Source organism: Peribacillus butanolivorans (genome assembly GCF_001273755.1).
GTDB classification, from domain to species: domain Bacteria; phylum Bacillota; class Bacilli; order Bacillales; family DSM-1321; genus Peribacillus; species Peribacillus butanolivorans.
Map to the genome: position 1 here is coordinate 670748 of NZ_LGYA01000001.1, position 57046 is coordinate 727793.

General features: G+C 38.6%; 61 protein-coding genes, 1 pseudogene and 2 riboswitches (1 of these 64 only partly in view). Of the genes and pseudogenes, 41 read left to right on the forward strand and 21 right to left on the reverse strand.

Annotated elements, in window-relative coordinates; genetic code table 11:
- Nucleotides 1–206 precede the first annotated feature (206 nt).
- The 4 genes from AKG34_RS28595 (at nucleotide 207) to AKG34_RS03230 (ending at nucleotide 4415) form a co-directional block, all read left to right on the forward strand.
- On the forward strand, nucleotides 207–710 hold the full coding sequence (locus AKG34_RS28595; RefSeq protein ID WP_236694866.1) for a protoglobin domain-containing protein: 504 nt from the start codon (nucleotides 207–209) through the stop codon (nucleotides 708–710).
- Entirely contained in the window at nucleotides 694–1473 is a 780-nt protein-coding gene (locus AKG34_RS03220; RefSeq protein ID WP_236694867.1) for a methyl-accepting chemotaxis protein, read from the forward strand. Before AKG34_RS28595 ends, AKG34_RS03220 begins: the two co-directional genes overlap by 17 nt.
- Before the next feature lie 19 nt (nucleotides 1474–1492).
- Nucleotides 1493–2503 carry an HD domain-containing phosphohydrolase gene (locus AKG34_RS03225; RefSeq protein ID WP_152952236.1) on the forward strand — a complete coding sequence of 337 codons (1011 nt, stop codon included), beginning with the start codon at nucleotides 1493–1495 and terminating at the stop codon, nucleotides 2501–2503.
- A gap of 706 nt (nucleotides 2504–3209) precedes the next feature.
- The gene (locus tag AKG34_RS03230; protein ID WP_053344754.1) at nucleotides 3210–4415 is read left to right on the forward strand and encodes a metallophosphoesterase family protein; all 1206 of its coding nucleotides are present in this window, start codon (nucleotides 3210–3212) and stop codon (nucleotides 4413–4415) included.
- A gap of 366 nt (nucleotides 4416–4781) precedes the next feature.
- Here the strand turns inward: AKG34_RS03230 and AKG34_RS03235 are convergent, their stop codons facing one another.
- From AKG34_RS03235 to AKG34_RS03245, 3 genes are read right to left on the reverse strand one after another with little or no spacing between them, the layout of a single operon-like run.
- Nucleotides 4782–5342 carry a TVP38/TMEM64 family protein gene (locus AKG34_RS03235; RefSeq protein ID WP_053344755.1) on the reverse strand — a complete coding sequence of 187 codons (561 nt, stop codon included), beginning with the start codon at nucleotides 5340–5342 and terminating at the stop codon, nucleotides 4782–4784.
- Nucleotides 5339–6016, reverse strand: coding sequence for a response regulator transcription factor (locus AKG34_RS03240; RefSeq protein WP_053344756.1), 678 nt, complete (start codon nucleotides 6014–6016; stop codon nucleotides 5339–5341). The genes AKG34_RS03235 and AKG34_RS03240 overlap by 4 nt, the downstream gene beginning before the upstream one ends.
- Nucleotides 5994–7385 carry a HAMP domain-containing sensor histidine kinase gene (locus AKG34_RS03245; RefSeq protein WP_236694868.1) on the reverse strand — a complete coding sequence of 464 codons (1392 nt, stop codon included), beginning with the start codon at nucleotides 7383–7385 and terminating at the stop codon, nucleotides 5994–5996. The genes AKG34_RS03240 and AKG34_RS03245 overlap by 23 nt, the downstream gene beginning before the upstream one ends.
- An 896-nt stretch (nucleotides 7386–8281) precedes the next feature.
- On the opposite strand from AKG34_RS03245, the gene AKG34_RS03250 reads away from it, so the two are divergent.
- On the forward strand, nucleotides 8282–8758 hold the full coding sequence (locus AKG34_RS03250; protein ID WP_053344757.1) for a chromate efflux transcriptional regulator ChrS: 477 nt from the start codon (nucleotides 8282–8284) through the stop codon (nucleotides 8756–8758).
- Nucleotides 8759–8793: 35 nt separating this feature from the next.
- Here AKG34_RS03250 and AKG34_RS03255 read toward each other — a convergent pair whose 3' ends face one another.
- The 3 genes from AKG34_RS03255 to tnpB form a co-directional block, all read right to left on the reverse strand.
- Nucleotides 8794–9348 carry a chromate efflux transporter ChrA gene (locus AKG34_RS03255; RefSeq protein WP_053344758.1) on the reverse strand — a complete coding sequence of 185 codons (555 nt, stop codon included), beginning with the start codon at nucleotides 9346–9348 and terminating at the stop codon, nucleotides 8794–8796.
- Nucleotides 9348–9935, reverse strand: coding sequence for a chromate efflux transporter ChrB (locus AKG34_RS03260; protein ID WP_053344759.1), 588 nt, complete (start codon nucleotides 9933–9935; stop codon nucleotides 9348–9350). Before AKG34_RS03260 ends, AKG34_RS03255 begins: the two co-directional genes overlap by 1 nt.
- A gap of 429 nt (nucleotides 9936–10364) precedes the next feature.
- Nucleotides 10365–11570: an IS200/IS605 family element RNA-guided endonuclease TnpB gene (gene tnpB, locus AKG34_RS03265; protein WP_053347968.1), complete on the reverse strand. Its 1206-nt coding sequence runs from the start codon at nucleotides 11568–11570 to the stop codon at nucleotides 10365–10367.
- A 157-nt stretch (nucleotides 11571–11727) separates the two neighbouring features.
- On the opposite strand from tnpB, the pseudogene AKG34_RS26495 reads away from it, so the two are divergent.
- Nucleotides 11728–11886 (forward strand): annotated as a pseudogene (locus AKG34_RS26495) (gamma-glutamyltransferase); the annotation flags it as partial.
- Nucleotides 11887–11986: 100 nt separating this feature from the next.
- On the opposite strand, the gene AKG34_RS03270 reads toward AKG34_RS26495, so the two are convergent.
- Complete coding sequence (locus AKG34_RS03270; RefSeq protein ID WP_053347969.1) at nucleotides 11987–12826, reverse strand: hypothetical protein; 840 nt, start codon at nucleotides 12824–12826, stop codon at nucleotides 11987–11989.
- 218 nt (nucleotides 12827–13044) lie between these two features.
- Between AKG34_RS03270 and AKG34_RS03275 the strand changes: the two genes are divergently transcribed.
- Complete coding sequence (locus AKG34_RS03275) at nucleotides 13045–14307, forward strand: pyridoxal-phosphate-dependent aminotransferase family protein (RefSeq protein ID WP_053344760.1); 1263 nt, start codon at nucleotides 13045–13047, stop codon at nucleotides 14305–14307.
- 27 nt (nucleotides 14308–14334) lie between these two features.
- Nucleotides 14335–14628, forward strand: a complete 294-nt coding sequence (locus tag AKG34_RS03280; RefSeq protein WP_053344761.1) for a hypothetical protein — start codon at nucleotides 14335–14337, stop codon at nucleotides 14626–14628.
- A gap of 175 nt (nucleotides 14629–14803) precedes the next feature.
- On the opposite strand, the gene AKG34_RS03285 is transcribed toward AKG34_RS03280, so the two are convergent.
- From AKG34_RS03285 to AKG34_RS03295, 3 genes are read right to left on the reverse strand one after another with little or no spacing between them, the layout of a single operon-like run.
- Entirely contained in the window at nucleotides 14804–15253 is a 450-nt protein-coding gene (locus AKG34_RS03285) for a PaaI family thioesterase (protein ID WP_053344762.1), read from the reverse strand.
- Nucleotides 15254–15269: 16 nt separating this feature from the next.
- Nucleotides 15270–16820: a solute symporter family protein gene (locus AKG34_RS03290; RefSeq protein WP_053344763.1), complete on the reverse strand. Its 1551-nt coding sequence runs from the start codon at nucleotides 16818–16820 to the stop codon at nucleotides 15270–15272.
- Nucleotides 16817–17170 carry a DUF485 domain-containing protein gene (locus tag AKG34_RS03295; protein WP_053344764.1) on the reverse strand — a complete coding sequence of 118 codons (354 nt, stop codon included), beginning with the start codon at nucleotides 17168–17170 and terminating at the stop codon, nucleotides 16817–16819. The genes AKG34_RS03290 and AKG34_RS03295 overlap by 4 nt, the downstream gene beginning before the upstream one ends.
- A 281-nt stretch (nucleotides 17171–17451) precedes the next feature.
- Between AKG34_RS03295 and paaK the strand changes: the two genes are divergently transcribed.
- From paaK to paaX, 15 genes are all read left to right on the forward strand, one after another.
- Nucleotides 17452–18780 carry a phenylacetate--CoA ligase PaaK gene (gene paaK / locus AKG34_RS03300; protein ID WP_053344765.1) on the forward strand — a complete coding sequence of 443 codons (1329 nt, stop codon included), beginning with the start codon at nucleotides 17452–17454 and terminating at the stop codon, nucleotides 18778–18780.
- A gap of 23 nt (nucleotides 18781–18803) precedes the next feature.
- Complete coding sequence (locus AKG34_RS03305) at nucleotides 18804–19820, forward strand: NAD(P)/FAD-dependent oxidoreductase (RefSeq protein WP_053344766.1); 1017 nt, start codon at nucleotides 18804–18806, stop codon at nucleotides 19818–19820.
- A 19-nt stretch (nucleotides 19821–19839) separates the two neighbouring features.
- A complete protein-coding gene (locus tag AKG34_RS03310; protein WP_053344767.1) occupies nucleotides 19840–20079 on the forward strand; it encodes a ferredoxin in 240 nt (79 codons plus the stop codon).
- A 128-nt stretch (nucleotides 20080–20207) separates the two neighbouring features.
- A complete protein-coding gene (gene paaA / locus AKG34_RS03315) occupies nucleotides 20208–21164 on the forward strand; it encodes a 1,2-phenylacetyl-CoA epoxidase subunit PaaA (protein ID WP_053344768.1) in 957 nt (318 codons plus the stop codon).
- An 18-nt stretch (nucleotides 21165–21182) separates the two neighbouring features.
- On the forward strand, nucleotides 21183–21542 hold the full coding sequence (gene paaB / locus AKG34_RS03320; protein ID WP_053344769.1) for a 1,2-phenylacetyl-CoA epoxidase subunit PaaB: 360 nt from the start codon (nucleotides 21183–21185) through the stop codon (nucleotides 21540–21542).
- Complete coding sequence (gene paaC / locus AKG34_RS03325; protein ID WP_053344770.1) at nucleotides 21532–22335, forward strand: 1,2-phenylacetyl-CoA epoxidase subunit PaaC; 804 nt, start codon at nucleotides 21532–21534, stop codon at nucleotides 22333–22335. The genes paaB and paaC overlap by 11 nt, the downstream gene beginning before the upstream one ends.
- 26 nt (nucleotides 22336–22361) lie before the next feature.
- The gene (paaD, locus tag AKG34_RS03330) at nucleotides 22362–22859 is read left to right on the forward strand and encodes a 1,2-phenylacetyl-CoA epoxidase subunit PaaD (protein WP_053344771.1); all 498 of its coding nucleotides are present in this window, start codon (nucleotides 22362–22364) and stop codon (nucleotides 22857–22859) included.
- A gap of 16 nt (nucleotides 22860–22875) precedes the next feature.
- A complete protein-coding gene (locus tag AKG34_RS03335; protein WP_053344772.1) occupies nucleotides 22876–23181 on the forward strand; it encodes an EthD family reductase in 306 nt (101 codons plus the stop codon).
- A complete protein-coding gene (locus AKG34_RS03340; protein WP_053344773.1) occupies nucleotides 23178–23954 on the forward strand; it encodes an enoyl-CoA hydratase/isomerase family protein in 777 nt (258 codons plus the stop codon). Before AKG34_RS03335 ends, AKG34_RS03340 begins: the two co-directional genes overlap by 4 nt.
- Nucleotides 23955–23964: 10 nt before the next feature.
- Nucleotides 23965–24738 (forward strand): enoyl-CoA hydratase-related protein, encoded by a 774-nt coding sequence (locus AKG34_RS03345; protein WP_053344774.1) that lies wholly within the window; start codon nucleotides 23965–23967, stop codon nucleotides 24736–24738.
- A 23-nt stretch (nucleotides 24739–24761) separates the two neighbouring features.
- Nucleotides 24762–26282, forward strand: a complete 1521-nt coding sequence (locus tag AKG34_RS03350; protein ID WP_053344775.1) for an aldehyde dehydrogenase family protein — start codon at nucleotides 24762–24764, stop codon at nucleotides 26280–26282.
- A gap of 115 nt (nucleotides 26283–26397) precedes the next feature.
- Nucleotides 26398–27270, forward strand: a complete 873-nt coding sequence (locus AKG34_RS03355) for a 3-hydroxyacyl-CoA dehydrogenase (RefSeq protein ID WP_053344776.1) — start codon at nucleotides 26398–26400, stop codon at nucleotides 27268–27270.
- Nucleotides 27267–28475 carry an acetyl-CoA C-acyltransferase gene (locus tag AKG34_RS03360; RefSeq protein ID WP_053344777.1) on the forward strand — a complete coding sequence of 403 codons (1209 nt, stop codon included), beginning with the start codon at nucleotides 27267–27269 and terminating at the stop codon, nucleotides 28473–28475. The genes AKG34_RS03355 and AKG34_RS03360 overlap by 4 nt, the downstream gene beginning before the upstream one ends.
- A 64-nt stretch (nucleotides 28476–28539) precedes the next feature.
- Nucleotides 28540–29316 carry an enoyl-CoA hydratase-related protein gene (locus tag AKG34_RS03365; protein ID WP_053344778.1) on the forward strand — a complete coding sequence of 259 codons (777 nt, stop codon included), beginning with the start codon at nucleotides 28540–28542 and terminating at the stop codon, nucleotides 29314–29316.
- An 88-nt stretch (nucleotides 29317–29404) separates the two neighbouring features.
- The gene (gene paaX, locus AKG34_RS03370; protein WP_152952336.1) at nucleotides 29405–30286 is read left to right on the forward strand and encodes a phenylacetic acid degradation operon negative regulatory protein PaaX; all 882 of its coding nucleotides are present in this window, start codon (nucleotides 29405–29407) and stop codon (nucleotides 30284–30286) included.
- A gap of 105 nt (nucleotides 30287–30391) precedes the next feature.
- Here paaX and AKG34_RS03375 read toward each other — a convergent pair whose 3' ends face one another.
- The gene (locus tag AKG34_RS03375; protein WP_053344780.1) at nucleotides 30392–30904 is read right to left on the reverse strand and encodes a gamma carbonic anhydrase family protein; all 513 of its coding nucleotides are present in this window, start codon (nucleotides 30902–30904) and stop codon (nucleotides 30392–30394) included.
- Nucleotides 30905–30983: 79 nt separating this feature from the next.
- On the opposite strand from AKG34_RS03375, the gene AKG34_RS03380 reads away from it, so the two are divergent.
- Nucleotides 30984–31952 (forward strand): NAD(P)H-dependent flavin oxidoreductase, encoded by a 969-nt coding sequence (locus AKG34_RS03380; protein ID WP_083450654.1) that lies wholly within the window; start codon nucleotides 30984–30986, stop codon nucleotides 31950–31952.
- A 250-nt stretch (nucleotides 31953–32202) separates the two neighbouring features.
- Here AKG34_RS03380 and AKG34_RS26500 read toward each other — a convergent pair whose 3' ends face one another.
- Nucleotides 32203–32328, reverse strand: coding sequence for a YjcZ family sporulation protein (locus AKG34_RS26500; RefSeq protein WP_083450655.1), 126 nt, complete (start codon nucleotides 32326–32328; stop codon nucleotides 32203–32205).
- 217 nt (nucleotides 32329–32545) lie between these two features.
- Here AKG34_RS26500 and AKG34_RS03385 point away from each other — a divergent pair, with 217 nt between their 5' ends.
- The 5 genes from AKG34_RS03385 (at nucleotide 32546) to AKG34_RS03400 (ending at nucleotide 37072) form a co-directional block, all read left to right on the forward strand.
- Entirely contained in the window at nucleotides 32546–33289 is a 744-nt protein-coding gene (locus AKG34_RS03385; RefSeq protein ID WP_053344781.1) for a metallophosphoesterase family protein, read from the forward strand.
- A 100-nt stretch (nucleotides 33290–33389) separates the two neighbouring features.
- Nucleotides 33390–33524, forward strand: a complete 135-nt coding sequence (locus AKG34_RS29225; protein WP_255264051.1) for a hypothetical protein — start codon at nucleotides 33390–33392, stop codon at nucleotides 33522–33524.
- A 217-nt stretch (nucleotides 33525–33741) separates the two neighbouring features.
- Nucleotides 33742–34665: a cation diffusion facilitator family transporter gene (locus tag AKG34_RS03390; RefSeq protein ID WP_053344782.1), complete on the forward strand. Its 924-nt coding sequence runs from the start codon at nucleotides 33742–33744 to the stop codon at nucleotides 34663–34665.
- A 297-nt stretch (nucleotides 34666–34962) separates the two neighbouring features.
- A complete protein-coding gene (locus AKG34_RS03395) occupies nucleotides 34963–35655 on the forward strand; it encodes a response regulator transcription factor (protein WP_053344783.1) in 693 nt (230 codons plus the stop codon).
- Entirely contained in the window at nucleotides 35642–37072 is a 1431-nt protein-coding gene (locus AKG34_RS03400) for a HAMP domain-containing sensor histidine kinase (RefSeq protein WP_053347971.1), read from the forward strand. Before AKG34_RS03395 ends, AKG34_RS03400 begins: the two co-directional genes overlap by 14 nt.
- Nucleotides 37073–37108: 36 nt before the next feature.
- Here AKG34_RS03400 and spx (AKG34_RS03405) read toward each other — a convergent pair whose 3' ends face one another.
- Nucleotides 37109–37528, reverse strand: coding sequence for a transcriptional regulator Spx (gene spx / locus AKG34_RS03405; protein WP_053344784.1), 420 nt, complete (start codon nucleotides 37526–37528; stop codon nucleotides 37109–37111).
- A gap of 94 nt (nucleotides 37529–37622) precedes the next feature.
- Here spx (AKG34_RS03405) and AKG34_RS03410 point away from each other — a divergent pair, with 94 nt between their 5' ends.
- Nucleotides 37623–37856 carry an ATP-binding protein gene (locus AKG34_RS03410; RefSeq protein WP_053344785.1) on the forward strand — a complete coding sequence of 78 codons (234 nt, stop codon included), beginning with the start codon at nucleotides 37623–37625 and terminating at the stop codon, nucleotides 37854–37856.
- Nucleotides 37857–37892: 36 nt separating this feature from the next.
- Here the strand turns inward: AKG34_RS03410 and spx (AKG34_RS03415) are convergent, their stop codons facing one another.
- Nucleotides 37893–38312: a transcriptional regulator Spx gene (gene spx, locus AKG34_RS03415; RefSeq protein WP_053344786.1), complete on the reverse strand. Its 420-nt coding sequence runs from the start codon at nucleotides 38310–38312 to the stop codon at nucleotides 37893–37895.
- Nucleotides 38313–38462: 150 nt separating this feature from the next.
- Here spx (AKG34_RS03415) and AKG34_RS03420 point away from each other — a divergent pair, with 150 nt between their 5' ends.
- Nucleotides 38463–38837 (forward strand): type 2 periplasmic-binding domain-containing protein, encoded by a 375-nt coding sequence (locus tag AKG34_RS03420; RefSeq protein ID WP_053344787.1) that lies wholly within the window; start codon nucleotides 38463–38465, stop codon nucleotides 38835–38837.
- Nucleotides 38834–39487 (forward strand): molybdate ABC transporter permease subunit, encoded by a 654-nt coding sequence (gene modB / locus AKG34_RS03425; RefSeq protein WP_053344788.1) that lies wholly within the window; start codon nucleotides 38834–38836, stop codon nucleotides 39485–39487. Before AKG34_RS03420 ends, modB begins: the two co-directional genes overlap by 4 nt.
- Here the strand turns inward: modB and AKG34_RS03430 are convergent.
- Nucleotides 39449–39934 carry a GNAT family N-acetyltransferase gene (locus AKG34_RS03430; RefSeq protein ID WP_053344789.1) on the reverse strand — a complete coding sequence of 162 codons (486 nt, stop codon included), beginning with the start codon at nucleotides 39932–39934 and terminating at the stop codon, nucleotides 39449–39451. The genes modB and AKG34_RS03430 overlap by 39 nt on opposite strands.
- Before the next feature lie 114 nt (nucleotides 39935–40048).
- On the opposite strand from AKG34_RS03430, the gene AKG34_RS03435 reads away from it, so the two are divergent.
- Together AKG34_RS03435 and AKG34_RS03440 are read left to right on the forward strand one after the other, a co-directional pair.
- Nucleotides 40049–40543, forward strand: a complete 495-nt coding sequence (locus AKG34_RS03435; protein WP_053344790.1) for a hypothetical protein — start codon at nucleotides 40049–40051, stop codon at nucleotides 40541–40543.
- Nucleotides 40544–40741: 198 nt separating this feature from the next.
- Nucleotides 40742–40939 (forward strand): cold-shock protein, encoded by a 198-nt coding sequence (locus tag AKG34_RS03440; protein WP_028393295.1) that lies wholly within the window; start codon nucleotides 40742–40744, stop codon nucleotides 40937–40939.
- Between the two features lie 68 nt (nucleotides 40940–41007).
- Here the strand turns inward: AKG34_RS03440 and AKG34_RS27830 are convergent, their stop codons facing one another.
- The 4 genes from AKG34_RS27830 to AKG34_RS03455 form a co-directional block, all read right to left on the reverse strand.
- Nucleotides 41008–41175: a hypothetical protein gene (locus AKG34_RS27830; RefSeq protein WP_157444591.1), complete on the reverse strand. Its 168-nt coding sequence runs from the start codon at nucleotides 41173–41175 to the stop codon at nucleotides 41008–41010.
- 140 nt (nucleotides 41176–41315) lie between these two features.
- Entirely contained in the window at nucleotides 41316–41735 is a 420-nt protein-coding gene (locus AKG34_RS03445) for a flavodoxin domain-containing protein (RefSeq protein ID WP_098175860.1), read from the reverse strand.
- A complete protein-coding gene (locus AKG34_RS03450) occupies nucleotides 41725–42777 on the reverse strand; it encodes a ribonucleotide-diphosphate reductase subunit beta (protein ID WP_053344792.1) in 1053 nt (350 codons plus the stop codon). The genes AKG34_RS03445 and AKG34_RS03450 overlap by 11 nt, the downstream gene beginning before the upstream one ends.
- A 39-nt stretch (nucleotides 42778–42816) precedes the next feature.
- Nucleotides 42817–45114, reverse strand: coding sequence for a ribonucleoside-diphosphate reductase subunit alpha (locus AKG34_RS03455; RefSeq protein ID WP_082612979.1), 2298 nt, complete (start codon nucleotides 45112–45114; stop codon nucleotides 42817–42819).
- Between the two features lie 137 nt (nucleotides 45115–45251).
- Nucleotides 45252–45432, reverse strand: a riboswitch (cobalamin riboswitch).
- 293 nt (nucleotides 45433–45725) lie between these two features.
- On the opposite strand from AKG34_RS03455, the gene AKG34_RS03460 reads away from it, so the two are divergent.
- Nucleotides 45726–46655 carry a manganese-dependent inorganic pyrophosphatase gene (locus AKG34_RS03460; RefSeq protein ID WP_053344793.1) on the forward strand — a complete coding sequence of 310 codons (930 nt, stop codon included), beginning with the start codon at nucleotides 45726–45728 and terminating at the stop codon, nucleotides 46653–46655.
- A gap of 129 nt (nucleotides 46656–46784) precedes the next feature.
- Here AKG34_RS03460 and AKG34_RS27835 read toward each other — a convergent pair whose 3' ends face one another.
- Both AKG34_RS27835 and AKG34_RS03465 read right to left on the reverse strand, forming a co-directional pair.
- A complete protein-coding gene (locus AKG34_RS27835) occupies nucleotides 46785–46931 on the reverse strand; it encodes a hypothetical protein (RefSeq protein WP_157444088.1) in 147 nt (48 codons plus the stop codon).
- Nucleotides 46932–47013: 82 nt separating this feature from the next.
- Entirely contained in the window at nucleotides 47014–48471 is a 1458-nt protein-coding gene (locus tag AKG34_RS03465) for a SulP family inorganic anion transporter (protein ID WP_053344794.1), read from the reverse strand.
- 387 nt (nucleotides 48472–48858) lie between these two features.
- On the opposite strand from AKG34_RS03465, the gene AKG34_RS03470 reads away from it, so the two are divergent.
- The 6 genes from AKG34_RS03470 to AKG34_RS03500 all read left to right on the forward strand — a co-directional run.
- Nucleotides 48859–51072 carry a helix-turn-helix domain-containing protein gene (locus tag AKG34_RS03470; RefSeq protein WP_053344795.1) on the forward strand — a complete coding sequence of 738 codons (2214 nt, stop codon included), beginning with the start codon at nucleotides 48859–48861 and terminating at the stop codon, nucleotides 51070–51072.
- Nucleotides 51073–51682: 610 nt separating this feature from the next.
- Nucleotides 51683–51773, reverse strand: a riboswitch (cyclic di-GMP riboswitch).
- Between the two features lie 484 nt (nucleotides 51774–52257).
- Nucleotides 52258–53394 carry an acyl-CoA dehydrogenase family protein gene (locus AKG34_RS03480; RefSeq protein ID WP_053344797.1) on the forward strand — a complete coding sequence of 379 codons (1137 nt, stop codon included), beginning with the start codon at nucleotides 52258–52260 and terminating at the stop codon, nucleotides 53392–53394.
- A 21-nt stretch (nucleotides 53395–53415) separates the two neighbouring features.
- Nucleotides 53416–54276 (forward strand): 3-hydroxyacyl-CoA dehydrogenase family protein, encoded by an 861-nt coding sequence (locus tag AKG34_RS03485; protein WP_053344798.1) that lies wholly within the window; start codon nucleotides 53416–53418, stop codon nucleotides 54274–54276.
- 13 nt (nucleotides 54277–54289) lie between these two features.
- Complete coding sequence (locus AKG34_RS03490; RefSeq protein WP_152952337.1) at nucleotides 54290–55063, forward strand: enoyl-CoA hydratase/isomerase family protein; 774 nt, start codon at nucleotides 54290–54292, stop codon at nucleotides 55061–55063.
- A 47-nt stretch (nucleotides 55064–55110) separates the two neighbouring features.
- Nucleotides 55111–56292 (forward strand): acetyl-CoA C-acetyltransferase, encoded by a 1182-nt coding sequence (locus AKG34_RS03495; protein WP_053344800.1) that lies wholly within the window; start codon nucleotides 55111–55113, stop codon nucleotides 56290–56292.
- 34 nt (nucleotides 56293–56326) lie between these two features.
- A protein-coding gene (locus AKG34_RS03500; RefSeq protein WP_236694869.1) for a class I adenylate-forming enzyme family protein crosses the window boundary here: on the forward strand, nucleotides 56327–57046 show its start. Its footprint extends 870 nt past the window's final position; the window shows 720 of its 1590 coding nt (coding positions 1–720); its start codon is at nucleotides 56327–56329; its stop codon lies beyond the right edge, outside the window.

Sequence of the window (57046 nt, forward strand, 5' to 3'; positions counted from 1 at the left end):
TATTTAAGTAGTTGATAAAAGGTTTCATATCCTACTTAATAATGAAACGTTTTAATTAGCTATTTCAGAATTATTATTTGATAGAACAGAAAACTTTGTGAAAATCCCTTGAATTGTCATATATATGGATATAAGTAACTACTGTATCTAAGTTTTATATGGTATTATATACCTGGTAATTAGAATGTAGTTCAGGAGGAAATTCATTGTTTTTGAAGAGATTCAATTCACAAAAAGAAAGCATAGTTAACATAGCAGGGAATGCTAAATTGGATATACCTAGGGGGACGGAGATTGAAAATCAAGTGCAAATGATTGGCCTAACTAAAGAGGATCTTCGAATCATGAACCGTTTACAGCCCATTGTCATTGAGAAAATTGATGATATCGTAAGTGAATTTTATAAAAATTTAGAAAATGAACCTTCCTTATTAACCATCATCCATGATAAGAGCTCGATTGATCGATTAAGAAAAACCCTTAAAAAACATATTTCCGAGATGTTTGATGGTGTTATTGATCAGACCTATTTCGAAAAAAGGATACGGATTGCCCAGATTCATGTCAAAATCGGACTTAAAACAAAATGGTATATGTGTGCCTTTCAGGATCTTCTCCTTTCTCTTACCACTATCATTGAAGAACACATAGAAGATCGAGTGGAAGCTTTTCTAGCTGTAAAGGCTGTAACTAATGCTGGAAGCGTATGATTCTGAAACGGAAAGATTGAGAGAACAAGAAGAAGAACAAAAAAAATGGATGAAGGAACGTGTGGCAAATTCTTCAGAAAACCTCGCGGCCATCTCCGAAGAGACTAATGCATCCTTCCAACAATTAAGGGTTCAGTCCCATGAAATCGTTACACTTGCAAACAAAGGGACTGCCTTATCAGTGCTTGCAGAAAAACGAGCTGGAAAAGGGAAAAATCAGCTAAGCAAACAAAATGATACGATGGTGAATATCCATCAATCGGTCAATGATATATCAGGTGATGTAGAGGTCTTGCTCGAAATTTCGAATAGGATGCAGGTCATTGTGAATATAGTAACAAGCATTGCCGAACAAACAAATTTATTAGCTCTAAATGCGGCAATTGAAGCAGCACGAGCGGGTGACGCTGGAAAAGGTTTTGCTGTTGTAGCTGGAGAAGTTCGTAAGCTTTCCGAAGAAACTAAAAAGTCAGTAACAAACGTATCCACTTTAATCATAGAGACGAACGCTCAAGCTGGAAAATTAACACACTCTCTAGAAAACATTAGGGAGGCTGTAAAAGACGGTAATGAAAGCATGAAAGAAACGGAAAATCATTTTGAACAAATACTAAGAACGATGGGTGAAACGAAATTCCAAAATGACAAGATTGAAAATGAATTAGTTTCCTTTGTGAATGTGGTGAATGAATTAAGTCAAGCATTTGAAGAAGTAACTTTATCTGCCGATAGCCTTACCATGATTACACAAGAAATGAAGTAATTTGATGGAGGTATAGACATTGAAAGTTAAATCAAGTGTGCCACTTGAATTGGTGGGGTATTTAAAGCTGGCGGATGCCGTCATCATTACGGATCACCATCATCGCATCGTTGATATTAATGCGTATTATGAGCAAACCACAGGGTATTCAAGAGACAACATCATTGGATTCAAGGCTGGATTTTTAAAGTCAGGGTTAACACCTACGTGTACCTACAAGTCCCTTAAAAGAGAATTAAGGAAGGGGAATCCTTGGTCAGGAGTCTTCACCAATCGAAAGAAATCAGGAGATATTTGGCATTCTTCGATTACAATCACTCCGATTCATATAGAGAATCATCTGTATTTTGTTGGGGTTTTTCGCGAATTGGAGCAATTGAAAGAAGGGATTTATCTTTCGGAAAACAAAAGAGTCGAGAACCAGAGAGAATTGTTAAAGGTCCTTGCTATTTCATGCGAAATCCGAGATCCTGGCATCGAAGAGCATTTATTGAGAGTACAAATCTTAACCGAGAATCTGGTTTTGGCACATAATCGACGAAAACATTTAGAACTATCTAAAAGCTATATTAACCATATTGCTCATGCAAGTATTTTACATGACATCGGGAAAGCGGAGATTCCTGAAGGGATTTTATATAAACCAGGTCCCTTATCTCCATACGAACGGAAAATCATTGAGATGCACCCATTAATGGGTGCTGATATTTTGAATAAGATTTCAAGGGAAATAAATCATGAGATGATCAGCAGTCTGGAAGTGGCTGAAAACATCATCACCTACCATCATGAAAAATGGGATGGAACGGGATATCCACATCGTTTGAAAGGGGAAGATATTCCATTAGAAGCTAGAATCGTAGCCATTGTGGATGTGTTCGATGCATTGATCAGCAGAAGACCTTATAAAGATTCATGGCCAGTGGAGCGAGCGTTATCTTACATACACGAACAAAAGGGAAAGCATTTCGATCCATCCATAGCGGAGACTTTCTTAGACTATTTTAAGAGCAATGATCTGATTGTATAACAAGATACATATAGAAATACCTGGGATTGTATGTAACAGAAAAGGTATTAATCGGAAGGGGGCTGCTGAGAAATCGGCAGTTTTTTTGTTTTTTTTGTAGTGGCTCTATAAAAGAGTAGCGATTCTACACCTAAGAAATAGAAATACTAGTTATGCTTGATACCAAAGTTACCTCTCGATCAACTTCTTTCTTATAAAAATCCAGCAACTATTTCAGATGAAGAATTGAAATCTATTATGGAATATGTCACTGGTGTTGGTCCAAACTTTAATAAAATAGACGAAAAATGTGAAAATGGTTAGAAAACATGAACTTCAAATCCAACATCTATTAACGTATTCATCGATGAATAAGTAGAGATTTAGAAAGGAGTTTTTGATATCTCACACATTCCTTCTTCTATTGTTTTCTTTACTTACCTTTTATATAAGGTTAATACTCTACTAATAGTTTCACCTTATTATGAAGTAAGAACTGAACTTTATAGGGTGATCTTCAATAAAATGTAAGCTTGTAATACTATAAATATCCAATCCAGTTTTTTTGCGATGAAAAACAGGGAGACTTTGTTTATAGTAATGGTTTTTTGAATTGGAACTACATAGTTTTTCTTCACGTATTTATTGTAATCCCTATATGCTCACCATTGAAGTCGATAGCTTTATCCCTATAAAACAGTTACTAGAAGAGAATGGGAGATTTATTATGAAGAATCAAGAACCACATGAAGGGTTGGATAGACGGAATTTTATTAAGGTAGGAGGAATGAGTACACTTGCCTTAACACTTGGGTTCTCTGGACTTTCAGGTGATTTATTTAGCACCACAGCACTCGCTGAAGAAAAAGATGACATTTCTCTACAATTTAATCGTAATGGAAAATTAAAAATCGTTCAATTTAATGATACACAAGATGATGAACGTATTGATCGTAGAACATTACAGCTTATGGAGAAAGTGCTTGATACAGAAAAACCTGATTTTGTTGTGCTTAATGGAGACAATATTACGGGTGGATGCGATACACCTATGGAGATGAAGCAAGCCATTAACAATGTTGCACAACCTATGGAACAAAGAGGAATCAAGTGGGCTATTACCTTTGGAAATCATGATGAAGATTCTACCCCGAAGGGCGGTCTTGATGAGGAAGACATGCTCAAAATCTATCTTTCTTATAAATACAATATGAACAAGCCTACTGTCGAAGGTATTACTGGGACAGGTAATATGAATTTACTTATAAAGGATTCAAAAGGAAAAAAGGCAGCTTTCAACCTTTGGCTACTTGACAGTGGAAGATATGCACCAAAAACCATAGCGGGTCAAGATTTCCAAGGATATCCTACGTGGGACTGGCTTCGTTTTAATCAAGTGAATTGGTATTATGAGACGTCTAAGAAGTTAGAGAGAAAATGGCGAAAAAAAATTCCTTCACTCGCTTTCATCCATATTCCTCTTTGGGAACACAGGTTTATGTGGTATGCGAGCGTAGACCAAAGAACAGACTCTAATCATGAGATTGCCGTTAAAAAGCATAATATAGTAGGAGAAAGAAATGAAGAAGAGTGTATGGGGCCAATCAACGGGGGACTGTTCTCAGCGATGCTGGAGAGAGGCGATGTCAAGGGCGTTTTTTGCGGTCATGATCATATAAACACTTACGTAGGTAATTATTACGGAATCCTGCTTGGGTATGCGGGCAGTACCGGGTTCGGTGCTTATGGTCTGCCGGGAGCTGAAAGGAACAGACTACGGGGCGCCAGAGTATTTAATCTAGATGAAAATACAGCTGAGGTTCTAGTAGAAACGCATATGGTATTCGCGAAGGACTATGGCATTGACTTGACAGCTAATGATCAGAGTATTGATCCTGTGCCTCTAGAAAACAACAAGAAAATTAAAGGGTAAAGCGGTTTTAAAGAGTTAAGTGCATTTACTTGATTTTGGACAGAATTGTCCCATTAAACAACTTCTTCCAATTGATTGTTCAATAAAGGAGTAATTCTATAATTTATATTTATCAAGCTGAAAATTACTAGACAATCGGGCGCTTATCTAGAATAACGAAATTATTAATTTATCTTTGTCAAATCATAATCTTGTAATACTACAAAAAAGGATAGATAAAGCTGATTAAGTTCTGTTTTATCTATCCTTCATTTTACCTTTTAAAAAGTGACATTATTTATTACTTCTTTTTTATCAAAACATTTCATCATAACCTTGACTTTTAATGGAAATATCAGGTTTTTTCCGTTTACATGGTCCCCTTCATTACATTTCTTTATTCTTACCTCTTTTAAAGTAAGACAAGACTACGATGATCAAAATCAATAATATTAAAATATTCCTTACAGCCTCCGATGCCTGCAACACTTGGGTCACTGAATAGGCCTCGATAAGGAGGGCGGGCAGTTTTCCAATAGATGTAGCGATGAAGAAGATTATTACACTCGTCTTACTTATTGCTGCTGTAAGATTAATTACGCCGGAAGGTATAAAAGGAAGGAGTCTAAGCATTAGGATCATCCAAAATGCACGCCATCCTTGTGAGTTTTGTAGTTGTTTTAACCATCGGTTCTTCAAGAATTTCGGTTTGAAAGATTGAAGGCCTTTTCGATATAACCAAAAGCTAATTACTGCTCCTGCAATTTCTCCAATGTAAGATAGAATTAATCCCTTTTCAAAACCAAACACAGTGATATTGGCGGCAGTGATAAACACACTTGGAATAAACCCAAGTACACTAATTAAAATGTTTAATAATACACTTACGGCAATAGAAAATGGGCCACTTGATAATAATGCTGCAGAAATGATCTCTATATCAATCAAACAGAACTCCATTTATAACCGATACCCCAAACTGTTTTCAAATGTTGGTCTACTGGAAAATCGACATGGCGCAATTTCTCTCGAATATTTCGGATATGAGAATCGATGGTCCGATCTTCTGTATCCGTTTTGAATCCCCATATGGTCGATAGCAGATGATCTCTAGAGTACACTTTGTTAGGGTATTTTAGAAGTAACCCTAACATAGAGAACTCTTTTGGTGTTAACGGGATGGCCTTAAATTGATAATGCGCTTCATAAGCAGATTCATTTAAAGTTATTCCGTTAAATTTTACATATCCCGCTGGATGATTGCGTACCCGTCGCGTCACAGCTTCGATTCTAGCAAGTAAAACTTCTTCATTAAAAGGTTTAGTCACATAATCGTCGGCTCCCTTTTTTAATCCTTTTACCATTTCTTCTGCCGCATCACGAGCGGTGAGCATGATAATGGGAACATCAGAAAACGCTCGGATTTTTTCACACGTTTCCCATCCATCCATTTCAGGCATCATCACATCTAGAATGACCAAGTCAGCCTGATTGTCCCTTAAGAACAAAAGCGCTTCATGTCCAGAGTTCTTCTTCATGCATGTATAGCCGTGAGGTGAAAGATATAATTCTATAAGATCAAGCATTCTCTTTTCATCATCAACTAGAACTACTGTCTTCATTTTTTTTCTCCTTAAATATGATAGTGAAGCACGTACCTTGCTCTATACTACTTTTAACTGAAATGGTTCCTCCTTGAACTTCCACTAATTGCTTAACAATAGAGAGCCCTAAACCAAATCCGCCAGTAGCTCTCGCGCGTGATTTCTCAACACGGTATAAACGATCAAAAACATGGGGGATGTCTGCTCTCGGAATTCCTACTCCTTGATCTATTATAGAGATGGAAATACTTCCAATTGATTCAGTGGCTTTGATAGTAGTGACCGTATATTCATTCGAGTACTTTAGCGCATTGTCCAGTAGGTTAAGAAGAACTTGTTCAAAACGGGAAGGATCAATATCCATAAATAAATTATCCTTACACTCCAGGTTTAATTGTATATTTTTATTCGTAAAAGCAGGTAACACTTTTTCATAAACGGATTGCAGGAATGAAGAGAGAGGGACGGTTTCTTTTGAAATCGTAAATGTATTAACATCCATTCTTGCAATATTGAATAGTTCATCTAATAAACTGTTTAGTCGCTTTGATTCTTCATGGATGATCTCTAAGTATTGTGTTCTTTCTAGTATATCTAAATCTTTTCGCCGTGCAATATCAGCATAGCCCTTAATATACGTTAGTGGTGTGCGGAGTTCATGAGAGATACTTGCCAAAAATTCATTACGTTCCTTTTTTAAATAGTTTAACTCATTAGCCAAGCTTTGAATGGACTGTGCAAGTTCCCCTAATTCATCTTTTGAACGTACAGGTACAGATACAGAAAAATTCCCTTTGCTTAATTTGGTCGTTGCTTCTTTCATCGTAATAAGAGGTCTAGTCAAGGCTTTTGATAGAAAATAAATGGTTATAAGCATAAAGAAAAGGAGCAATAAAGTAGCAAAGAGAAAATGTTTGTTCAATTGAGAGATTAAATCTTCAACATCTCCGGTATTTTTGAACATATAGACATAGCCTTCATTTACTTTATCGCTGTTAAATGGTGTAACGGTGGCTATATATCTTTCTTCCTTCCAACTTGATTGGATGATTAGACCTTTTCTTGGTACTTGGGAGAGGTCCTTTTTTAAGATTTTCTTCATTCCGCTATTAACCTTTTCAGACGATAATAGGATATCGCCTTTTGTATTCGTAATCACAACATCTGTATCGGTATGTGATTCCATCAGGCCGATGTGATGAAGAGTTGAATTGTCATAAGAGATTTCTAACACGTCACGATGACTATTGCCACGTGACTTTAGTGATTCTAATTCTTGATTGATACGAGAATGAACTACTTTATTGTGTAAATAAATCATGGAAACAGTTTCAATTAAGAAAATGCATACAAACATCCATAAACCTAATTTAAATGAGATTTTCACGTGGATTCACCTTCTTATTTATTGAGAACAGTGTATCGAAAAAGTATGAAGAAAGTATGCAGATTTTTATATACTTTATCCCATTACAAAGTTAAATAAAGTAGAAATTAACATTCGCTGAGACATAGTTACTTAAATAACGATAATCTGAAGTGTAAATAGTTGCAAGGGGAACCATAAGATCTCCATACAGGATAGGGTTGGAAAATAAAACTGCGAGAAAATCGGGAAATAATATTTTAGTCTATACAAAATGTTTTGCGTAAAGGAAACATTTTATTGTGATTGAATAGAATGTAAAAAAGGAGCTGATTCATATGTGTTGTACAAACCGTACGCAAAGAAAAATAATGGTTTATTCCGCTTTATTTAAAAAAATGGGTATTCTCAATGAAGAGGAATACAAAAATATCGCGAAAACTTTTCAAACAAAGGATTGAGCATTGGGTATTCATAAGTTTTTATTCCACGTTGAACAGGTTGTAAAACCCCCACCTTTAATTTTCAAATAAGGCGGGGGACAGCCTGTAAAAATCCACATTTGTTTTTAGATTGATGTAAATTACATACTTATTGAAAAGGGTCTGCCAAAATTGGGAGCATTTTTGCTGTATATTGATTGTATGAAAACTATTTTGCTTAAGAAATAGTTTGAAGGAGTTGCTTGTGTTGCTGACATCATTAAAGTTGGAATTATTCTAACCGTGCAAACGTTATTTATTACCCTTATGGTTTGGCTATTAATCATTCATTAAGAAAACTGCCGAGGAATCGGCAGTTTTTTTGTGAATCGGAAATCGGTGTTTTAAATTGATGAGGAAAAGGCAAGTTTTGTTGTGATCCTATGGTGTTCTCTGCGATAATGAAATAAAGAAATCGAAAAGGAGTTACATAGGATGGCAGAGGACTTTAAGATTCCCAGCTTGAAAGTTGATGAGATCGATAAAAAAATCATTTCGATTTTACATGAAGATGCACGAATTTCATATACGGACTTAGCAAAGAAAGTGGAGCTTTCTAGAGTAGCGGTTCAAATGAGAATTAATCATCTTGTTGAAAACGGTGTGATTGAAAGGTTTACTGCGGTAATTAATCCAGCTAAGGTCGGTATTCAGGTTTCTGCGTTTTTTAATGTTGAGGTCGAGCCTAAATATTTGGAATCGGTGGCCAATCAACTAGAGAATGAACCAGCAGTGACGAGTTTGTATCATATGACTGGTCCAAGCAAGCTTCATATGCATGGGATCTTTACTGATAATCAAGAGATGGAACGCTTTCTTAATGAAAAGTTGTATGCGGTCAAGGGGGTTGTGAGCGTTGATTGCCAAATTCTCATTAAACGTTATAAGAGCCGGATGGGAATGAAACTTTAATATAATAAAATCCACCATTTGGTGGATTTTATTATTTATGTGAGAGGGATGATAAAACCGCCGTATGCAAAGGCAAGAATGATCACGAATGCTGGGTGAATTTTGAACTTGCCTAAAGCTAAGAAGGCCAATCCTGCGATGATAAAGGAATGGATGTAACCGATGGACCCGACAGCATCAGCGGCCATATTCCAGGTAAGCAATAGCATCATGATGGCAATCACAGGCTGCACAAGTAAGGACATGCCTTTTACAATGGGAGATTGCTTGTATTTTTGCAGGATTTTCAATAAATAAATTAAGGCTACTGCGGAAGGGATGATGGTACCAGCTAATGCAGCGAAAAATCCTGGCCAGCCATACACATCATATCCGACATATGCGGCAATTTTGGTGGCAATCGGTCCTGGAAGGGAATTGCCTAGCGCGAGCATTTGGGAGAACTCGGTATTATTAAGCCAGCCATAACGGGTGACGATTTGATCGTACATAAGCGGAATCGAAGCTGGTCCCCCGCCATAGCCGAGCATATTGGCTATGAAAAAAGCTAGAAAAACAGCTACACCAATAGGGATGATAATAAGACCCATTACGCGGATTCCTCCTTCTTATCAATCTTCTTATTTTTCAATCTATTTTTTAATTTAAAATGAAAAGCTCCATATGAAAGGAATATCATAATTACTATACCAGGATGCAGGGTTAGGACTTGGAGAAGTAAAAAAGAAATAGCAAAAAAGACGATACCGAGCACCTTTCCTAAACCTTTTACTGCCTTTTCGCCAAACTCATAAGCCATTTGACCGAGCATGACGGCTACAACTGGCATAACGGCAGCAATCATATTACTAATTATTGCTGAATTACTTAGAACATTAATGAAGGCAATCAAGAATACCATTGCCAAGCCTGAAGGTAAAATATGTGCTGCAACACTTACAAAGGCACCCGGCCATCCTTTTATTTTATAGCCAAGATACGCTGCCATCTTTGTGGCAATCGGTCCTGGGAGTGTATTGGCTATTGCCAATGTTTCCCCAAATTCATCATCGTCAAGCCATTGATAACGGGAAACAGCTTCGTGACGGATGAGAGGAATTACAGAGGGTCCCCCGCCGAATCCTAAAATCCCCGTTCGCATCATCCCAACCGTTAATTCCCTATATGGATTTTTCACAAAGATTCCTCCTTTGTTTTAAAATTTAGAATTCATTTCCATGATTATGTATTTATAATAACAAAACTAGTTTCGAAATGTACATATAATTTTAATAATAATTACGAAATGAATGATTTTTTTGTATTTAATAAGATAATAGAAGATATAAATGAAAAAATATTATCTTTTTGTCTGGGAAAGGCGAATTTAAATTACGTATGAAGAAGAAACAAGTTATAATACAATTATGGTTTATTTTTTGAGAATTCAAATAAATAAAAAGGGAGAACTTATATGACTAAATCCATAATTGGACGAAAAGTATGGTGGTAAGCCCTCATTATCTAGCATCGATGGCAGGAATTGAACTACCCACCACTTATCGACCTTACGGTCTGATTGAAGTGGGGGATTCCTAAGAACATTAGCCTATCGGCCAATTTTTAATTAGGCTACTCCCGTAGTTCCTACGGTTAGAAGCCTTATGGCTTCATTCATTAGATTGAGTCCTGCGTTAATATCTCGATCGTGGTGAGTAGAACAAAAAGGACAATCCCATTCACGAAGATTCAGATGTTTAACGTCTTTATTTTGGTAACCGCAGCTAGAACACAATTGGCTAGAAGCAAACGTTTTAGATACGGTCACGATTTGTTTACCATACCATTTTGCTTTGTATTCCAACATTCTTTTGAATTGGTACCAAGATACTTCACTAATAGCTTTAGCTAGTTTGTGATTTTTCATCATATTCGACACTTGCAAGTCTTCCATTCCAATAACATCGTGGTTTTTGATGATTTCGGTAGAGACTTTATGTAAGTAATCCATTCGGGCATTTGAAATTTTTTCGTGTAGGATAGCCACTTTTCGTTTTTGTTTTTGATAGTTTTTGGCTTCAGCCAATGGTTTATTTTGATTCAAGGCTATTTCTTGTCGCCTTGAAAGAATCCGTTGTGCTTTGGCCAATTTCTTTTCGACCGTCCGGAAGAATTTTGGGTTTTGATAGACCGTACCATCTGAAAGAATAGCAAAGTTCTTCAAACCAACATCTACACCGCACGAACGATTCGTTTTAGGAAGTACTTGTACATTGGTTTCCGCTAAAACGGAAATGAAATATTTACCCGAAGGGTTCCGCCTGATTGTGGCATTGATGATTCGCCCTTCGACTTCGCGGCTTTTAGCAAAACGAACTAGACCGAGTTTTGGCAATTTGATTTTGCTTCCAACAATTCCAATATTTCCATTCGTATGTTTAGTCGTATAGGACTGGATATGATTCTTTTTCGATTTGAAGCGTGGTGACTTGTTTTGCTTTTTATAATATCGACTATAGGAATCTGCTAAATTTTCCACCGATTTCTGTAAGGCAATACTGTCTACTTCTTTCAGGAAAGAATACTCTTTCTTTAAAGCTGGAAGTTCTTTGATTGTTGCGTATTTATTCAGAAAAGAACCTTTCCATTCATTAGAGGGTAATTGGCCGTTCTGCTTCATTTCTTCACAGATATACCAGTAGGCATCTTTCTCCTTTTGTTTGCCTAAAAAGAAGTTATAGACAAAACGGGAGCAGCCGATCGTTTTATTGATTAGAACTAGTTGTTCTTTAGTTGGATAGATTCGAAATTTATAAGCTTTGTTTACGACCATTGGTTTCACCCCCTTATAGTTATTATTAACCATCGAACGTATGTTTGTCAAAAGATTACTTTGGCTTATGCCAACCGCCATTCATCTCCCCCTTACCGTTGGGCTCTCGCCCTTACCGTTGGGCTCTCGCCCTTCACACACTTGAAGAGGGAGTCTTCTGGCGGGAAGTGATAAATTTCTCGAAAAAGGAGGGAGTGCTTTTGATGCGGCAGTGGCAGTCAGTGCTTGCTGGGGTGTTGTTTATCCACATATGGCCAGACTTGGTGGAGATGCCTCCTGGCTGACATATGATAAGAAGGACGGGGAAATTCGTGCATTACCTTGATAAATGAACAAATTGAAAGAGCATGTTTTGAAAAGGTTTGATCAAAACATGCTCTTAATATATTCAATTGAATGATTCCTCATAAATCGTTTTAATAACATAACCAGCTATTAACTTTCTCTTCAAAATGTTGATCCTTCCAAGCAACAATTGCGCTCATTTCTCCTAACTGTGATATTTGATGTTGGAATAACATATCTCCTAAAAAGTATCCCAGTCGACTATGTCCAAATTTCCCCCCTCCATTTATAGAAAACCACTCACGATAAATTTCTTGGGGAGTACAAGTAGCAAGATCTTTTGCAAACCCCAGTTTAACATCTTGTTTATTCGCTTCTGCAAATGACAACCACTCATAACCCCCATCGTTAAAAGAAAAATAAATAGAAGGGTGCAAATCAGGTACTGTTCTCCTAGAAAAATGTGTAGCTGCTCCTTCCTGATAAAGCCAAGTAAGAGGGCTGTTCCACTGAATTTTTGTCCAGTCAATTCCTGCGTTATTTGAAATAATGTTATGTGTAGCGTGACCAAACTCGTGTGCAACAATGGTTTTTAAATGATTAGATTCTGGTGATAATTTTTCTAAAGCAAAAGTTATATTAGGTATGATTTGACGATATGTATAGGCATTAGAACCGAAGCCTCCAACTATTAAATTTACTTCAATTTGAAAGGATACTTGATATATACTAAAATATTCTTCCTCTATTTCTTTGATGATAGGTACAATGTTCTCGTGAGTTTGCTTTATGGTTGAAAAAATTTGAGGATATATTGATATTGATTGTTTATGCCTTTCTTCATTGTCTTTGCAATGATATAAAAAGTATTCTTTAAATACATCGGGATATTCATTGTAATAGTGCCTTAAAAATCTTAAAGAAGGTAGATAGTTATTTACAAAAAACGGTATGGTATCTATGATTTTCAAGTGAATTCCCCCAAAATTTAAATATCTATCACAAATAAAAAGTCTATAGATTTTAATAAAGCTTTTCCCTGTCTTTTTCTTCAAAACAAAGTGGATATCCTCTTTTTCGCTAAGCTGTCCCTTTAGCTCTATAAGAAAAAAGCCCAGATTTGGAAAGGGGAATCGATGTTGTAAGCGAAATACTATATAGATTAGCCTATTAAAGGGAGCTGAGGAAAATGGCATTTTCAGAATTACATACACCAATGAGGACAATCATGACTCCAGGTCCAGTCGAGGTGGATCCGCGTGTGCTAAGAGCGATGAGCACACCTATATTAGGGCAATTTGACCCCGCATTTACTACAATCATGAATGAAGTGATGGAAATGCTTCGGTTGGTTTTTCAAACGAAAAATAAGTGGGCTTTTCCAATTGATGGTACATCAAGATCCGGCAATGAAGCCATCCTTTGCAGCATCATTGAACCGGGAGATAAAGTTCTGGTTCCTATTTTCGGAAGATTTGGTCATTTGTTAGTTGAAATTTGTGAACGATATGGAGCGGAAGTTCATACGATTGAATGTTCATGGGGAGAAGTGTTTGATCCGCAAGTGGTCATTAAGGAAATCAAGAAAGTGTCCCCAAAAATAACCGCGATTGTTCATGGAGAAACTTCTACGGGGTGTATGCAGCCGTTGAAGGAAATCGGGGTGGCCTGCCGTGAATTGGATGTCTTGCTTGTGGTCGATGCGGTTGCTTCCATCGGCGGAACAGACGTAAAGGTAGATGAATGGTGTATTGATGGATTAATAGGCGGGACGCAAAAATGCTTGTCTGTTCCTTCAGGGATGGCGCCGATTACGTATAATGAGAGAATTGAAAAAATCATTCAGTCTCGTAAAAAAGTGGAACGTGGGATTGCGACAGAAGAGGACCGCCAAAAGGTCTTGAGCCACCGCCCCATCACCAGCAATTATTTCGATTTAAGTATGCTGCAGGATTATTGGGGCCCGCGCCGCTTGAATCACCATACAGAGGCAACTTCAATGATTTATGCGTTACGTGAAGGGCTGCGCCTTGTACTTGAAGAAGGTTTGGAAAAACGCTTCGCTCGTCATAAAATCCATGAATCTGCCCTCATTGCAGGGGTCAAGGCAATGGGATTAACGTTATTTGGGGATCAGGAAAACAAACTTCCGTGTGTAACTTGTATCGGAATTCCAGAAGGTATCGACGGGGAAGCGGTACGAGGTATGATGTTGAATGAATTCAGTATCGAGATCGCCTCCTCGTTTGGTCCGCTTCACGGAAAGATCTGGAGAATCGGCACCATGGGATTCAGCTGTCGGAAAGAAAACATTCTCTTTGTGCTAGCTTCCTTAGAAGCCGTTCTTTTACGCCAAGGTTTCGAAGTGAATCGAGGAGAAGCTTTACAGGCTTCGCTGGATGTATATGTAGGGAAGACAGAGAAAGTGGGTGTAGGTAGGGGTTCTATTTGATTTTTTTATTATGAAGGAGTGATGTTCATGCCAACATACGACCTTATTATCCGCAATGGTTACGTAGTTTTACCTGATGAAGTGCAGAAAGCTGATATTGCGGTTCAAAATGGAGTGATTGTTAAGGTCGGGAATCAGCTAGATAGTAAAGCTAATGAAGAGTATGAGGCGAAAGGTCAGTACATTTTTCCGGGTATGATTGATGTGCATGTCCATCTTAGTGAACCTGGTCGCGCTCATTGGGAAGGGTTTGATACAGGGTCGCAAATGATGGCTGCGGGGGAAGTGGTTAAAAGTGATGGACTCCGGAATTGTAGTTAATAACTAGTCGGAAAACTTTTGAAATCCGTACAACTGTAGCGATAGTCATTTTAAGTATTATTTTTTGAATCCAGTTATCTATTACCCTCCTATATATGTCTTGTTAAAGGCCTATCTATCAAGGAGAAAAAGCCAACCGGACAGGTCGACTGACTTGTCCGGTTTTAATAATGCTTTATTCATCTTGTTGAACAAAATAATGATTCTTCCGATATACCATCGCTTCCATGGTTGCGATTAGTTCTTTTTCATTTAGGACTTCGATTTTGTACCATGCGAGTTTGTGATTTTTCTTTATTTCTTTTGCAGTTGCAGTTAAAGTCTCACCACGTTTGCCAGCTGATATAAAGTTAACGTTGGTTGTGACGCCCACTGCTATTTTGCCGTATGAATTGCTCGCAGCTGCGAATACGTAATCCGCAAGTGAAAAGATAATTGCCCCGTGAACCGTTCCATGTGAATTGAGCATGCGGTCGTCAGGGATTAATTCAGCTTCCGCTGTGCCAGGCCCAAGTTTTGTCAGTTTCATACCGAGAAAAGATGCATATGGTTCGTCTTTTAGAACTTGCTTAATTTGATCATAATGTAATTTATGAATATCCTGATCATCTAATTGAATGGTCATGGAAATCCTCCTTTCTTCAATGGTCTTTCGCTGAGCTTATCCCAAATCCGGTATTAGATTTGAAAAGTACTTCCGGATATTTATTTTCCTCTTCTTTTGCTTTAGACAACACTGTCCCTAAATATGCACCAATAAAACCAAGTGGCACGGTGAAAATGGTCGGGTTGCTCATTGTGAAGAGAGGATTTCCTGTGAAAATACCCATTCCAGGTTCCGGATTCCATACATTTGGGCTGAGCATAACTAATATAAGAGAACTGAGTAACCCGAATAACATGCCGGTGATCGCTCCAGTTGCATTAAATCGTTTCCAATAAATTGTACAAAGGATAATCGGCAAGTTGGCACTTGCAGCGATACCTAATGCAAGTACAGAAAGGAAAGCGACGTTCAACGATTGTGCAAACAAGGCAAGTACAATTGATATAACAGCTACACTAACTGATGCAACACGGGCTACAAGAATTTGCTGCTTTTCAGTTATTTTTCCGTCTTTAATAATTTCTCCATAAATGTCATGTGCGAAAGCGGACGCAGACGTTAAAACAAGACCGGATACAACAGCTAAAATAGTGGCAAATGCGACGGCTGAAACGAAGGCGAACAAAAATTCACCGCCCACGGTTAATGCGAGGAGTGGTGCTGCCATGTTTCCAGCAGAGTTTGCTTCAACGATACGGTCAAATCCTACGAAAGAAGCAGCTCCGAATCCTAGGAAAATAGTCATGATAAAAAATAAGCCTATAAACCATGTGGAATAAACTACCGATTTTCTTGCAGTAGCCGCGTCCTTTACTGTAAAGAAGCGGACGAGCAGATGGGGAAGGCCAGCTGCGCCCAGGACAAGCGACATATTAAATGAAATCATGTCAAGTCCATCAGTGTATTTATTGCCTGGATTTAAAAAATTATTTCCAAGAGGTGTTGCTGTTTGAACATGGTGGAACATTTCAGAGATGTTAAAATTAAAGCGGGAAAAAACAATAAAGGTCAACACAGCGGAACCGCACAGTAAAAGAACCGCTTTGGTGATTTGCACCCAGCTTGTCGCTCTCATCCCACCGAAAATTACGTAAATTGTCATCAATACACCGACGAGAAGAACGGACAGCCCGTAATCGATGCCGAGCAACAGTTTAATTAATCCACCAGCACCAACTAGTTGTGCAATCATGTAAAAGATTGAAATGACAAGTGTGTTCGCGGCAGCTATCCCACGTACTTTTTTTGATTTGAAACGCGCTGAAATCATGTCTGCCAGCGTATATTTTCCCAAGTTACGCAGTGGTTCTGAAACAAGATACAATAAGACGAGAAATGCAACAAGGTTCCCGATGCTCATATAAAAGCCATCGAAACCAATTAGTGCGATCGCTCCTGTAATTCCTAGGAAAGAAGCAGCTGACATAAAGTCACCGGCCACGGCTAATCCATTTTGCCAGGCAGTCAATCCGCCACCTGCTGTATAAAAATCACTTGCGTTTTTCGTCTTTTTAGAAGAATAATATGTTATTGTAAGCGTTAACAAAATGATGCCTAAAAAAAGCGTAAGAGATAAAGTGCTCATTCGCCAAGCTCCTCCCGATATTTAGTTAAAATATTCTTAGCCATCTTGTCGTACTTCGCTGATTTCTTAATATAGACAATTCCTCCGATCCATACGACAGCAAATTGGAGAAGTGCGTACACCCATGCCCATGTAATATTGAGAAAAGCTTCGCCCTTTAATACAACTGTATAGGCAGCTAAAACAGGCAGGACAAAATAAAATGTAAGAAAGAATAGAGTGACTGGTACAATGAATGCTTTTTTCTTTTGAAGTAAATCTTTGAATTCTTCTGTTTCAATTAATTTACGATACTGAATCTCTCTGTCATTGCCATTAATTAAATGATCTGTTTTTACAGGCGATTCCATAATAATACCCCCTTGAAATTATAATACGATTTTAAAACGAGTGCATCTAAATGTGATATATATCAATGTAAAAGTATCATAGTCAGAAAGTTATGTAAATTTAAAATTAAATTTTTTGTTAATTTTTCTAATTTTGTTAATTTCAAAGAAAACATTATTGACAACGTATAAATGGCGTATTAATCTTAAAAATGAAACATAACAATAATTAATATTCCGTTTTTATATCGTTATGAAAAAGGGGTCGGATGAAGAACGAGCAAATAAGGGGGACTGAAACAATGTACAATCCAGAAGTTGAAACAGCTACGCGTACTGAAATGGAAAGATTACAAGTGACACGCCTTAAAAAAACGGTAAGCCATGTATATGAGAATGTACCTTATTACAGAGAGAAATTTGAAGAACTGGGTCTTAATCCAGAAGATATTCAACAGTTAAGCGATATTACAAAGCTTCCATTTACAAAAAAACAGGTTCTGCGCGATCAATATCCGTTCGGTTTATTCGCGGTTCCGATGGAAGATGTAACACGTATACATGGATCATCCGGAACAAGCGGGAAGCCGACAATTGTCGGATATACAAAAAATGATTTGGAGAACTGGGCAACTATCGTCGCGCGAGGAATTGTCGCTGCGGGAGGGCGGAAATCGGATATTTTTCATAATGCATACGGATATGGTCTGTTTACAGGCGGACTGGGTCTTCACTATGGTGCAGAGCAGTTAGGCGTTGCAACGGTTCCTATTTCAGGTGGAAACACAGATCGTCAAATTACCATTATTAATGATTTTAAACCGCGAGGCATTTGTGGTACTCCCTCTTATATTTTGAATATTGCTGAAAAGATGGAAGAGATGGGGATTGACCCAGCTGATAATGGGCTTGAGTATGGAATTTTCGGAGCTGAGCCATGGTCAGAGGAAATGAGAGCTACTCTTGAAAAGAAACTGAACTTGAAAGCGGTCGATATTTACGGTCTAAGTGAGATCATGGGGCCTGGTGTTGCTATTGAATGTCATGAAGCACAGGATGGACTTCATATCGCAGAAGATCATTTTCTTGTTGAAGTAATCAACCCAGATACGCTTGAACCCGTAGAGGACGGAGAAGATGGAGAACTTGTTTTTACTAGTTTAACAAAGGAAGCGCTACCAATTATTCGATATCGTACAGGTGATATTGCTTCCATTACTCATGAGCAGTGTAGATGCGGACGTACGACAACAAGAATGTCCCGTGTTAAAGGCAGGACGGACGATATGATCATAGTAAGAGGCGTGAATGTATTCCCATCTGAAATTGAGCGTGTGCTGTTCCAAATGGAGGGGATTGTTCCTCATTATCAGATTCATCTTATTAAGAAAGGTAACATGGATAGTGTTGAACTGCATATTGAAATTGAAAGCGGTTTCTATAAAGGTATAGATGGAGACTTAACACATGAAAATGTACAAAAATTAAAGAAGGCGATTCAGCACCATATGAAATCCACATGTCTTGTAACAATGGATATTGTTGTTAACATCCCAAAAAGCATTCCGCGTTCAGAGGGAAAAGCCATTCGTGTTGTTGACAAGCGGAAAGATGCTGTGATTAATGCATAACTTGATGGAAAGGAAGAAATCAGATGAACCAGCAAAGTAATGTAGTCGATGTCACGATTATTGGCGGCGGACCAGTTGGGCTTTTTACAGCATTTTATAGTGGCATGAGACAAATGTCTGTCAAGATCATAGAAAGTTTGCCACAGCTAGGAGGTCAGTTATCTGCATTATATCCAGAAAAGTATATTTATGATGTTGCAGGATTTCCAAAAGTGCGGGCACAGGAACTAGTTAATAATTTAAAAGAACAAATGAAAGCGTTTAAACAAGAGGTCTGCTTAGAGCAGGCGGTTGAAACAATTGAAAAGCAGGAAGATGGTATTTTTAAGATAACAACAAATAAAGAAGTTCATTTTTCAAGAACAATCATTATTACAGCGGGTAATGGTGCATTTCAGCCGAGGAAACTAAAAATTAGTACGGAAGAAAAATTTGAGGGGAAAAACCTTCATTATTTTGTGGATAACCTAAATTCGTTTACGGAAAAGGATGTTGTGGTCTTTGGTGGTGGAGATTCAGCAGTTGATTGGGCCTTAATGCTGGAGCCTATCGCTAATAACGTAACCATTGCGCACCGACGTGAAAAATTCCGTGCACATGAGCATAGCGTTGAAAATTTAACGAACTCTACCGTTAATGTAATGACTCCTTATGTCCCTGTTGAATTGCGTGGTTCTGAAGAGATTGAATATGTGGTACTCGAGAATGTGAATAATGGTCAAGAATCTATACAAAAGGTAGATGCAGTCGTGGTTAACTATGGATTTATCTCATCCCTGGGACCGATTAAAGACTGGGGGCTTGAAATTGAAAAAAATGCGATTGTCGTTAATTCAAGAATGGAAACGAATATCCCGGGCATTTATGCCGCGGGTGATATTTGTACATACGATGGAAAAGTAAAGCTAATAGCTAGTGGATTTGGTGAAGCTCCTACTGCAATCAGCAATGCGAAAGTATACATTGATCCATCTTCAAAAGTTCAGCCACTTCATAGTACAAGTTTAATGGAAGAGAAGAAAGAACCAATTACGAAATAAGAATAAGGGGGAAGGCATCATGGCTAAATATACAATTGTGGATCAAGATACATGCATTGCATGCGGTGCATGTGGTGCAGCAGCACCAGAAATTTTTGATTACAATGATGAAGGAATTGCATTTGTTCTTCTGGATGAAAATGAAGGAACTGCAGAAGTTGCGGAAGATTTATATGATGATCTGGATGATGCAATGGAAGGCTGCCCAACAGATTCTATCAAAGTGGAGTCGTCGCCATGTAAGGTTTTGGTTGAATAAAAGAATGGTTCAATTCCACCAAATTCCTATTATTTAGAAAAAATGACGCATTAGTCTTGCTTTTAATATAACAATAAAATATAATAACGTTATATTAACGTTATATATATTAGATAAGAGGTGTTTAGATGAACGTTCTTTTAAATGATATGGCAGAACATGAAAAGTTAGATCAATTTATTGCCAGAATCAAAGCAGGAGAAAAGATAGAAGCGGATGATTGGATGCCGGAAGATTACAGGGGCACACTCATTAAATTAATTTCAATGCATGGAATCAGTGAAATCATGGGGGCACTTCCAGAAAAAGAATGGGTACCTAAAGCCCCTACCTTGAATAGAAAACTTGGAATCATGGCAAAAGTGCAGGATGAAATGGGACATGGACAATTATTGCTTCGCGTCGCCGAGGATTTGTTAAAGCCGTACAACAAAAAAAGGGATGACTTGATGCAAGATTTGTTTACAGGAGATTTAAAGTTTCATAATGTCTTCCATATGGAATCTAAATCTTGGGGAGATGCAGGGTTGATCGGCTGGTTGGTGGATGGAGCAGCTATTATTTCCCAAACGAACATGCTTGGTGCTTCATACGGTCCTTATGCTCGTGCTTTACACAGGATTTGTGCGGAAGAAGTTTTTCATGCCCAGCATGGTGAAGCGATAATCATGGCTTTGGCAGAAGGAACGGAAGAACAAAGAAAAATGGTTCAAGACTCCATAGATTATTGGTGGGAATCACTGTTACTCTTCTTTGGACCTCCTAGTAAGAATGAAGTTGGCTCTTCCAAACAAGATGTAACGATTAAATACAGAATCAGAACAAGCACGAATGAAGAACTTCGCCAAGCCTTTTTTTCTAAATATGTGAAGCGGATCCTTTCACTTGGCTATACCATTCCTGATGAAACACTTCGATTTGATAAAGATACTGAAACGTGGATTTATCAACAACCCGATTGGGGGAAATTGAAGATAATAGCAAGGAATGAAGGTCCCCGTTCACAGCAGCGCTTAAATCTTAGAAGGATTTCTTATGAAAATAATAAATGGGTGCGCGAAGCGTTAGCCCCAAAGGTCATCTAAGGGAGGGGGAAGAACGATATGGAAACTAGACAAGAAACGTACTTTGAAGAATTTGAAGTATTTAGCCGTAAAACTCAGACTTCACCAGTCCAATATCATTTTAGCCTGCTGGCCCCTAATGAGGATATCGCGATCATGATGGCACAAGAAAATTTCATGAGACGTGAAGCGGTTGATGATATCTGGGTTGTGAAAAGACAGAATATACGGAAAATGACGGTTGAAGAAAAGAAAACACTTCAACGTATAGATAATAAAGATTACAGGACAACAAAAGGTTATGGGTATCTAAAGAAAAAATGGCGGAAGTACGAGCAGGAAATGCTCGATGAAAAAGAGATAATGTCTTGGGCAGGAGGCGTGAAAAATGGAGAATAATTCATCATTGGAAAACACCGCAATTAAGGAATTGTTGCTTCAATTGGCGGACGATGACTTTATCCATTCATATCGTGGATCAGAGTGGCTAGGACTCGCTCCACATATCGAGGAAGATGTAGCATCTTCCTCGATAGCCCAAGATACGATGGGGCATGCAGCCATATTCTTTAAATTATTGGAAGAACTTGGTGAAGGGGATGCAGATCAGCTAGCCCACGATCGTCCCGCGAAAGAACGTCGTAATGCGATAATTTTGGAAGTGGTCAATGGTCCTGGAAACTATATGGAAGACCCGGATTATGATTGGGCTTTTGCGGTAGTACGAAATTATTTATATACCCAAGCTAAAGCGATTAAGATTCAATCCCTTCATTCAAGTTCATATGAGCCGCTGGCTGAAGTAGCCCAAAAGGTACAGATGGAACTTTACTATCATTTGATGCACTGGAAAACATGGTTCATCCAATTGCTGGGTTCAGGTCACGAAGAAGCAGTTTCACGAATGAAAGCAGCTATTGAGAAAACGTTACAGGATTTTCAAGGAGTATTTTCACTTGGTCATTATCGAGTTGAAATGGTGAAGCAGGGTTTGATAGAAGATGAAGCGGTTTTATTGAATAAGTGGATTCAGGAAGTCACACCTGTTTTTGAAAGTGTAGGGGTGGCGTGCTCTATTAAAGTCGGAATGGTCAAAGGCGATGGACGCACTGGTCAGCATACAGAAGATTTAGAAAAAGCGCTAGAAACGTTAAGCGAAGTATACGCAAGCGATAAAACAGCAACTTGGTGAAATATTAGAAAAAGGGGAGGGGTACTATGTCGACCGTAATGTTAAACACAGAAGAAATATATAAACTCCTGGAAGACGTTAAAGATCCCGAAATCGATACAGTCAGTATTCTGGATTTAGGGATGGTTGAGAATGTGACGGTTTCGGGGCCGGACGTTTCAGTGAAAATGCTTCCAACTTTTCTAGGATGTCCCGCACTGTCCATCATTCAGAAAAATGTGGAGACAGCCATTAAACAGCTGACTGCCGTTAGAAATGTAAGTGTGGAATTTCTACGTTCCCCTTCCTGGACATCTGACCGGATTACGGAAAAGGGGAAAGCGGGATTAAAGGTTTTTGGGATCTCCCCTCCTCCTCGACAAATGAAAAAAGATGGATCATGGCATATAGATTGCCCGTATTGTGAATCTACCTATGTCACGATGGAAAACATATTCGGCCCAACAGCTTGCCGTAGTATCTTATATTGCAAAGCATGTAAAAATCCGTTCGAAGCGATGAAACCTATGATAAAAACTATCTAAATATGGAGGTATTCAAATGGTAAAGTTAATAGCCCTATACAAGCAGCCTGAAAATAAGGAAGCGTTTGATGAGCACTATTTCAATGTACACGGTCCAATCACGGAAAAAATCCCTGGTCTTCAAAAAATGGAAGTCACTAAAATAGTCGGAACCCCAATGGGCAAAGACTCTGAATATCACATTCTATGTGAAATGTATTATGAAGACCATGAAGCACTTCAACAAGGCATGCGTTCTCCTGAAGGAAAAGCATCAGGAAAAGATTTAATGGGCTTTGCAGGGAAACTTGTAACGATGATGATTGGTGAAGAAGTAAAATGAATGCGCTTCAATTTACTGAAACGTCAATTGAGGACGGAATTGGCTATATCTTTTTAAATCGCCCAAAGCAATTGAATGCATTGAATCGACAAATGGTCAGCGAAATTGTTTCTTCTATGGAAGCATTTGACCGCGATTCCGAAGTGAAGGTGATTTTGCTGACGGGCAATGGAAAAGCATTCTCTGCTGGAGCTGACATTGATGAGATGGTGAATGACAATCCAATCAGTATGGAGTTAACTAACCAGTTTGCTGATTGGGACCGAATGGGTCTAGTTAAAAAGCCCGTGATTGGTGCGGTAAAAAGTTTTGTATTCGGTGGCGGTTTTGAACTTGCTTTATCCTGTGACTTTTTGATCGCCGCTAGTGACACACAGTTTTCCTTTCCTGAAGTTACTCTGGGAGTCATGCCTGGTGCAGGCGGAACACAAAGACTAACGAAATTGGTAGGCAAAACGAAGGCACTTGAATGGATATTGACTGCCGAAAGGATCAATGCAAAAACAGCATTACAATACGGCTTTATTAATAAAATTGTTGCACCAGAATTGTTAATGGAGGAAACGGTTGATTTTGCAAGAAAGATAGCCAAACAACCCCCGCTAGCAGTTAGGATGATTAAAGAATCCGTAAATAAAGCCGTTGATTATTCCTTATATGAGGGAATGCAATATGAACGGAAGAACTTCTATATTCTTTTTGCATCAGAGGACCAAAAAGAAGGAATGAAAGCATTTGTTGAAAAAAGAAAGCCTAATTTTACAGGCGAATAAGGAGTGCTCTATGTACGAAACAATCACATATAGGGTTGAAAACGGAGTGGCATGGCTTACTTTAAACCGTCCTGATAAACTAAATGCCTTTACGTCCCAAATGAATAGGGAGATACAAAAAGCGATCAAAACATCGGCAAGCTCTGATGAAGTACGTGCCATTATCATTACTGGGGAAGGCAGGGCCTTTTGTTCAGGACAAGATTTATCTGAAGTGGATGAAGATGTAAATTTAGGGCAAATGCTCCGGGAAGATTACAGCCCGATGATGCAGCAAATAGCAAGCTGTGAAAAACCAATTATTGCAGCCGTAAATGGAGTGGCTGCAGGGGCTGGCTTCAGTCTGGCACTGGCATGTGATTTCCGTCTTGTTTCCGAGAAAGCCAGTTTTTTAAATGCTTTTGTCAACATTGGTTTGATTCCTGATTCAGGAAATCTATATTACCTTTCGCGAATTGTTGGTCATGCAAAAGCATTGGAATTATCCGTATTTGGAGAAAAGGTACCTGCAGCTGAGGCGAAAAACATGGGTCTAGCTACAAAAGTAATCAGTGTGGAAGAATGGAACGAGCAAGTGAAAGCCTTTGCAGAAAACATCGCAAGCAAACCTACGAAAGCAATTGGGTTAATCAAAAGATACTTAGAGGCATCTTATCACCTTTCATTAGAAGAATATTTAAAAGAAGAAGCAGAAGGTCAGCGAATTGCTGGCTTAACGATAGATTATTCTGAAGGTGTAACAGCCTTTGCAGAGAAAAGAAAAGCTCAATTTATTGGGAAATAATATAAAAAAGGGAGTGGGATTACATGGTTAAAGTTCAAGAAACAGTATTTGAAAAAGCAGAAACGAAGCGTGATTATTACCACCTAATTATTAACGGCGAAAGAGTGGAAAGTTCTAACGGAGCTACCATTGATGCCATTAATCCTGCGACTGGGGAAATCATTGCCAAGGTTGCGAAGGCTACTAAGGAAGATGCAGAAAAAGCAGTGCAAGCTGCACGTGAAGCATTTGATAATGGCAAATGGAAAAAAACACCGATCAATAAGCGGTCTCGTGTATTAAACAAAATTGCGGCTATTATGCGTTCACGCTTCAATGAATTAGTAGAATTAGAGGTTTTGAACAGTGGAAAATCCATTTCTGCAGCACAAGGTCAAGTTATGCAGGCGATAGAAGACTTCGAGTTTTATGCGGGAGCTTTAGTTGGACATCGTGGATCAGTCAATAATGTTCCAGGTCAATTCCATAACTATACGGAAAAAGAACCTGTGGGAGTATGTGCGCAAATCATTCCTTGGAACTATCCAATGATGATGGCAGCTTGGAAAATTGCACCAGCTATTGCAGTGGGCTGTTCTGTCATTGTTAAGCCAGCATCTTTAACTCCACTTACTGCCATTGTATTAGGTGAAATTTGTATGGAAGCAGGCGTTCCTTCTGGGGTAGTCAATATCATTCCTGGTCCTGGATCTGATGTAGGGAATTATCTTGTTGAACATCCGAAAGTGAATAAAGTAGCTTTCACAGGATCTACGCCAATCGGAAGAGACCTTATGGGCAAAGCCTCGCAGACATTAAAAAGGGTAACATTGGAGCTTGGCGGAAAATCTCCTAATATTGTCTTTGAAGACGCTGACATTGAAGCAGCTATTGATGGATCCCTATATGGTATTTTCTACAATACAGGTCAATCTTGTGAGGCGAGATCACGTTTATACGTACATGAAGATATTTACGATGAGTTTGTCACTAGATTCGTAGAAAAAACGAAAAAACTGAAATTAGGCAATCCATTAGATAAAGAAACGCATGTAGGTGCAGTCATTGATCAGGGACAATTGGATGTTATCGAAAAATATGTTCAATCTGCTATTGCTGATGGAGCAAAAATCCTAGTGGGTGGAAAACAAGCTGTCATTGAAGGCTTTGAAAGTGGTTATTGGTATGAGCCGACAGTCATTGCGAATGTTAATCATGACATGGATGTCGTTAAAGAAGAAATATTTGGCCCAGTTGTCGTTATCATGAAGTTCAAAGATGAAAAAGAGGCCATTAGACTAGCTAATGATACGGAATTTGGTTTGGGTTCTGCCCTTTGGACAAAGGATGGCGGCCGCGCAACTCGTGTGGCAAATCAAATCGAAGCAGGGATTGTCATGGTCAACTGTCCATTCTCAGCTTTTCCAGGAACACCTTTCGGCGGCTATAAACAATCAGGATTTGGCCGGGAACTTTGCATTGAAACATTGGATCTTTATACAGAAACAAAAAGTATCATTTCCTATCATGGAAGCCGTCCATTAAATCCTTTTGGTATTAAATAAAAACATTGAATAGGAAGCTGGCTGAATAATCTGTCAGAAAAGTAATTCAGGTATAGTTGAATGCTGATCTGATTCATTGCAGCCAGCTTTATCTATTTTAAAGGAGAATGATCGAATGATTAGAAATATAGTGGTTGTAGGTTCTGGAGTTATGGGCAGAGGTATAGCCTATGTAGGGGCAACGGGAGGCTTTGACGTAATATTGGTAGATGTGAATCCAGATGCATTGGAAAGTGCAAAGAAAGAGATTGAAACGATCTTCGAAAAAGGTGTGCACTACAAGAAAATTACCCAAGAAGAAGCGGCTGCAGCAAAAAACAGATTTTTATATTCTTCCAATTTAGAAGAAGCGGCTGCAAAAGCTGATCTAATTATAGAGGCAGTTCCAGAACAGACAGAAATTAAGAAATCCGTTTTTGAAACAATTGAAGAACATGCACAAGAAAACTGCTATTTTGCTACTAATACTTCCACTATGAGCCCGACTGAAATTGGTTCTTATGGAAAGCGTCCTGAAAAAACGATAGCGATGCATTTTTTCAATCCTGTACAAAAAATGCCATTAGTAGAAATTGTTCGTGGCCTTGAAACCAGTGATGAAACGGCAGCGGTAATAAAAGAGGTTGCTGAAAAAATGGGGAAAGAGACAGTAGTCATTAACGAATTCCCTGGTTTTGTAACAAGCAGAATTAGCTGTCTGGTTGGAAATGAAGCGTTCTATATGCTTCAAGAAGGATTAGGTACACCTGAAGAAATCGATAAGGCAATAAAACTTGGACTGAATTATCCAATGGGACCATTTGAACTTGGGGATTTAGTGGGACTGGATGCCCGTTTAAATAATTTAAGATATTTACATAGTAAACTTGGTGAGAAATATCGTCCGGCACCGCTTCTTGAACAGTATGTAAAAGCAGGCCGGCTCGGTCGCAAGTCTGGTAAAGGTGTATACGACTATACTAAAAATGAAGAGGCGGTGGGAAAATGAGAGAAGTTGTGATTATAGATGCTGTGAGAACGCCTATTGGGAGATATAAAGGGGCCTTAAAAAGCGTACGTCCGGATGATCTTGGTGCAATTGTAATAAAGGCGCTAACAGAGCGGAATCCTGGTCTGCCGCCGGAACAAATTGAAGATGTCATTTTCGGAAATGCAAATCAGGCAGGAGAGGACAACCGTGATGTGGCGAGAATGTCTGCACTTTTAGCAGGTCTTCCAGTGAACGTAGCAGGGACAACCATTAATCGTTTGTGCGGCTCCGGACTTGATGCCGTTATGTATGCTGCACGCTCGATAGCTGTCGGGGAAGGGGATATTTACGTCGCAGGTGGAACTGAGAGCATGACTAGGGCGCCGTATGTCATGGCCAAACCTGAGAGTGATTTCCCGCGTGGGTCGATGGAGCTTCAAGATACAACGATCGGCTGGCGTTTTACGAATAAAAAGCTTGAAGAAATGTATGGCGCAGATTCCATGCCGCAAACAGCAGAAAATGTAGCCCAGCGCTTTAAGGTTTCGAGGAAGGATCAAGATCAATTCGCGTTTCAAAGTCAGCAAAGAGCGAAAAAGGCAGTGGAAAATGAGCGTTTTGTTAATGAAATTGTACCTGTTCGATATACGGATCGGAAAGGGAATGAGGTCATCATCGATAAAGATGAACATCCGCGTCCAGACACGACAATTGAAAAGCTAGAAAAACTCAAACCAATTTTTAAAGATGGTACTGTAACGGCTGGTAATGCTTCAGGTGTAAATGATGGAGCTTCAGCGTTACTATTAATGAGTGCCGATAAAGCTAGGGAACTTGGGTTAAAACCTCTGGCGAAATATGTTGTAGGTGCAGTAGCGGGCTTAGAGCCGTCGGTTATGGGCCTCGGTCCTATCTATGCAACAAAAAAAGCGTTGGATAGAGCAAATTTATCTATCGAAGACATCGGTCTAGTTGAATTAAACGAAGCCTTCGCTTCTCAATCTGTTGAATGTATTCGCCAATTAAAATTGGATCAGGAAAAAGTGAATGTAAACGGAGGAGCGATAGCGTTTGGTCATCCACTTGGAGCGAGCGGCGCACGGATATTAACAACACTGGTACACGAGATGAAAAAGCGAAAGGTCCGATTCGGGCTTGCCACGATGTGTGTCGGTGTAGGCCAGGGGATATCCGCTATTATAGAAAATATTGAGAATGATTAATAGAAAGCCCTTATTAGCTAGTCTACATAAGGGATAATTTTAAAAATAAAGGGGGAGAGAACGTATGTCTAATGTTATTTATAAAGTGGAAAATCATATCGGCTATATTACAGTGAATCGTCCAGACGTATTGAATTGTTTTGACTATGTGACCCTTATTGAGTTGCAGGAAGTCATAAATAAGGTCTATTCAGACGGGGATATCCGCGTCGTTATTTTCACAGGTGCAGGAGAAAAAGCATTCAGTGCAGGAGCGGATTTAAAAGAAAGAAAGACTTTAAATGAAGCGGAAGTACGAAGAAACGTTAAAGCAATTCGCGATGTATTTAATAGTATCGCAGGTCTTCCTCAGCCAACTATAGCTGCCGTAAATGGATATGCATTGGGGGGAGGGTTTGAATGGTTGCTGTCGTGTGACTTTGCCATTGCAGCCGAAGGTGTATCGTTGGGTCTTACTGAAACAAGTTGGGCAATTATCCCTGGAGCAGGTGGTACACAGCGTTTGCCGAGGTTAATTGGTGAAATGAAAGCGAAAGAATTAATTTTCACTGCTAAAAAATTGACAGCAGAAGAGGCTTATGAATTAGGAATTCTTTTGAAAGTGGTGCCGCGTAACCTCCTGATATCTGTTTGTGAAGAATTGGCAGCAGATATTATGAAGAACGGGCCGGTCGCAGTCAAACAAGCAAAGTATGCTATCACTCAAGGGATGAATACAGACTTACAAACAGGGATGGCCATCGAGGGAAAAGCATATGAATTAACGATTCCAACTGAAGACAGATTGGAAGCTCTCCAAGCATTTAGCGAACGGAGAAAAACACAATTTACAGGTAAATGATATTGCGGTTTCATTTTAAAAAGATATAATAATAATTATGTGTTCCGTGTGAAATTGGTAACAATGCTTAATGGATGAGGTGAGAAATATAGGTACAAATACACAATCCATGATTTTTACGATATATGGAGACTATATCCGTAATTATGGAAGTAAAATCTGGATAGGTAGTTTAATTCGTTTATTAAAGGAATTCGGTCATAATGAGCAGGGTGTACGTGTAGCCGTTTCGCGAATGGTAAAGCAAGGTTGGATTCAGTCCGAAAAGCAAGGAAATAAAAGCTATTACTTTTTGACTGATCGCGGCGTGAAGCGAATGGAAGAAGCTGCAAATCGTATTTATAAGATGAATCCAAATGAATGGGACGGTAAATGGCGTATTTTAATGTATACGATACCTGAAGATAAACGGCAATTACGCGATGATCTTCGTAAGGAATTATTATGGAGCGGATTTGGCAGTTTTTCTAACGGTTGCTGGATTTCACCTAATAATTTGGAGAAAGAAATAAATCTTTTAATCGAGAAATATGACATCAGTGAATATGTGGATTTTTTCATTTCAGAATATAAGGGTCCACAGGAAAATCAATCGCTTGTCGAGAAAAGCTGGCCATTAGCTGAGATTGAGAGTAAATATGAAGATTTCATTGAGAAATACAGTAAACAATTCATCGTTCATCAAAGCATCATTAGCAGAGGAGAAATGTCAGATGCGGATTGCTTTGTAGAACGAACAAATTTAGTTCATGAGTATCGTAAGTTTTTATTTATCGATCCGGGTCTTCCTAAAGAACTTTTGCCTTCAAAGTGGAACGGTAATCATGCAGCATTATTATTTAGTCAGTACTATCAAGTCTTGGCTGAACCAGCAAGCCGTTTCTTTGAAAGCGTATTTCAGGAAAACAATGATTTATGTAGGAAAGATGAAACCTATGATGCAAAGGATCATCCTCTTATTATTAAGTAAAAAAGAGCTGCAGAAAGTCACTAATGACAACTTACTGCAGCTCTTTTTTGTAATATAGTCTTTAAAGTAAATGGAGAAATCTCAGAGAATGCGCACCGCATACAATTAATCAAGAACTTCTTTAAAATCCTTTCCTTTTTGTACATATGTATCAATGGAAAGTTGAATTAATTGAAGATCTTTATCATTCAATTTGCGAACCACTTTCCCTGGAGAACCGATAACAAGCGAACGTGGAGGTATACTTTTACCAGCGGCAATCAATGTATTTGCCCCAATAATACATTCTTCACCAATTTCGACATTATCCAAAATTGTAGATCCCATACCGATAATAGAACGTCTACCCACTTTACAGCCATGTAAAATAACGTTATGACCGACTGTTACTTCGTCTTCAATAACAACAGGACAGCCTTCAAATAAATGAATGGTGGAGTTATCTTGAATACTGCACTTTTCTCCTATGGTAATTGAATCTTCATCGCCACGTAGTACAGAGTTAAACCAAATAGTAGATTCTTTCCCAATCGTAATATCACCAATTAAATGAGCACCAGGCGCTACAAAAACAGTTTCGTCAAAAGAAGGCTTTTTATTGTTGTATGGAATAATCATATTATCGCTCCTTGTGAAAAGTCAGAATTGTTTTTCTATTAAATATAGTATAACATTAAATAGATAGGGAGGGTTAAAAGTGAAACATATTTGTGAGTTTTTTTCTATAAAATATCCAATAATACAAGGCGGTATGGGGAATATTAGCAACGCAAATCTTGCGGCTGCTGTGTCTAATGCTGGGGGTCTAGGAACAATAGGGTGCGGTACAATGAACCCTGAACAGGTAGAAACTATTATTCTTGAAACAAAAGAAAAAACTAATAACACTTTTGCGTTGAACATCCCGATAAATGTTAGTCCATATACAGATGAGTTAATCAATCTTGTTTTTAAGCATGATATACCTATAGTATCTTTATCAGCAGGAAATCCTGCTCCTTACATACCACTTTTACATAAAAAGAATATAAAAGTGATAGCTATTGTTGCGTCGGTCAAACATGCTCAAAAAGCGCAAGACGCAGGGGCAGATGTATTAGTTGCGGAGGGGTTTGAAGCTGCTGGAATTAACTCTAATCTAGAATTAACAACATTTACACTTATTCCGCAAATTAGCAAGAATGTTACGGTACCGGTTTTTGCTGCAGGAGGAATTGGCAATGGACAGGGGTTAGCTGCTGCATTAATGCTTGGAGCTTCAGGCGTCCAGTTAGGAACCAGGTTGATTGCTACAAAGGAAGCACCGTTTCATCCATCATATAAACAGAAACTACTCAAAGCAATTGATAATGATACATGTATATTGGGACGATCCGTTGATCAGGTTAGAAGAGTATTGAAGGACCCATACACAGTGAAAGTTTTAGATTTGGAGAAAAAAGGTCTGTCACCTGTGGATTATCGTGAAATGACATCAGAGGAACATCATATTAATGGTGCAATACACGGAGATGTTAAAAATGGTTTTATGAACAGCGGACAGGTGGCAGGATTGATTGATGATATTCCCACGGTTAAGGAATTACTTGATGGGATAATGAATGATGCGAAAAAACAAATGGAGGACAAGTTGAATAGTCTTTCCATGACCTTTACTCAAATGTAAAGCCATAGAATTCTAGCGGATGGATACCATCATTGCTAGTGGTTGATGTCTCGAGTAACTAGAAGTAAAGGGGAGAAGATTCCTATAAACGACGTATTGATATCACAGGGGAAAATCAATCACCTTCTAAGAAAATCGAGGCGGAATTGCACTGATTGTCAACTGGTTCATTATGAAGACATGGAAACAAAAAGTAAATCAATAACAAAAAAGGCGCCGTTAGCAGGCGCCTTTTTATTATTATTTATTATCAGAATCCACCGAATCCCCAACTGCAGCCAATGATGATTAACAGGATAAATAACACAATCAGTAATGCAAAGCCGTTATCGAAACCGTCACCACCGTCACAACATTCATTTCTGTGTCCACCCATTTAATTGTTCCTCCTCATACATATTATGAATTACATACCTAGTAAAACATCTTTACTGGGAATACTTCATACTATGTATTCTAGGCCGAAGTGTTTGCTTATTCATTGAAAATAGGCGTTGGCGTATGAAAGGAATAAGCCCGAATATTTTTTTGATGGCGTTCAAAATGTTATAATATACCATGTAGATTTTAAGAGAAGGGAGCTGAACTTAGTCATGAAAGTTGCCATTATAACGGATGTACATGGTAATGCTTCAGCGTTAAAAGCCGTTCTTAGGGTTATTGATGAAAGGGATGAGATTGATCATATCTATTGTTTAGGAGATATGGTTGGGATAGGTCCTGATACAAATGAAGTCCTGGATCTTTTATTTTCAAGAAATGATTTATCAATGATAACCGGAAATCATGATGAAGCAGTCCTGGCCATCATTAAAGGGGAACCGCATCCAGATGGTCACATTCATGTCAAAGAGCATCATGAATGGATAGCGGAAAGAATGAATCAAACTTTTATATCCAAGCTGGAAAAATTGCCTCGCACCATACAACATATGTTTAACAATTACTCCTTTTTCTTCACTCATTATCATATGGAACCGAAGAAACTAGATGAACACATAAGTCAAAATCCATTTAGTAAAATCGTTGAACCGAATCTAAATAACTTAGAAAGACTATTTAAGAATCAGTTTCACCATTTAATTGGATTTGGACATCATCATCCCATACATCATTTTAGAAATGACCAAACTATATACTTAAACCCAGGTTCACTCGGATGTAATAGTGAACCAGTTGCACCTTATGCCATTGTTTCGATTGAAGACAGCGGTATTCAGGTGAATCTCGAAAAAGTCACATATGATAACTCATTGTTTTTATTATCGTATAAGAACTTACAAGTTCCTGAACATGAATTCATTATACGTGCTTTCCATGGGAATCAGAGAGTTTAGGACGTTAACAAATTATAAAAAATGGGAGGATATTCAGCATAAAGGTACATGCATGGGGATACGATAATAGGCAAAACATGATTCTTTTGGAGGTAAGGCTATGAAAGAAAAAGAACAAGATATAAATCTTCAGGGACAAGAAGAGATAGAACAACACAGTCTTGTCTGTAATAATGAACTGTTTAATAAGGACCTTCTCGCCATTGTAGATGATACAATGCAAGAGGAAGGATAACGGGGCGGAACACGCTGCAGGAATTTAGTCTGCAGCGTTTATTTTAGCTTTAAAATGGCGAAGGCCAACCGCATTTCGAAATCAAATAAGCTCTCGGATTTTTTTCATGCACTATCTCCATAATTGTACAGCAGAAAATGCGAAAGTGAATCATTTGAAACCATTCTGAATTTATCCCATACTATATATAAGTTTTAAATCCGAGAGGAGGGATAGCATGGGACATCAGCATGGTCACTCTCATGATCATGGACATCACCATCATCATTCTGAAAATAAAAAAGCTTTGTTGGCATCTTTTTTACTGATTTCCACATTTATGGTCGTCGAAGTAATTGGAGGATTTATGACAAATAGTCTGGCTTTATTGTCAGATGCAGGTCATATGCTAAGTGATGCGGCTGCACTAGGCCTAAGCTATACAGCGATAAGATTGGGTGAAAAAAAAGCAACACAGACTAAATCTTATGGATATAAGCGATTTGAAATCATTGCTGCATGTTTGAATGGTTTGACCTTGATTGTTATATCAGTATTTATTTTCATCGAGGCGATTAGAAGGTTTGTGAATCCTCCTGAGGTGCAAAGTCTAGGAATGTTAATGATTTCAATCATTGGCTTACTGGTGAATATCATTGCAGCATGGATTTTAATGAGCGGAGATAAAGACGATAACTTGAATGTACGGAGTGCCTTTTTACATGTAATTGGCGATATGCTTGGTTCAGTGGGTGCAATTGCGGCAGCACTCTTGATTTATTTCTTCGATTGGGGAATCGCAGACCCGATTGCAAGTGTTGTTGTAGCGATTTTAATTATTATCAGCGGCATTAGAGTAGTGAGGGATTCTTTCCATATCTTGATGGAGGGGACACCATATCAAGTAGATATGGAAGAAGTGAAAACTTCATTGAAAGAATTGCCGAATGTGTCCGATGTCCATGATCTCCATATCTGGACGATTACATCTAGTTTTTTGACGATGAGCTGTCATGTTGTTATTGATGAAAACGGCAATCACGATACAGTTTTAGCAGAAGCGCAAAAGCTTCTTCATGATCAATTTGGTATTGAGCACAGTACAATTCAAGTGGAAAGACAGGAAGTAGGCTGTCCAAATCCCCACGAGACATGTAATTGAAAAGAGGTTGGCTCAAGTGTCAGAGCCAACCTCTTTAAGGTGTTAGTAAAAGGGAATTCCTCAGAAAGTACAAGCAACAATTTTAATTCTCAGTGTTAGACTAGAGAGAACGTTTAAAAAAAAGGAAGAGGAGCAGAGGTAATAGAAATACTATGTAGAAAAAGCATCCGCGAATTTTACTGCGAACATAATCCTGACACATTAAAAGGGTATGATGGAGAAAAAATGCCTTGCTGACTTGATTGGTTGGCGAATGCAATATAATTCCACTATAATTCAGGAAGGAGGAATCCCTTAATGAAGAAAATTCTTGTCGTTGAAGATGAAATTGCCATTTCTATGGTATTGAAAGCATATTTAGAGCGTGAGGGATTTGATGTAGTCCAAGTATATGATGGGCTTAAGGCTGTTCCTATTTTTGAAGAAACGAACCCAGACCTTGTGCTACTTGATGTAATGCTACCGGGTAAGGAAGGTTGGGACATCTTGAAGGAAATTCGGGAGAACAATATGTGCCCGGTTATTATGTTGACTGCGCTGAACGATGTTGATTACCGATTATCTGGTTTTAAGTCAGGGGCAGATGATTATATCTCTAAACCTTTTGTTGCCGATGAAGTCGTGGCCCGGGTACATGCCGTTTTAAGAAGATCCTCGACGATTGTTGGGGAAGAAAATCATATACATCAGTTTGGTAGTTTATCCATTGATGATCAATCCTATATGGTGCAAATAAAAGGGGAAGAGATAAACTTGACGCCTCGTGATTTGTCGCTGCTCATTTTTTTCGCTAAGCATCCGAATCAGATTTTTACGAGAGAGCAGCTGCTAGATCAAGTGTGGGGCATGGATTATGATGGAAGTGACCGCGCCGTGGACCTGGCGATCAAACGAATCAGGAAGGCAATCGATTCATGGCCTTCTTGTGAAGGGGAAATTAAAACATTGCGTGGATTGGGGTATCAACTTAGTGTCTATGAAAAAAACTAGAAAAAGAACCACTTTGCAGCGCTATTGGACGAAGAGATACGTATTGACCTTGATTTCAGGCTTAGTATTATTGTCTATTTTTTCATTATGGTGGATGGAAAAAACCGCATTAGAATATAGGCTAAGCCTCCTTAAGTACTTAGCTGATGAAACATCTGACCGAGCGATAAAGGCAAATGGCCAGATTGTCGTTGGACCTGTACTTTCGGAAATCGTTGAGGAAAGGGAAAAAATCCTTCACTTGAACCAGCAGCCGATTATCTATATCGTCGATCCCGATGGCAGCATCATTTATACGATGCCTCAATTATATATAGATGCAGATAATAATAAGCTTCCTAGCGTTATTATGAAAAATCCTGAGTTAATTCAGAAGGTCAAAATTTCGGACAACAAAGTATATGTCGTCAAATCTCCCATTACGTTTAATGAAGAGACTAAGGGATGGGTAGTCATTGCCCAGGAAGAAGGGGCATTAAAAGAACTCAACCAGGACCATGGCTTGTTGGCAATCATGATTGGAGGCCTCCTCGTGCTGGGCACAGGAGTCATTTATCTACTTTCGAGACAGATTTCGAGGCCAATTCAAGACGTCGCTAACGCTGCCGTTCAGGTTCGTGAGGGCAACTATGACATCCATTTCAAAGAGGAAGAGGACATAAGGGAAGAAGAAATTTATGAACTAATAGAGTCATTTAAGGAAATGACCAATCGTTTAAAGGCCATGGAAAAATTAAGGGCGGAATTGCTTGCAGGTGTCACTCATGATTTGAAAACACCGGTTACCTCCATTAGCGGACTAATTCAAGCAGTTAAGGATGAAGTTGTTACCGGAGAGCAAAGTAAGGAATTCTTGGATATTTCCTTAAAGGAAACACAACGCCTGCAAGGAATGATAGAGGATTTGCTCAATTATAATGCTATTTCAGCAGGTGCCTTTAAAATTCGAGTACAAAAAGAAAATATCAATACATTCATCCAGGAAATCGCCTATCGTTGGCAAGTCACCCAGGATGATCAAGAGTTTAATCTGGATATAAAGGTTCCTGAAGAACCTATTTTTGGCCAAATTGATTCTTTGCGGATGCAGCAAATTGTCATTAACCTTTTAAATAATGCTAGGCATTCACTTGATGGCATAGGGAAACTAGAGATTAATCTTTATGAGAAGGAAGACAATAGGATATGTATTGATGTGCAGGACAGTGGCCGAGGAATTCCTGTACATGAACAACAGTATGTGTTTGAACCGTTTTATCGAGGTGAAGACAAAAAGCTGAAGATACGTGGTTTAGGTTTAGGACTGCCATTCAGCAAGATGCTTGCCAAAGCGCAAAAGGGAGATCTTGTGCTGAAAGAAAGTAATGAACAAGGGACGACGTTTACAATTATTGTAGAGAAAGCAAATCAGATATAAAAAAAGGGTTGTCCGCTTTAATGGACAACCCTTTAATTATGCACCGATGTGGGATGGTTGATAATCCAGTTGGCTGATTGCGCGCCATAATTGAACATGACGTACATTTCTAGGAAGGAAGCGTCCCATTTCTTCTTCGTTATAACCGGCATGTAAATTCTTATGGTCAAAAATAATTGGTCGGCGAAGTAAATCCGGGTTATCTTGAATAAGCTTACAAAGATCATTTAATGGTGTATTATTTATATCGATATTTAAGCTACTGAATTTTTTAGAACGGGTTGAGATGATTTCATCTGTACCGCCTTCTGTTTTACGTAAAACCTCTTTAATTTCTTCTATAGAAAGCGGTTGTGAATATAAATTACGTTCATTGTAGGAAATTTCGTTTTTCTTAAGCCAAGCTTTTGCTTTACGACAGGCTAAACTGCTTGGAGTAGTATAAATTGTTACCATTTAAAATCGACTCCTTCAAAGTGTTAAAGTTTATGGAATGAATTATTTTTATATTTGTTATACTCTTACTTTAACGTTTTTTTGTGTCAGCACTATGTCAAGAAATATAAACTTAAAAGTTATTTTAATTCCTGTACATGAACAACAGTATGTGTTTGAACCGTTTTATCGAGGTGAAAACAAAAAGCTGAAGATACGTGGTTTAGGTTTAGGACTGCCATTCAGCAAGATGCTTGCCAAAGCGCAAAAGGGAGATCTTGTGCCGAAAGAAAGTAATGAACAAGTGACGACGTTTACAATTATTGTAGAGAAAGCAAATCAGATATAAAAAAAGGGTTGTCCGCTTTAATGGACAACCCTCTAATTATGCACCGATGGGGGATGGTTGATAATCCAGTTGGCTGATTGCGCGCCATAATTGAACATGACGTACATTTCTAGGAAGGAAGCGTCCCATTTCTTCTTCGTTATAACCGGCATGCAAGTTCTTATGGTCGAAAATGATTGGTCGGCGAAGTAAATCCGGGTTATCTTGAATAAGCTTACAAAGATCATTAAGTGGTGTATTATTTATATCGATATTTAAGCTATTGAATTTTTTAGAACGGGTTGAGATGATTTCATCTGTACCGCCTTCTGTTTTACGTAAAATCTCTTTAATTTCTTCTATAGAAAGAGGTTGTGAATATAAATTACGTTCATTGTAGGAAATTTCGTTTTTCTTAAGCCAAGCTTTTGCTTTACGACAGGCTAAACTGCTTGGAGTAGTATAAATTGTTACCATTTAAAATCGACTCCTTCAAAGTGTTAAAAGTTTATGGAATGAAATTATTTTTGTTTTTGTGATACTCTTACTTTAACGTTTCTTTGTGTCAGCAATATGTCAAGAAAAATAAACTTAAAAGTTATTTTGAAAAGAAAGGGAGAAAATGAAATGCAATCTGCCTTTAATAAAGTAAACAATGATAGTACGCTGCCATATAATCTTGATTCTTTAGTGCGGCAACAGCAGCAAATTTTCAATGTTACACCGGTTAATTTGTTTATTTCAACGGATGAATCTCCATTTAATTGCATAGTGAATGATTGGATCATATACAAATGCATTGATTTTATAGGCAATAAAACCATAATGGCATTACATAAGGATGAAGATAATAAATCGAAAGCAGCGAAGACAGCTGCGAGCAGCACACCAAAAATTGTTAAAGCCGGGCAATATGTGATGGAAACGTTCGATTCAATGCAAGTAACGAACAAAGTCCAAGATACGCTCTTTTTTTCTAAGGATGTGTGGATAGTATCATGACAGCAGATTTTTGGTCACCAGTCAGACTATCGATCCAGGTAGCGGGACTCGCAGGTATCCTTGTTTTTATTTTAGGAATTTTCCTTGCACGAATAATGGCTAAAAAGCAATTCAGAGGAAAAATCCTATTGGAAACCGCATTTTTATTACCACTTGTTTTGCCTCCTTCTGTCGTCGGTTTTTTATTGATTGTGATTTTTGGGAAAAACGGAAGGCTGGGTGAATTCATTGAAAGGGTTTTTAATCAGCCCTTAATGTTCACATGGTGGGCAGCGGTTATTGCATCTACCGTTGTCGCTTTTCCACTTATGTACCAATCCGCTAAAACAGGTTTTGAAGGTATAGATGAAGAAATCGAGAATGCAGCAAGAGTTGATGGGGCAGGCGAGTGGAGGTTGTTTCTGCTAGTATCCCTTCCATTGGCGGTTAAATCAATCGTCACAGGTGCCATATTGAGTTCTGCACGGGCTTTGGGTGAATTCGGGGCGACGCTTATGTTTGCCGGAAATATTCCCGGACAGACACAGACAATTCCTACCGCTATTTATATCGCCATGGACTCCGGGAATATGACATTAGCCTGGCTATGGGTCGGTGTAATCATTGCTATTTCATTCATCATGCTCTTTGTCGTGACGTACATTAAATGAATGATTTTTTTCATATAGACTAATAAAAAAATGAGGTGCGGCTTCTACATCTTTTGTATGCGTGAAGCCGTTTTTTTCGTACAGTTTTCTTGCAGGCAGGTTCATTTTACCGGTCGAAACGGATAGTTTTCCCCATTTACAAGTAAATTGAAGATGATTCAGCAGTGTTTCTGCTATTCCTTGTCGAAAATAATCTGGATGGACGACAATTCGGCAAATCTCCATATGCATAATTTCTTTTGTATAGGATATTGCTCCAGCTAATGTATCGGCCTTGAAAAAGCCGATAAACGTTTCATTACAATTTAAAAATTGGTCATATGTTTCTAATAATGGGGGAATATCGGTAAATTCAATAATATTTGCTTCTATCTGATAGGCTTTTTTCTGAAGCATAAAAAGCTGTTGTCCATAATTAGAGTCTAGGACTTGAATTTTTTTTATCAAATAATCACATCCTTTAGTTACATTATAATAGATGATGACGAGGAAGATTATTGTTTCTAATCAGTCTATGTTATAATCGACAAACAATATGAACTAATGAAATGAGGAAGAAATTTGTTAACATTTGAAGAAAAATTGAGCATTATTGAAACTTTTCCTGAATTACAGAGGAAAGATGTTTCACTGGGCCGTGTGAATTTCCACTATCTAGAAAGTGTCCAAGAGAAAAAGATCGTCGTTCAGCACCTGCATCCAAATGGAAATGGATTCGTATACGCAGGGCATATGAGAAAGAAAGAAACTGACCGTAAAGGATTTATCAATATACGTGACTATACTGAAGAGGAATTAAAAGATTTGATTCAAAAAAGCATAGCTTATCTATCCGAACCTCCGGTTGAAATCGAAGAAGAAGAAGAAAACGAGTTCGCTAGGTTGGAAGGAACATGGATTGGACTTGAAAAGCAGGAGCTTTCGCTTGTTAGAGAAGATCAACTCTGGAACGTATACTCTGGATCGAATTTGGAGGAGTGTTTCGAGAGCCCGATTGAGGCAGAGCGCTATTTACTGGACGAAGGTTTCCGCCAAAGCAAGAAGAGAAAAATGTAGAATTTTAGGATAATTTGTCGTTGGAATTACAGCGATAATCATGTTTTTTTTTGATTTTCCATGATATAATATAAGTAATTATTTTTGTTCGGAATAAGTTTGATAGATGGATTTACCGTTATAGGATTCCTCTTGAAACATTATCCAGAACCAAAAATAGTAATAAAATGGATTTTTCCAAACACAGGAGGAACTATCATGGTACAAGGTAAAGTAAAATGGTTTAACGCAGAAAAAGGTTTCGGTTTCATCGAAGTTGAAGGCCAAGACGATGTATTCGTACATTTCTCAGCTATCCAAGGCGAAGGCTTCAAAACTCTTGAAGAAGGCCAAGAAGTTTCTTTCGAAATCGAGCAAGGCGCTCGTGGACCACAAGCAGCTAACGTTCAAAAATAATTGAACGCTTATAAAAAAAGACTCCGATTCTGGAGTCTTTTTATTTTTCCTCTGAAAAGAAAAAATTTTTAATCCCCTTTTCTGTTGGCTATTTCCTTAAGTAATTTATCCAATTTTTCTTCGATCCGTTTAGAACGATTAAAATGCTGGGACAGGTTAATTACTAAAAATATTAAGATTACTGCAAACAATAGCATAAAAAGTATGGGGAGTAACTGAACGATAGTATCAGCCATAGTATTTCTCCTTTTTTCTTCATTATATACCATTATTATCCTTAGTATGATGCAGGGATTAAATGATTTTCATAATCAGGATTCTGCTTTTTACTAATTAACGAATGAAAGGGATATGCATAATCGCATATCCCTTTCATTCAGTTCTTAAATAAAGAGGCGAACTTTTGAAGTCTTGGCAAGTCTGACTCTTGATACATTTGTTCGATTTTTAAAGTCACCAATAACTGGCTCTTTGCAAATAGCATGTCCCGAAAATGATCGACAGCTCCGCAAAAATGACTGTAATTGGTTTCTCCTGTCCCGAAGACGCCTGTCTTTAGATGAGAAATCGGTAATTGCTCTAGTTCCGCATAAAAGGCAGCTGTTTTGGCAGGAAGCTCTCCATTACCCCATGTATAGGTACCGATGATCAATGCATCGTATTCTGGCAATATACCGGTATCAAATTCGCTAGTTCGAAAAAGTTCTGCTTCTGGCAAAAGGGAAGCAAGGGCTTCAGCTAGTGCTTTTGTATTGCCGCCGGCCGAATGATAGACAATTGCAATTTTATAGCTCATCGAACCCATTGCTAGCATTTACTTGACTGTATGTTCTTGATTTTTGTTCAAAGAAATCAGTTTTGGTGAGGCCAATAGATTCGTCGTCGAATGTTTTAATCCATGGCATCGGGTTCTCACTATACTCTTGATACAAGTTTTCAAGTCCTAGCATACGCAGTCGTTTGTTGGCGATGTATTCGATGTACTCGTTGAATTCTTCCAAGTCGAGATCTGCTTTGGTTTGGATATCCTCAAGCATATACTCAGACCATTCTTTTTCAAGTTTAACTGCTCTTTCAATCGTTGTATAGATGAACTTCGTGTTTTCTTCATTATTTAACTCAGGGTATTCATACATCAAGATTTGTACGAGCATTCCGATGAAATCGAAGTGAACCATTTCATCGCGATGTATATAGGAAATCATTGTAGCCGAACCAGTCATTAGGTTTTGACGCCCTAAGTTGTAATAGAAGGCGAATGCCAGGTAGAAATAAATACCTTCGAGGTTCGTGGAATGGATGAGTGCTTCAAATAAGTGTTGAGGACTAGGATCGTCCACAAACGTTTGATAGGCATCCACAATCGGTTGATTCCGCTTTATCACTTCCGGGTGTTCTTTAATGCGGTCGAAAAGTTGTTTTTGCTTGCCTACCGGAATCAAGGAAGCAAGGATATAGGAATAAGATTCATTATGAATAGATTCCTGCTGGGCCATGTTGGCCAGGATCGCTTTTGCTGCCGGGTCTTTGATGTAACGAAGGATTTCCACTAAAGTCGGCGTTTGAAGGCTGTCCATTCCTGCAATCATCGTAAGGATATCAAGGAAAGCATCCTGGATATCTTCATCTAATTCGCCCCACTGCTTTTTATCCTGAATCATGTTCACGCTCGAAGGCTTCCAAAAGTTATTGATGAGTTGTGTATACGTATCATAGAATTTTTCATACTGAATATCGTTCCATAGGAGAAAGCCTGAAGCTTCCCCTTTGAATACGCCCGTTGCTTTAGTTGGATGCGTAGGTTCGAGCATCCGGATTTTTTTGATATGATTGGTCATTCGTAAAACTCCTTTAAAAATAGATTACTGATTTGATCGTTAACTTGAGCAACTTTCGCAGGCATTATCATATTCAGATGAAGTGGAACGAACATAATATGTTGATTTCAATCCACTTTCCCATGCTGTTAAATGGATATCCAATAGAACTTTAGCCTTGATTGTGTTGTGGACATACAGGTTAAAGCTGATAGCTTGGTCAATATGACGCTGACGGGCTGCATTTTGTCTGATGCTTTCCAGTTGGTCCAAGTTAAATCGTGTTTTTTTATAATATTCATACGTATTAGGCGTCAATCCGGGTGCTGTCACTTTGAATTTGAAGTTTTTCTTTTCTTCATAAAATTCAATTTCATATAAGGGATCGATTCCATCAGTGGAGTTACCGATTTTAGCCGTTGATGAATTAGGTGCAATGGCCATTAAATATCCATTTCGGGTACCGTGTAGCTGCACATTTTCTTTTAAATCCATCCATTTTTCATCGGTATAGTCACGAAGTTCGAAATATTGGCCTGTATGCCAATCAGATCCTTCAAAATATGGATACGTTCCTTTTTCCTTAGCCAATTCATTGGACGCTTTGATTGTTAAGTAAGCAATTTTTTCGTATAAAGTATCAGCATATTGAACGGCCTCATCTGATTCCCAATATATATTCTGGGTGGCAAGTAAATGATGCCATCCAAATGTTCCTAAGCCAATTGCCCTGTAACGCTTGTTTGAGATGGATGCTTGCTTGACCGGGAGATTGTTCACATCAATGACGTTATCGAGCATGCGGATCTGAATCGGAATCAATCTTTCTAATACATCGCTACGTACCGCGCGAGGCAGGTTAATGGAAGAAAGGTTACATACAACGAAATCGCCGCTTTTACGAACTACAACTACATCGCCATCTTCAGTTTCGTATTCATCCGTGATCGTTGAAGGGCTTAAGTTTTGAGCAATCTCTGTGCAAAGGTTGGAACAATAAATCATTCCTTTATGTTTATTAGGATTCTTACGGTTCACTTCATCACGGTAGAACATATACGGTACGCCTTCTTCTAGCTGAGAAATCATAATGCTTTTCATAATGTCCATCGCGTTGATTTTTTCAAAGCTATAGCTAGGAAGTGTGCCATTTTCCGCAGCCTCCACAGCTTGAGCGTAATGATTTCTGAAGCTTCCTTCGCCTTTTTTCTCGTCATAAAAATCTTCGAGTGAGAATCCAAGGGTTTGCTTTACGGTATGTGGGTCGAAAAGATACCATTCTTTCCGATCGCGTACGGCTTCCATGAACAGATCAGGAATACATACACCTGTAAAAATATCATGAGCTTTCAACCGGTCATCACCGTTTTGTGTCTTTAAGTCAAGGAAACTCATGATATCTTTATGCCAGGCATCCAAATAAATCGCGATTGCTCCTTTACGCTGGCCCAATTGATCGACGCTGACAGCAGTCTGGTTAAACAAACGGATCCAAGGGGTTGTGCCTGAACTGTTTCCAGAAAAACCACGGATATCAGAACCAAGTGAGCGGATTTTACCGACATAAAGTCCTACACCACCGCCGAATTTAGATACTTTAGCGGCATCGTAGTTGGATAGATAAATGCCATCAATAGAATCTTCAATCGCGTCAATAAAGCATGAACTTAACTGACCGTGAGTTTTTCCTGCGTTTGATAGGGTAGGTGTCGCGACGGTCATATACAGATTGGACATCGCCCAGTATGCCTCTTTGACAAGTTGCAGGCGGTGTTCTGTTTTTTCCATTCTCATAATTTCCATAGCGATGATCATGAAACGCTCCTGAGGCAGTTCGTAGACCTTGTCTTTTTTCGGACGGGCTAGGTAGCGGTCGTTTAATAAGTAGATGCCGATATAAGAAAATAGTTTATCTTTTTCCGGATCGATCACTAAGCCTAATTCTTCAATTTCTTCTTTGGAGTAAGAGTCGAGTAGTTCGGGTTTATAAATCGGGTAGCGTTCCCCCTCTTGCTGTTGAGAGAGTCCTGCGATTAATTCATAGAACGGTCCGTAGCTCACGTTCTCATAACCGCGATTCGCTTGTGCATCCCTGTACATCGTATTCAAAAGTTCTGCCGCAGCAACAAACGTCCAATCTGGAGCATCTATGTCTACACTTTCGAGAGCAAGCTGGATCAGTTTTTTTGAAGTTTGTTCTTCTGTTGAGTCACTTTTACGATCTAGCCATTTTGTAAAACGCTTTTTGAACTTTTCCATATCTAGCCGGCCTTCGAATTCCTTGGATAACATCTCAAGCTGGATAGAACTTGTTTCTGTGTCATTTTTCACTATAGTAGAGTTATATGTTTGAGTCATGAATAATCCTCCTTGTAAACTTCCGTTAAATAAAAAAATCCGCCCAATAAATTGAGCGGATCAAACGATAGAATAAAAGAGCCATGAAAAAATAGCCGTTATACTATCGTTTCATCATCTCAATCCCCGAAGAATAAGAAACGTGAAAAATCCAGGCAGGTCTCCTGACTCATGATCATCCTACTTTGAGTTCTTCCCGTATAAAGAGCTATACAGTGGTTTTCTCATTTCGTCACATTTACAGTTGCGGGGACAGTTCCGGGTTTACACCGGATTCCCTTTTCAGCCATCACTGGCACCTTGGATTACAAATAATTCTATATATAGTTATGTGTGTGGTTTTTAATATCAATATCTAGTATTTCTGCTTATATTATCGTAATCCATATGAGACGATAATTCAACTAATATATTTGATAAAAACCAATCCTTATCTATTGACAAAGTGAGGGGAGAGGGAAAAAGAGTGAAAGAATTAATAGAAAAATGGGAAATTCAAACGCTGAATGTAAGAGATTTTATGTTAAAATAAAGTGTATAGTAAAGGTGGCTCTCCCTTATTGTAATGATGGGGTTCCCAGAAAAATATTTATTAAAAAGGAGAAATAATCTTGGAAAAAGTATTAGTTTTTGGACATAAAAACCCAGATACAGACACAATTTGTTCAGCTATCGCTTATGCGGATCTGAAAAAACAACTAGGTATCAATGCTGAACCTGTTCGTCTTGGTGAAGTGAATGGTGAAACTCAATATGCATTAGACCAATTCAAATTCGAAGCTCCTCGTCTTGTAGAAAAAGTGGCAGGGGAAGCGGATGGTGTAATTTTAGTCGATCACAACGAACGCCAGCAAAGTGCTGAAGACATTGACCAAGTCCGTGTTTTAGAAGTTATCGACCACCACCGTATCGCTAACTTTGAAACAAGCGATCCTTTATATTACCGCGCAGAACCAGTTGGCTGCACGGCAACTATTTTAAATAAAATCTATAAAGAAAACGGTATTGAAGTGCCTAAAGCAATCGCAGGTCTAATGCTATCTGCCATCATTTCCGATTCTTTATTGTTCAAATCTCCAACCTGCACAGAGCAAGATGTTGCAGCAGCAATGGAATTAGCGGAGATTGCCGGAGTAAATGCTGAAACATATGGCTTAGAAATGTTAAAAGCAGGCGCTGACCTGAGCGACAAAACAATTGCCCAGCTAATTACTCTTGATGCAAAAGAATTCTCTATGGGAACTGCGAAAGTGGAGATTGCTCAAGTCAATGCTGTGGATCCGAACGAAGTTCTTGCAAAACAAGCTGAATTAGAAGCAGCTATTAAAGCTGTTATTGCTACGAAAGAATTAGATTTATTCTTATTCGTTGTAACGGATATTTTAACAAATGATTCTGTTGCCTTGGCTCTTGGGAAATCAACGGAAGCAGTTGAAAAAGCTTATAACGTTACATTGAGCAACAACATTGCCGTCTTAGAGGGCGTTGTATCACGTAAAAAACAAATCGTGCCGGTTTTAACGGACATATTCAGTAAATAAAGATGTGAAAAGGGTGCTCTGAATACTTCGAGCACCCTTTTTATGTAATATTGTGAGGGTCAACAAATTTCAATCATGTCTATAAAAAAGACTCAAACAAGCCATTTAAATGACGTTTGAGTCTTTTTTTTAATTCAAAGCTTCCTTCTCTTTTTCATAGGCGATAACAATTAGTTCTTTATTTGCGTCCTGGCCTAGCTTGCTTTCAAAGCTTTTTAGTTCATTCAGTAAATCTTGTGACAGGTTTGCTGCCGTATAATCCTGCTCGGATATCATACTTTTTGCTCCTTCCATCTAGATATATTTCATGTTATCTATTTTGTCGGTTTAAAAAGTTTCTATTCAGCAAAATTTAAACTTAAGATATTTTACTATCATAAGTGGCGAGCTTTTCAAGCAATTGGGAACTTTCATGATCGAGACCAAGCACCTGAACAGATTTACCATGTAGCCGATATTTAAGGACAACCTTATCAACTGCGCCGACTGCAGAAGCATCCCATATTTTTGAATGGGAAAAATCAATGGTGATGGAATCAGCCTTTTCATTTACATCGAACTTGGAAACAAAGTCCTGAACAGAGGCGAAAAATAATTGTCCGGTTATACGATAAATAATTTTCTTAGCCTGAATGTCCTCTGTTTTTTCAACCGACACTTTAGAAATTTTAGCCGAGAAGAAAATCATGCTCAAGAGAACGCCGGCAAATACGCCTTTTGATAAATCATGCGTATAAAGAACAATGATGACAGTTACAATCATTACAGCTGCATCCGTCTTAGGAGCTAGTCCGAGCCTCTTCAAGGAAGACCAGTCGAATGTTCCTATTGAAACCATAATCATGACTGCAACAAGGGCTGCCATTGGAATTTTAATAAGGACGTCATTCAGTATCATGATTAAAACCATCAAAAAAGCCCCGGCAACAAATGTTGAAAGCCGACCTCTGCCGCCAGACTTAATGTTAATTCCAGATTGACCAATCATTGCGCATCCTGCCATACCGCCGAAACACCCGGCGATAATATTCGCAATGCCCTGACCTTTGGCTTCCCTATTTTTGTTGCTATCTGTATCGGTCATCTCATCGACAATTTGAGCCGTCAATAATGATTCAAGCAACCCGACAAATGCAAGTGCTATGGAATAAGGAAAAATGATAGCCAATGTTTCAAATGTAAAAGGAATATCTGGAAGCATGAACATTGGAAGAGCCTCGGTCAATTGCCCCATATCCCCAACAGTACGCACAGTGGCCCCTGTTGTAACTGCTACAATAGTCATGAATATGATAGCGACCAGTGGTGAAGGAATGATTTTGGTGATGCGTGGAAAAAGATAGATGATTGCAAGTGAAACTGCCGTCATGACATACATAATCCACGTTTCACCCACGAAATGAGTAAGTTGGGCCGTGAAAATCAAAATGGCTAGAGAATTCACAAAACCAGTCATAACAGGCTTCGGGATAAACTTCATTAACTTTCCAATTTTGAAGACCCCTAGTAAAACTTGCAGTATACCAGTTAAAATTGTTGCTGCAAGTAAATAGTTCAAGCCATGATCTTTTACAAGATCAACCATGACTAGCGCCATTGCCCCAGTAGCGGCTGAAATCATACCTGGTCTTCCGCCGACAAAAGAGATGACGATGGCGATACAGAAAGAGGCATATAACCCTACCATTGGGTCGACCCCGGCAATAATGGAAAAGGCAATCGCCTCAGGAATCAGTGCCAGTGCCACGACAATACCGGAAAGAACATCTCCGCGAACGTTGCCGAACCACTCCTGTTTTAATATAGATGTATTCAAAGAAACACTCCTTTTTTCATTATATATGTGTTTTAATTTGCTTTTTTAACGCAATAAATTATAGCATGGCTTATTCATTCTATCTATGGATAATAGAAACAACTAAATATGGGCTATTCATTGATTAGCTTTTTACTTTTGAGACAAAAAGTCTGGATGTCTCACAGAAGGGGAAGAAATACTTTAAGTGAAATGTATCGATAAGGGGTATAGGGGGGATCTAGGGCATTTTTTCGACTTTGGTGAGGTATGAATCATTGGGTTTAAATGTTTGAATTTCCAAAGACTTCTGTTTACCTTTTGCGATATGTTACTATTAATATACTGATTTTTCTGTATTTACTGTGGGTTATTCTTCAACAATGGATAAGAACAGGGGATGCTCCTATGAATAAAAGTGAGAAGAGAACGAAATTAGTAGAAAAAATTGAAACGCATTTAAGATTGACTGCAAGAAATTTAGTGAAATTCGATACAATTCAAGAAACATTAGATTTTACGGTAGAATCATTTCAACTGGAGTTTTCATGGGATTTCGTGGCAATCGTTTTAAGAGAAGATGATATCTTATATCCAAAAGTCTGGAAAGGAGGTTCGCCGCATTTTGCAGATTCCTTTCCAATTCACCTAAGTGAATGCTCTCCGGAGATTCTCGAAGAAGGATGGGATATTAGGAAAGAAGAAAGCAGCCTCAATTGCAAATTTTATAAGTTAATGAAAAATGAAAGAATTTCAACCTGGTTTACCGTACCTTTAAAAGATGATGGAATCAGCTATGGGTTCTGTATTATTGGTTTTCATAATTTCGTTCCTTTAATTTCTGAAGTTGAGCAGATTTTTGTTGAATTTGGAAAAGATGTCGCAGTTGCTATGCAGCTTGCAAAGGAGAAGGAATTTGAGAAACGAAAGTTAAGCAGTATAAGATGGGTCAATGAAAATGTGACCCCGGGTTCATCGATGGAAGAGTTAGTGCAAAAGGTGCTAGAGCTATCATGCCAAGGTACGATGGCGGAGGACGCCTCCATCTATTTGTTCGATGAATCGGAAAACTGTTTTTATTTGCAAAGCCCTTTGATAGGCTCTCCTAAACTGGAAGAAAATATTAGGGTTATAGGAGAGAATGAATTAAGTACATACTTTCCATTTTTTGAAAATTCGGGTGGCTTTCAGTTGTCGGTTCCGTTGGTGGTTAATCTTAAGACTGTGGGAATGATTCATTTAGCCAATAAGGCAATGGGCGCATTCACAGTGGGGGACCTTGAGCTTCTAAAATTTTTATCAAACCATGTGGCCGCATTATTTGAAAACGCTAGATTATATTTAAATGAAATTCATTTAAAGCAGCGGTTACAAAAGATTATGGGATATCAGCAGGAACTGGTCAAAGAGACATTGTACGGGGAAGATTTTGATGTCATCACGGATACCCTCAGCGGGTTGTTGTCCTGTTCAATCATTCTTTTTGATAGATTCTTCAGGTACATCTCTATTCATCTAGAAAACGAGGATGAATATTCACTTCCCGATATATATAGTCTTATTGAGAAAGAGAAAGCGAAAATCAGTAAGGAAAAACGGGGAATATGGCTCGGAGATTTTAAAAAGGATTCTACTACGATTGGTTTTTGGCCTGTAATAGGAAGTGGGGAATTATTAGGCTATTTAGCGATCATCACAAATAAGAATGCTGTGGATGAGGTTACGAATTTAACAATTGGACATGCGCTAAATGTATATGCCATTCAGTTCATCAAACAAAAACTGATCATAGAAACTAAAGAGCAGGTGAAGGACAGTTACATAACTAAACTGTTTGAAGAGAAGATAGAGGATAAGGCTAAAATAGTGGAATACGCGACGCTAATGAACATAGATTTATATCGGCCACACCGGATTGCTGCATTAAAACTGGAAGAGGAATCTTTACTTTCCCATTCGAACCTGATCGAGAGAGAAGCAGAAAAAGCCTCGGAATGGGATCATATGAAAGAACAGCTGTATCTTAAATACAAAGAAATCATCGTGACTAAAAGAGATGATATGATGATTCTCATGATTCCAGTAGAAAGAGAAAAAGACCTGGCTTCCTCTTATTGGGGAGAGTTATATCAATATCTTAGAGAGCAACCGATTTTCAAAAAGCTTTCCTTGACGATTTATATGGGAGTGGGAGGGGCGACGGATAAGCTGGAGGATTATTATTATGCCTACAAACAGGCCATGCATGCTTATAATGTTAGCCGAAATGGCTTCCCGAAAAATGGACTAGCTATATTTGATGAATTGGGTTCGTATTCTCTTTTAAATAACCTGAAAGACCCTGCACTTGCCGATTTATTTCTGAAAAAGTATTTAGCTCCGTTGATGGAATATGCAAAGGGAAGTGGAGCAGATCTTATGAATACGCTAAGAGCCTATTTATTTAATAACGGAAATCTGAAAAATACCATGGATGTACTTTTCATACACCGCAGTACTCTGCGCTACAGGTTGGAAAGAATTCGTGACATTCTAGACATGGATCTAGAAGACGCAGAAACGCGATTAAATCTGATGATTGCTTATAAACTTCATGATTTATATCAATCCAGCCAGTTATAGACTGACAAAATGTGTCCTCCTCAACATAATCAATGATAATAGGCCTTGAAGGGGGCTTTTTTTTGTGAAAAATTTTATCTGCGATTCCATTAGTAATAGAAGAGTTTATAAGATTCAAGTAGCCTTTTGTTTACTTGCACAAGCTTTCTCTCTTCATCTTACATGTTATATGGTGGGACTCAAGCAAGCTTTAGAAGAAAGAAGGAAAGAAAGCCAGTGCAGAGGAAAAAGCTACGTGTGAGCGCTTCTGTAATCGAAATGATAGGGTGAATAGAATTTAGGCCTATGATCCAAGAAAGAGCAAGCAAGTCTACTCAAAAGAATGACCAGAAACTATTCTTTATAAATAATGCTTGATTTACATTCAGGACATGTTACTTCTTTATAATGCTTGAAGCTAATCTTTCTAAGATCCCTTCTGGTTAACATAGTGAATACATTATATCTTGCGCCGCATGCACAAGTATATTTGTCTTTAACTATGTGTCTTTCATCTGTATTAGCTGAATAAATAGTAGGAAAAAACATATAAAACCCTCTTTTATTTAATTTTAGGCAAATTAAAAAGGGGGCAAGAAATAAATAATTAATTAATCTAATCAAGATATATCTTGGCAACCCGGCTGCCATGACAACTAAATTGTTGGTTTAGGCCCGTGGCTTTGCGTCTTTTACTTTCATAAAATTTGCCTAAAATAATCTTAACATAAACTTTAACCCGTTTTGGAAGTGCAGAAAAAATACTTATCTATTAAATGGGAAGAACTAATGAGGGAAAGAACAAATGATAAGCGAACTTTCCTTCGGTATGGTTCTTCTCGAAGGGTTTTTATTCCAAGATGTAACTGCCAATTAGGATATATATTAATTTTATCAGGTAATGGTTATCTAAATAAGAGTTAGTAAGAGAGTATATTTATATATTTCCTAGTACAACGTATTAGTCAGGCTGAATTATGATCATTGGATAAATGGGAAAGCGGCTTCTCAAATATAAAATGAGGGTTATTCAAACTGAGGGTATGATACACAGTTGGTTTACACTCTGGATCTCGATTGGTACAAAACGTACGAATTAAAGGGATCCGTTTAGTACGCTATGTACCTATAACTGGTTAATATATGGAGATATAATGACAATTATTAGATAATAAAATAAAAATTCAGTCAATTAGGAGGGCACCTATGGATTTCAACTTAACAGATGATCAGCAAGCGATTGTTTCGATGGCAAGGGATGTAGTGAATGCTGAAATCATTCCACTAGCAAGAGAGTTCGACGAAAGAGAGGCTTTTCCGGTAGAAATCATGGACAAGTTGAGGGAATGTGGACTATTCAATCTATCTATTCCTGAGGAATACGGAGGTCCTGGAATTGATAAATTATCACATGCCTTAATCGTGGAAGAAATAGCAAGAGGCTGTGCTGGCATAGCAACTTCATTGGAAGCTAATTCACTTTCATCTTATCCAATTTTAGTTGGTGGGGATGAATCACTTAAGCAAAAATATTTGAAACGTTTAACCGAAGAAGGGCAATATGCTTCTTTTGCCTTAACAGAACCGGGCGCGGGCAGTGATGTATCTGGCATGTCATCAACTATTGTAAGAAAAGATGGCGGTTACATATTAAATGGGGAAAAGTGTTTTATCACCAACGCAAGTTATGCTCATTTCTATGTAGTACTCGCCAAACAGACGCTTGAAAATGGGGAAAATTCTTTTACGGCTTTAGTTGTCGAAAGAGATTCTGAAGGTATTACGGTTGGTGAAAAGGAAAAGAAAATGGGGCTTAGAGCTTCTAACACAGCTTCGGTTATCTTCGATGATGTCTTTGTACCCCTTGAAAATCGAATTGGAGAAGAAGGAAAAGGTTTTAAGATTTTTATGAAAGCCCTTTCTTTTGCGAGGCCGATGGTTGGAGCCCAGGCGGTAGGAATTGCACAGGGAGCATATGAAAGCGCTTTAAATTATGCGAAGGAAAGAAAACAATTTAAAAAGCCAATCGCTAATTTCCAATCCATCCAATTCATGCTGGCTGATATGGCGATGACCATTGAAGCATCAAGGTTATTGGTTCATAAGTCTGTCTTTCTCTTGGAACAGGGTACGCCTTCAGCGAAGCATGCTTCTTTCGCTAAATGTTTCGCTGCTGATACCGCAATGAAAGTAGCCGAAGATGCAGTGCAAATTCACGGAGGTTACGGATTCATTCGGGAATATCCAGTTGAGAAGTATTTCCGGGATGCTAAAATCATGCAAATTTACGAAGGTACAAATCAAATACAACGTGTCGTCATTGCAAAAGAGATATTGAGCTAACTAAAAAAGGAGGAAATGAAAATGGCAGAGACAATTATCGGGGTCGTAGGATCAGGAACAATGGGGGGAGGAATCGCTCATCAAGCAGCGTTATCCGGTTTCAAAGTAATTTTATGTGATGTAGAAGATCGATTTTTAGATAATGCGATTAATAGAATGGAAACGTTCATGGATAAAAGCGTAGCAAGAGGCAAGATGAAGGAAGAGCAAAAGCCTGAGGTGCTGGGAAGAATCACAACAACGACTAATTTGGAAGATTTAAAGGAAGCCAACATTGTTATCGAAGCAATCATCGAGAACTTGGAAGCGAAGAAAGCGATATTTTCCCAGTTAGATAACGTTCTTGGCGAAGAAGCGATAATTGCTACCAATACTTCATCGATGTCGATCACAGTCATTGCAGGAGCGACCAAGCGGCCTGAGAAGGTAGCGGGTATGCATTTCTTTAACCCGGCGCAAATCATGAAATTAGTGGAAGTGGTCCGTGGTTATAATACAAGCGATGATACCGTATCAAAATTAATGGAGCTTTCAAGGGCATTTGGCAAAGAACCAATCGAAGTCAAAAAAGACTCGCCTGGATTTATCGTGAACAGAATCATGATTCCGCAATTCATTGAAGCCATCAAATTGGCTGAAGAAGGGGTAGCTTCTTATGAAGATATTGATAAAGCCGTTAGATTGGGATTGAATTATCCAATGGGTCCTTTTGAATTGCAGGACTTTGCGGGTGTCGATATTGGTTTGCACGTCATGGATTATTTTTATGATGAATTTAAAGACGGTCGTTTTGCAGCTCCTCAACTTATCCGCCAAATCGTAAATGCAGGACGTACAGGTAAAAAGGCAGGTGCAGGATTTTATGACCACGACAAAAAATGAGGGGGCAATAAAAGTGGAATTAGAAGTGTTGAAATATGAAATTGAGCAAGGGGTAGCAACTCTTTATTTGAATAGACCCCCTCACAATCCATTAAACTGGCAGTCTTTTAAAGAACTTTCCATGCTTATGGATCAATTGGACCGTGACAGCAGGGTTAGAGCAGTGATCATTACGGGCAGTGGCGATCGATCATTTGCAGCCGGCGCAGACATAAAAGAGATGATGAACCTGACGGAAATGGAGATTCTGCAGAATAATGAAATTTCCCGAGGAGCTTTTGAAAAAATGGAACGGCTGTCAAAACCTATAATTGCAGCTGTAAATGGTCTTGCTTTAGGCGGCGGTGCGGAGCTTGCCCTTGCTTGTGATTTGATTATTTGTTCTGAACGCACGAAATTCGGATTTCCGGAAATTAATCTGGGGATTATTCCAGGAGGCGGAGGAACTCAGCGTTTTCAGCGTTTAGTTGGCCAAAAAGCGGCTAAGGAAATTCTGTATTTTGGCGAAATGTTCTCAGGTGAAAGAGCCTATGAACTTGGTGTTGTTAATAAAGTCGTTCCTGCAGATCAACTGTTGACTGAAGCGAAAGAATGGGCAGTAAAATTGGCAGGTAAATCTTCGATGGCAATGAATATGATGAAAAAGGCAGTTAATGCCGGTGCCAATACAGACTTAGATACAGCACTGGATATTGAAATGGCTTGTTTTGGTAACGCGTTTGCCTCTTCTGACCGTAAGGAAGGCATGCAGGCCTTCGTAGAAAAAAGAAAAGCTATTTTTAAATAACAAAATGGGGGCGCCAGCGTCCCCTTATAAAAGGGAGGATACAAAACATGGCGGGAAACGATATTGTTTTAATAGAGGGAGCAAGAACGGCATTTACTGAATTCGGGGGATCTTTCAAAGATGTTTCAGCTATTGACCTCGGTGTAATAGCTTCTAAGGAAGCAATGACTCGTTCAGGGATAAAACCAGAAGAAGTAGATCAAGTAGTGATGGGGAATGTTATTCAATCAAGCGGCGACGCTGTGTTCCTAGGTAGGCATATTGGATTGAAATCTGGTATCCCGCAGTCAACACCAGGGCTTACCGTCAATCGTTTATGCGGTTCTGGATTGCAGGCCATTGTATCGGCAGCCCAATCCATCAGACTTGGTGAATCACAAGTAGCCCTTGCTGGTGGAGCGGAAAATATGAGCCAAATCCCTCATGTTATTCGTGGAGCACGCTTTGGAATTCCTCTTGGGCAAGCACCAATGGCCGATTTTCTATGGGAATCCCTATATGATCCATATGGAGATTGCACGATGTCCATCACGGCAGAAAATATTGCCGCAGAGTATGGTATCACCCGAGAAAGCTGCGATGAGTTCGCAGTAAGAAGTAATGAGCGGGCACTAGCCGCCATCGAAAAAGGTTACTTTGGCAAAGAAATTACCCCAGTAGCTATTAAAACAAGAAAAGGCGAAGTGAATATTGATCGGGACGAACATCCTCGTGCTTCAACGTATGAGAAAATCTCCAAGTTAAAAGCACGGTTTAAAGATAATGGGGTCGTTACAGCAGCCAATGCAAGTGGTATCAATGATGGAGCGGCAGCGGTCATTCTAACATCTTCAGATTATGCTGAAAAAAATAACATTAAACCGTTAGCCCGTCTCGTTTCCTATGGAATCTCCGGCGTTGATCCAAAATTAATGGGATTAGGTCCAGTTACGGCTATTCAGCAAGCGCTTTCAAGGGCAGGGATGGATATTAAGGATCTCGATCTTGTTGAAATAAATGAAGCATTTGCTGCACAATATCTTGGGTGCCAAAAACTGCTTGATTTTGATCCTGAAATTGGAAATGTCAATGGAGGCGCAGTGGCTTTAGGCCATCCGTTAGGTGCAAGTGGTGCACGTATTTCACTTTCCCTAATTTATGAATTGCAAAGACGCGGAAAAAAGTATGGCGTATCTTCGCTTTGTATCGGTGGAGGTCAAGGGATTGCTGCAATTTGGGAAGCAATTTAATGAATCGTTTTAGTTAGTAAAGGAGGTAAGGTATTTGATAGCCAATCATACTGGGACGAATTCTTATACAGTATCACAGGTCTTTAAACATGCGGTTTTAACCACACCGGAAAAAGAAGCAATATTTGATGGGGAAAATCGTCTTACCTATGGTGAAATTGATGTAGAGGCTGATTTATTAGCCTCTGGATTAGTTCAGCTAGGTATTGAAAAAGGCGATCGGGTCGCGGTCTGTTTACCAAATTGGAATGAATTTATGGTTATTTTCATGGCACTATCTAAAGTAGGTGCGATACTTATTCCTTTAAATATAGATTACCGCAAAAATGAAATCATTTATATTTTAGAAAATTCGGGTGCTAAAGCTGTTTTTTTCTCAAACACTTTTGGTAAAGTCGATCAATTCCCACAATTGATGGAAGCCCAAAAAAGCATTTCCACATTAATACATCTCATCTCCGTCCGTTTTCAACATGATTCCATTAACAATTATGATCGTTTAATTCAATTAGGAAGAAATCACAAAATATTAAAGACACCTAAAGTGGAAAATGATGATATCTGTGTGATCCTCTATACTTCTGGGACGACAGGCAATCCAAAGGGAGTCATGCTCGCCAACGAGAACGTGGTGAGTATATCAAGAACAGCAGCTTATAAAATGGATTGTAGTCCTGACGATGTATTTTTAATCCCTGTTCCTTTATTTCATATCATGGGCTTGATGTTCATGTTGCGTTCCATTTCCTGTCAG

Bases quoted from the DNA above. Each gene is read 5' to 3' on its own strand.
- AKG34_RS27830 (WP_157444591.1), bottom strand. From the start codon at position 41,175: ATGGCTGATACTATCGTTCAGTTACTCCCCATACTTTTTATGCTATTG.
- AKG34_RS03410 (WP_053344785.1), top strand. From the start codon at position 37,623: ATGTCAAGAAATATAAACTTAAAAGTTATTTTAATTCCTGTACATGAA.
- AKG34_RS03375 (WP_053344780.1), bottom strand. From the start codon at position 30,904: ATGATTATTCCATACAACAATAAAAAGCCTTCTTTTGACGAAACTGTT.
- modB (WP_053344788.1), top strand. From the start codon at position 38,834: ATGACAGCAGATTTTTGGTCACCAGTCAGACTATCGATCCAGGTAGCG.
- AKG34_RS03450 (WP_053344792.1), bottom strand. From the start codon at position 42,777: ATGACCAATCATATCAAAAAAATCCGGATGCTCGAACCTACGCATCCA.
- AKG34_RS03345 (WP_053344774.1), top strand. From the start codon at position 23,965: ATGTACGAAACAATCACATATAGGGTTGAAAACGGAGTGGCATGGCTT.
- AKG34_RS03470 (WP_053344795.1), top strand. From the start codon at position 48,859: ATGAATAAAAGTGAGAAGAGAACGAAATTAGTAGAAAAAATTGAAACG.
- AKG34_RS03455 (WP_082612979.1), bottom strand. From the start codon at position 45,114: ATGACTCAAACATATAACTCTACTATAGTGAAAAATGACACAGAAACA.
- paaB (WP_053344769.1), top strand. From the start codon at position 21,183: ATGGAAACTAGACAAGAAACGTACTTTGAAGAATTTGAAGTATTTAGC.
- AKG34_RS03275 (WP_053344760.1), top strand. From the start codon at position 13,045: ATGGCATTTTCAGAATTACATACACCAATGAGGACAATCATGACTCCA.
- AKG34_RS03290 (WP_053344763.1), bottom strand. From the start codon at position 16,820: ATGAGCACTTTATCTCTTACGCTTTTTTTAGGCATCATTTTGTTAACG.
- paaC (WP_053344770.1), top strand. From the start codon at position 21,532: ATGGAGAATAATTCATCATTGGAAAACACCGCAATTAAGGAATTGTTG.
- AKG34_RS03240 (WP_053344756.1), bottom strand. From the start codon at position 6,016: ATGAAGACAGTAGTTCTAGTTGATGATGAAAAGAGAATGCTTGATCTT.
- AKG34_RS03495 (WP_053344800.1), top strand. From the start codon at position 55,111: ATGGCGGGAAACGATATTGTTTTAATAGAGGGAGCAAGAACGGCATTT.
- AKG34_RS03280 (WP_053344761.1), top strand. From the start codon at position 14,335: ATGCCAACATACGACCTTATTATCCGCAATGGTTACGTAGTTTTACCT.
- AKG34_RS03250 (WP_053344757.1), top strand. From the start codon at position 8,282: ATGGCAGAGGACTTTAAGATTCCCAGCTTGAAAGTTGATGAGATCGAT.
- AKG34_RS03360 (WP_053344777.1), top strand. From the start codon at position 27,267: ATGAGAGAAGTTGTGATTATAGATGCTGTGAGAACGCCTATTGGGAGA.
- AKG34_RS03420 (WP_053344787.1), top strand. From the start codon at position 38,463: ATGCAATCTGCCTTTAATAAAGTAAACAATGATAGTACGCTGCCATAT.
- AKG34_RS27835 (WP_157444088.1), bottom strand. From the start codon at position 46,931: ATGATATCCGAGCAGGATTATACGGCAGCAAACCTGTCACAAGATTTA.
- AKG34_RS03335 (WP_053344772.1), top strand. From the start codon at position 22,876: ATGGTAAAGTTAATAGCCCTATACAAGCAGCCTGAAAATAAGGAAGCG.
- AKG34_RS03220 (WP_236694867.1), top strand. From the start codon at position 694: ATGCTGGAAGCGTATGATTCTGAAACGGAAAGATTGAGAGAACAAGAA.
- AKG34_RS03350 (WP_053344775.1), top strand. From the start codon at position 24,762: ATGGTTAAAGTTCAAGAAACAGTATTTGAAAAAGCAGAAACGAAGCGT.
- AKG34_RS03340 (WP_053344773.1), top strand. From the start codon at position 23,178: ATGAATGCGCTTCAATTTACTGAAACGTCAATTGAGGACGGAATTGGC.
- spx (WP_053344786.1), bottom strand. From the start codon at position 38,312: ATGGTAACAATTTATACTACTCCAAGCAGTTTAGCCTGTCGTAAAGCA.
- tnpB (WP_053347968.1), bottom strand. From the start codon at position 11,570: ATGGTCGTAAACAAAGCTTATAAATTTCGAATCTATCCAACTAAAGAA.
- AKG34_RS03485 (WP_053344798.1), top strand. From the start codon at position 53,416: ATGGCAGAGACAATTATCGGGGTCGTAGGATCAGGAACAATGGGGGGA.
- AKG34_RS03400 (WP_053347971.1), top strand. From the start codon at position 35,642: ATGAAAAAAACTAGAAAAAGAACCACTTTGCAGCGCTATTGGACGAAG.
- AKG34_RS03480 (WP_053344797.1), top strand. From the start codon at position 52,258: ATGGATTTCAACTTAACAGATGATCAGCAAGCGATTGTTTCGATGGCA.
- paaA (WP_053344768.1), top strand. From the start codon at position 20,208: ATGAACGTTCTTTTAAATGATATGGCAGAACATGAAAAGTTAGATCAA.
- spx (WP_053344784.1), bottom strand. From the start codon at position 37,528: ATGGTAACAATTTATACTACTCCAAGCAGTTTAGCCTGTCGTAAAGCA.
- AKG34_RS03285 (WP_053344762.1), bottom strand. From the start codon at position 15,253: ATGACCATTCAATTAGATGATCAGGATATTCATAAATTACATTATGAT.
- paaK (WP_053344765.1), top strand. From the start codon at position 17,452: ATGTACAATCCAGAAGTTGAAACAGCTACGCGTACTGAAATGGAAAGA.
- AKG34_RS03385 (WP_053344781.1), top strand. From the start codon at position 32,546: ATGAAAGTTGCCATTATAACGGATGTACATGGTAATGCTTCAGCGTTA.
- AKG34_RS03255 (WP_053344758.1), bottom strand. From the start codon at position 9,348: ATGGGTCTTATTATCATCCCTATTGGTGTAGCTGTTTTTCTAGCTTTT.
- AKG34_RS03390 (WP_053344782.1), top strand. From the start codon at position 33,742: ATGGGACATCAGCATGGTCACTCTCATGATCATGGACATCACCATCAT.
- AKG34_RS03310 (WP_053344767.1), top strand. From the start codon at position 19,840: ATGGCTAAATATACAATTGTGGATCAAGATACATGCATTGCATGCGGT.
- AKG34_RS03230 (WP_053344754.1), top strand. From the start codon at position 3,210: ATGAAGAATCAAGAACCACATGAAGGGTTGGATAGACGGAATTTTATT.
- AKG34_RS03305 (WP_053344766.1), top strand. From the start codon at position 18,804: ATGAACCAGCAAAGTAATGTAGTCGATGTCACGATTATTGGCGGCGGA.
- AKG34_RS26500 (WP_083450655.1), bottom strand. From the start codon at position 32,328: ATGGGTGGACACAGAAATGAATGTTGTGACGGTGGTGACGGTTTCGAT.
- AKG34_RS03445 (WP_098175860.1), bottom strand. From the start codon at position 41,735: ATGAGCTATAAAATTGCAATTGTCTATCATTCGGCCGGCGGCAATACA.
- AKG34_RS29225 (WP_255264051.1), top strand. From the start codon at position 33,390: ATGAAAGAAAAAGAACAAGATATAAATCTTCAGGGACAAGAAGAGATA.
- AKG34_RS03365 (WP_053344778.1), top strand. From the start codon at position 28,540: ATGTCTAATGTTATTTATAAAGTGGAAAATCATATCGGCTATATTACA.
- AKG34_RS03440 (WP_028393295.1), top strand. From the start codon at position 40,742: ATGGTACAAGGTAAAGTAAAATGGTTTAACGCAGAAAAAGGTTTCGGT.
- AKG34_RS03295 (WP_053344764.1), bottom strand. From the start codon at position 17,170: ATGGAATCGCCTGTAAAAACAGATCATTTAATTAATGGCAATGACAGA.
- AKG34_RS03355 (WP_053344776.1), top strand. From the start codon at position 26,398: ATGATTAGAAATATAGTGGTTGTAGGTTCTGGAGTTATGGGCAGAGGT.
- AKG34_RS03395 (WP_053344783.1), top strand. From the start codon at position 34,963: ATGAAGAAAATTCTTGTCGTTGAAGATGAAATTGCCATTTCTATGGTA.
- paaD (WP_053344771.1), top strand. From the start codon at position 22,362: ATGTCGACCGTAATGTTAAACACAGAAGAAATATATAAACTCCTGGAA.